Source organism: Streptomyces sp. DSM 116793 (assembly GCF_057320905.1).
This window is the reverse complement of the sequence record NZ_CM170494.1, coordinates 5,583,397-5,641,067: the sequence shown is the minus strand read 5'-3', so window position 1 is coordinate 5,641,067 and position 57,671 is coordinate 5,583,397. Positions and strand designations below refer to the sequence as shown.

General features: G+C 74.6%; 40 protein-coding genes and 2 pseudogenes (1 of these 42 running past the window's edge). 13 read left to right on the top strand and 29 right to left on the bottom strand.

From position 1 onward, the window contains the following. Positions 1-959, bottom strand: the 5' portion of a protein-coding gene (locus tag ACSMXW_RS22150; RefSeq protein ID WP_485798686.1) for a PspC domain-containing protein. 334 nt of this gene lie to the left of the window's left edge; 959 of the gene's 1,293 nt are visible here — the first part of the coding sequence; it begins with the start codon at positions 957-959; its stop codon lies beyond the left edge, outside the window. 528 nt (positions 960-1,487) lie between these two features. Here ACSMXW_RS22150 and ACSMXW_RS22145 point away from each other — a divergent pair. Further along, a complete protein-coding gene (locus ACSMXW_RS22145; RefSeq protein WP_485798684.1) occupies positions 1,488-2,903 on the top strand; it encodes a PspC domain-containing protein in 1,416 nt (471 codons plus the stop codon). After that, the gene (locus ACSMXW_RS22140; protein ID WP_485798682.1) at positions 2,890-3,144 is read left to right on the top strand and encodes a hypothetical protein; all 255 of its coding nucleotides are present in this window, start codon (positions 2,890-2,892) and stop codon (positions 3,142-3,144) included. The genes ACSMXW_RS22145 and ACSMXW_RS22140 overlap by 14 nt, the downstream gene beginning before the upstream one ends. A gap of 85 nt (positions 3,145-3,229) precedes the next feature. On the opposite strand, the gene ACSMXW_RS22135 is transcribed toward ACSMXW_RS22140, so the two are convergent. The 6 genes from ACSMXW_RS22135 to ACSMXW_RS22110 form a co-directional block, all read right to left on the bottom strand. Beyond that, positions 3,230-3,856 (bottom strand): DoxX family protein, encoded by a 627-nt coding sequence (locus ACSMXW_RS22135; RefSeq protein WP_485798680.1) that lies wholly within the window; start codon positions 3,854-3,856, stop codon positions 3,230-3,232. A gap of 291 nt (positions 3,857-4,147) precedes the next feature. After that, positions 4,148-4,342, bottom strand: a complete 195-nt coding sequence (locus tag ACSMXW_RS22130; protein ID WP_485808215.1) for an SDR family oxidoreductase — start codon at positions 4,340-4,342, stop codon at positions 4,148-4,150. Beyond that, a complete protein-coding gene (locus ACSMXW_RS22125) occupies positions 4,339-5,607 on the bottom strand; it encodes a hypothetical protein (protein ID WP_485798679.1) in 1,269 nt (422 codons plus the stop codon). Before ACSMXW_RS22125 ends, ACSMXW_RS22130 begins: the two co-directional genes overlap by 4 nt. A 718-nt stretch (positions 5,608-6,325) precedes the next feature. Beyond that, the gene (locus ACSMXW_RS22120; protein ID WP_485798678.1) at positions 6,326-7,390 is read right to left on the bottom strand and encodes a helix-turn-helix domain-containing protein; all 1,065 of its coding nucleotides are present in this window, start codon (positions 7,388-7,390) and stop codon (positions 6,326-6,328) included. Positions 7,391-7,981: 591 nt separating this feature from the next. After that, positions 7,982-9,565, bottom strand: a complete 1,584-nt coding sequence (guaA, locus tag ACSMXW_RS22115; RefSeq protein ID WP_485798677.1) for a glutamine-hydrolyzing GMP synthase — start codon at positions 9,563-9,565, stop codon at positions 7,982-7,984. Positions 9,566-9,869: 304 nt separating this feature from the next. After that, positions 9,870-10,433 (bottom strand): hypothetical protein, encoded by a 564-nt coding sequence (locus ACSMXW_RS22110; RefSeq protein ID WP_485798675.1) that lies wholly within the window; start codon positions 10,431-10,433, stop codon positions 9,870-9,872. A gap of 133 nt (positions 10,434-10,566) precedes the next feature. Here ACSMXW_RS22110 and ACSMXW_RS22105 point away from each other — a divergent pair, with 133 nt between their 5' ends. The 3 genes from ACSMXW_RS22105 (at position 10,567) to ACSMXW_RS22095 (ending at position 14,109) form a co-directional block, all read left to right on the top strand. Further along, the gene (locus ACSMXW_RS22105; RefSeq protein ID WP_485798673.1) at positions 10,567-11,331 is read left to right on the top strand and encodes a PadR family transcriptional regulator; all 765 of its coding nucleotides are present in this window, start codon (positions 10,567-10,569) and stop codon (positions 11,329-11,331) included. Between the two features lie 265 nt (positions 11,332-11,596). Then, the gene (locus ACSMXW_RS22100) at positions 11,597-11,965 is read left to right on the top strand and encodes a chorismate mutase (RefSeq protein WP_485798671.1); all 369 of its coding nucleotides are present in this window, start codon (positions 11,597-11,599) and stop codon (positions 11,963-11,965) included. A gap of 587 nt (positions 11,966-12,552) precedes the next feature. Beyond that, positions 12,553-14,109, top strand: coding sequence for a hypothetical protein (locus ACSMXW_RS22095; RefSeq protein WP_485798669.1), 1,557 nt, complete (start codon positions 12,553-12,555; stop codon positions 14,107-14,109). 184 nt (positions 14,110-14,293) lie between these two features. Here ACSMXW_RS22095 and ACSMXW_RS22090 read toward each other — a convergent pair whose 3' ends face one another. The 7 genes from ACSMXW_RS22090 to ACSMXW_RS22060 all read right to left on the bottom strand — a co-directional run bounded on the left by ACSMXW_RS22090 (position 14,294) and on the right by ACSMXW_RS22060 (position 31,617). Beyond that, positions 14,294-16,147, bottom strand: a complete 1,854-nt coding sequence (locus ACSMXW_RS22090) for a GMC oxidoreductase (protein ID WP_485808214.1) — start codon at positions 16,145-16,147, stop codon at positions 14,294-14,296. Between the two features lie 186 nt (positions 16,148-16,333). Continuing rightward, entirely contained in the window at positions 16,334-18,106 is a 1,773-nt protein-coding gene (locus ACSMXW_RS22085) for a succinic semialdehyde dehydrogenase (RefSeq protein WP_485798667.1), read from the bottom strand. A 159-nt stretch (positions 18,107-18,265) separates the two neighbouring features. Beyond that, positions 18,266-20,344 (bottom strand): serine/threonine-protein kinase, encoded by a 2,079-nt coding sequence (locus ACSMXW_RS22080; protein WP_485798665.1) that lies wholly within the window; start codon positions 20,342-20,344, stop codon positions 18,266-18,268. 201 nt (positions 20,345-20,545) lie between these two features. Next, the gene (locus tag ACSMXW_RS22075) at positions 20,546-22,957 is read right to left on the bottom strand and encodes a serine/threonine-protein kinase (RefSeq protein WP_485798663.1); all 2,412 of its coding nucleotides are present in this window, start codon (positions 22,955-22,957) and stop codon (positions 20,546-20,548) included. A gap of 318 nt (positions 22,958-23,275) precedes the next feature. Next, the gene (locus tag ACSMXW_RS22070; RefSeq protein ID WP_485808213.1) at positions 23,276-25,381 is read right to left on the bottom strand and encodes a serine/threonine-protein kinase; all 2,106 of its coding nucleotides are present in this window, start codon (positions 25,379-25,381) and stop codon (positions 23,276-23,278) included. Between the two features lie 409 nt (positions 25,382-25,790). Continuing rightward, positions 25,791-28,454, bottom strand: a complete 2,664-nt coding sequence (locus ACSMXW_RS22065; RefSeq protein WP_485798661.1) for a protein kinase — start codon at positions 28,452-28,454, stop codon at positions 25,791-25,793. 466 nt (positions 28,455-28,920) lie between these two features. After that, the gene (locus ACSMXW_RS22060) at positions 28,921-31,617 is read right to left on the bottom strand and encodes a serine/threonine-protein kinase (protein ID WP_485798660.1); all 2,697 of its coding nucleotides are present in this window, start codon (positions 31,615-31,617) and stop codon (positions 28,921-28,923) included. A gap of 139 nt (positions 31,618-31,756) precedes the next feature. On the opposite strand from ACSMXW_RS22060, the gene ACSMXW_RS22055 reads away from it, so the two are divergent. Beyond that, entirely contained in the window at positions 31,757-32,794 is a 1,038-nt protein-coding gene (locus ACSMXW_RS22055; protein ID WP_485798658.1) for a serine hydrolase domain-containing protein, read from the top strand. 250 nt (positions 32,795-33,044) lie between these two features. Here ACSMXW_RS22055 and ACSMXW_RS22050 read toward each other — a convergent pair whose 3' ends face one another. Then, the gene (locus ACSMXW_RS22050) at positions 33,045-34,751 is read right to left on the bottom strand and encodes a glycerol-3-phosphate dehydrogenase/oxidase (protein WP_485798656.1); all 1,707 of its coding nucleotides are present in this window, start codon (positions 34,749-34,751) and stop codon (positions 33,045-33,047) included. 571 nt (positions 34,752-35,322) lie between these two features. On the opposite strand from ACSMXW_RS22050, the gene ACSMXW_RS22045 reads away from it, so the two are divergent. After that, positions 35,323-36,510, top strand: a complete 1,188-nt coding sequence (locus ACSMXW_RS22045) for a nucleotide sugar dehydrogenase (RefSeq protein WP_485808212.1) — start codon at positions 35,323-35,325, stop codon at positions 36,508-36,510. Positions 36,511-37,139: 629 nt separating this feature from the next. Here the strand turns inward: ACSMXW_RS22045 and ACSMXW_RS22040 are convergent. The 4 genes from ACSMXW_RS22040 to ACSMXW_RS22025 all read right to left on the bottom strand — a co-directional run bounded on the left by ACSMXW_RS22040 (position 37,140) and on the right by ACSMXW_RS22025 (position 41,727). Next, positions 37,140-38,264 carry a GuaB3 family IMP dehydrogenase-related protein gene (locus ACSMXW_RS22040; RefSeq protein WP_485798654.1) on the bottom strand — a complete coding sequence of 375 codons (1,125 nt, stop codon included), beginning with the start codon at positions 38,262-38,264 and terminating at the stop codon, positions 37,140-37,142. A 199-nt stretch (positions 38,265-38,463) separates the two neighbouring features. Next, positions 38,464-39,969, bottom strand: coding sequence for an IMP dehydrogenase (gene guaB / locus ACSMXW_RS22035; protein ID WP_485798653.1), 1,506 nt, complete (start codon positions 39,967-39,969; stop codon positions 38,464-38,466). 319 nt (positions 39,970-40,288) lie between these two features. Continuing rightward, positions 40,289-40,864, bottom strand: coding sequence for a sigma-70 family RNA polymerase sigma factor (locus ACSMXW_RS22030; protein ID WP_485798651.1), 576 nt, complete (start codon positions 40,862-40,864; stop codon positions 40,289-40,291). 251 nt (positions 40,865-41,115) lie between these two features. Next, the gene (locus tag ACSMXW_RS22025) at positions 41,116-41,727 is read right to left on the bottom strand and encodes a response regulator transcription factor (RefSeq protein ID WP_003948568.1); all 612 of its coding nucleotides are present in this window, start codon (positions 41,725-41,727) and stop codon (positions 41,116-41,118) included. 453 nt (positions 41,728-42,180) lie between these two features. Here ACSMXW_RS22025 and ACSMXW_RS22020 point away from each other — a divergent pair. The 3 genes and pseudogenes from ACSMXW_RS22020 to ACSMXW_RS22010 form a co-directional block, all read left to right on the top strand. Continuing rightward, positions 42,181-42,507: pseudogene (locus tag ACSMXW_RS22020) on the top strand (WhiB family transcriptional regulator); the annotation flags it as partial. Positions 42,508-43,281: 774 nt separating this feature from the next. Beyond that, on the top strand, positions 43,282-44,013 hold the full coding sequence (locus ACSMXW_RS22015; RefSeq protein ID WP_485798649.1) for an MOSC domain-containing protein: 732 nt from the start codon (positions 43,282-43,284) through the stop codon (positions 44,011-44,013). A gap of 24 nt (positions 44,014-44,037) precedes the next feature. Further along, positions 44,038-44,811: an SDR family NAD(P)-dependent oxidoreductase gene (locus ACSMXW_RS22010; protein WP_485798648.1), complete on the top strand. Its 774-nt coding sequence runs from the start codon at positions 44,038-44,040 to the stop codon at positions 44,809-44,811. A 304-nt stretch (positions 44,812-45,115) separates the two neighbouring features. On the opposite strand, the gene groL is transcribed toward ACSMXW_RS22010, so the two are convergent. Both groL and groES read right to left on the bottom strand, forming a co-directional pair. Continuing rightward, the gene (gene groL / locus ACSMXW_RS22005; RefSeq protein ID WP_485798646.1) at positions 45,116-46,741 is read right to left on the bottom strand and encodes a chaperonin GroEL; all 1,626 of its coding nucleotides are present in this window, start codon (positions 46,739-46,741) and stop codon (positions 45,116-45,118) included. A gap of 193 nt (positions 46,742-46,934) precedes the next feature. Beyond that, the gene (gene groES, locus ACSMXW_RS22000; protein ID WP_189932005.1) at positions 46,935-47,243 is read right to left on the bottom strand and encodes a co-chaperone GroES; all 309 of its coding nucleotides are present in this window, start codon (positions 47,241-47,243) and stop codon (positions 46,935-46,937) included. Between the two features lie 532 nt (positions 47,244-47,775). On the opposite strand from groES, the gene ACSMXW_RS21995 reads away from it, so the two are divergent. Then, entirely contained in the window at positions 47,776-49,050 is a 1,275-nt protein-coding gene (locus ACSMXW_RS21995; protein ID WP_485798643.1) for a THUMP-like domain-containing protein, read from the top strand. A 206-nt stretch (positions 49,051-49,256) separates the two neighbouring features. Here the strand turns inward: ACSMXW_RS21995 and ACSMXW_RS21990 are convergent, their stop codons facing one another. Beyond that, positions 49,257-49,991 carry a TetR/AcrR family transcriptional regulator gene (locus ACSMXW_RS21990; RefSeq protein WP_485798641.1) on the bottom strand — a complete coding sequence of 245 codons (735 nt, stop codon included), beginning with the start codon at positions 49,989-49,991 and terminating at the stop codon, positions 49,257-49,259. Between the two features lie 121 nt (positions 49,992-50,112). Here ACSMXW_RS21990 and ACSMXW_RS21985 point away from each other — a divergent pair, with 121 nt between their 5' ends. Continuing rightward, positions 50,113-51,054 carry an SDR family oxidoreductase gene (locus tag ACSMXW_RS21985; protein WP_485798639.1) on the top strand — a complete coding sequence of 314 codons (942 nt, stop codon included), beginning with the start codon at positions 50,113-50,115 and terminating at the stop codon, positions 51,052-51,054. A gap of 143 nt (positions 51,055-51,197) precedes the next feature. Here ACSMXW_RS21985 and ACSMXW_RS21980 read toward each other — a convergent pair whose 3' ends face one another. From ACSMXW_RS21980 to tsaB, 4 genes and pseudogenes are all read right to left on the bottom strand, one after another. After that, positions 51,198-51,449 (bottom strand): hypothetical protein, encoded by a 252-nt coding sequence (locus ACSMXW_RS21980; RefSeq protein ID WP_485798637.1) that lies wholly within the window; start codon positions 51,447-51,449, stop codon positions 51,198-51,200. Further along, positions 51,446-52,579, bottom strand: coding sequence for a tRNA (adenosine(37)-N6)-threonylcarbamoyltransferase complex transferase subunit TsaD (gene tsaD / locus ACSMXW_RS21975; protein ID WP_485798635.1), 1,134 nt, complete (start codon positions 52,577-52,579; stop codon positions 51,446-51,448). The genes ACSMXW_RS21980 and tsaD overlap by 4 nt, the downstream gene beginning before the upstream one ends. Before the next feature lie 322 nt (positions 52,580-52,901). Beyond that, positions 52,902-53,339 (bottom strand): annotated as a pseudogene (rimI, locus tag ACSMXW_RS21970) (ribosomal protein S18-alanine N-acetyltransferase); the annotation flags it as partial. An 80-nt stretch (positions 53,340-53,419) separates the two neighbouring features. Then, a complete protein-coding gene (gene tsaB / locus ACSMXW_RS21965) occupies positions 53,420-54,151 on the bottom strand; it encodes a tRNA (adenosine(37)-N6)-threonylcarbamoyltransferase complex dimerization subunit type 1 TsaB (protein WP_485798633.1) in 732 nt (243 codons plus the stop codon). 220 nt (positions 54,152-54,371) lie between these two features. Between tsaB and ACSMXW_RS21960 the strand changes: the two genes are divergently transcribed. Then, positions 54,372-54,923 (top strand): hypothetical protein, encoded by a 552-nt coding sequence (locus ACSMXW_RS21960; protein ID WP_485798632.1) that lies wholly within the window; start codon positions 54,372-54,374, stop codon positions 54,921-54,923. Positions 54,924-55,217: 294 nt separating this feature from the next. On the opposite strand, the gene ACSMXW_RS21955 is transcribed toward ACSMXW_RS21960, so the two are convergent. The 3 genes from ACSMXW_RS21955 to ACSMXW_RS21945 form a co-directional block, all read right to left on the bottom strand. After that, positions 55,218-55,445, bottom strand: a complete 228-nt coding sequence (locus tag ACSMXW_RS21955; protein ID WP_485798630.1) for a hypothetical protein — start codon at positions 55,443-55,445, stop codon at positions 55,218-55,220. A gap of 142 nt (positions 55,446-55,587) precedes the next feature. After that, on the bottom strand, positions 55,588-56,118 hold the full coding sequence (gene tsaE, locus ACSMXW_RS21950) for a tRNA (adenosine(37)-N6)-threonylcarbamoyltransferase complex ATPase subunit type 1 TsaE (RefSeq protein WP_485798628.1): 531 nt from the start codon (positions 56,116-56,118) through the stop codon (positions 55,588-55,590). A gap of 115 nt (positions 56,119-56,233) precedes the next feature. Further along, a complete protein-coding gene (locus tag ACSMXW_RS21945) occupies positions 56,234-57,526 on the bottom strand; it encodes an alpha/beta fold hydrolase (protein WP_485798626.1) in 1,293 nt (430 codons plus the stop codon). Between the last annotated feature and the right edge of the window lie 145 nt (positions 57,527-57,671).

Sequence of the window (57,671 nt, the reverse complement as noted above, 5' to 3'; positions counted from 1 at the left end):
GGCACACCGTGCTTGTCCTCCACCTCGGCCGCGCTGCGCCGCACGGCCTCCGCCAGGGTGTCCGGGGCGGCCTGGTCGCCCTCGGACGGTGCGCCGGCGCCCGCGGGCTTGTAGAGCCAGGCACGCAGGTCGCGCTCCTGCGCGCGGGCGAGGCGGCGCACCTCGCTCGCGTTCTCCGCGTTCCGCTGTATCAGCGTGAGGGTGTGCAGCACGGAGTCGTGCACATGGGCGGCCACCTCGGCGCGCTCCTGGGCGCGGATGCGCATCAGGCGCTCCTCCGAGAGATCCTGCATCATGCGGACGAGGTAGGGGCCGGCGAGCAGCGCTATGCCGACGATCACGGCGAGCGCGGCCTGGAGCACGGAGCCCAGGTGCTCGGCGGAGCCCTGTAGGACGAAGATGCCGGTGACCCCGGCGACGACCAGCACGACGCCCGCGGCGGAGCGGACCAGCGTGAGGGTCCTGCGGCGGCGGCCGACCTCCATCCAGCGGGCCCTGCGGGCGTTGTCCGCCTGTCGCCAGACCAGGGCGACACCCGCGCCGACCAGCAGGATCGGCAGCAGGTAGACGGTGGCGGGGCCGCCCAGGTCGACGTTGACGACGAAGACCCCGGCGACGACGACCATCGCGAGCAGCGCGAGTATCTGACCGCCGTCCGGCCTGCGGGCGACGAGGCCGCGGCGGCCGTCGCGGCCTCGCTCGGCGGAGACCGGGGGCCGTGTGTCGTCCACTCCGCCGACGCCGAGCGGGACGAAGAACCAGAACGCGGCGTACAGCAGGGCGCCGAAACCGTGCGCCGTGGCCAGGCCGACGAAGACGATCCGCACCCAGATCACCGGCAGCCCGAGGTGGCCCGCGAGCCCTCGCGCCACTCCGCCGAGCAGGCGTCCGTCGCTGCTGCGGTAGAGCTTGCGCGGGGGCCGTGGCTCCTCGGCGGTGACGGCTGCGGCTTCCGGCATGGCATCGATGGTCACATGCCCCCCTGACAGCGGTCATCAGGGTGGAACCCCTAGAGACCCCTGATCATGGGCGCGCAGCGCCCCGTCAGGGGCGCGGGGAACTCCACGACAAGCCCCCACCGGCCGGTGGCCGGGCACGAGACCGCAAGCGGCTCGTGCCGGCGGCCCACCGCGGGCACGTCGCGGTTGCCCGCGCAGTCCCCCGCTCCCCGGCGGGCCCAGGCCCACCCGCCACCGGCCACCCGCCACCCGCCACCGGCCACCGGCGGGACACGAGGCCGCAAGAGGCCCGGCCCGGCGACGCACCGCAGGCACGCCGTCGTTGCTCGCGCCCGCGCCGCGGAGCCGCACGTCTACGCCGCGAAGCCGCACCTCTACGCCGCGAAGCCGCACGTATACCCAGCCCCCACCCCTGACGCGGCGCCCTCCGCCGGGTATGACCCCGGAGCCGGTCTCGGGGCAGATATCAGGGATCGGCCAGGGTCGCCCCGACTGCCGTACCGCGCCCGCGGCCGTCACCATGGACGCATGAAGGATCAGCAGCATGCCGCGCCGGGCACGGGCCCTGATCCGGGCCCGGACGAGCCGCGCCCGGGAGCGCCGGGGCCGGACCAGCCGCGGCGGGGCGGGCAGGAGCGGGGCGAACGAGGCCCGGGCGGCCCGGGTCAGGGCGGCGCCAGCTCGTCCGGTGTCCTTCCGGGCGCCCTGCGCCGCGACCCGGCGCAGAAGCTGATCGGCGGCGTCTGCGCCGGCCTCGGCCGGCACAGCGACCTGGACCCGGTGATCTTCCGGATCGGCTTCGCGGTGCTGTCGGTGGCCGGCGGCATCGGTCTGATCTTCTACGGCTTCGCCTGGCTCTTCGTCCCCTTCGAGGGGGAGGACGAGAACGAGGCCCGCAGGCTGCTCTCCGGCCGCGTGGACGGCCCGGCGCTGACGGCGGTGCTGTTCGCGCTGGTCGGCTGCGGCCTGTTCCTGTCGCTGCTGGGCAGGAGCGACGTGCTCATCTTCGGCATCACGCTCACCCTGCTGCTGGCCGGGGCGGTGTACTGGTCGCGCCAGCGCGGCACCCCCGACCCCGACCCGCTGGCCGCGCAGGCCGCCGCGGACGCCCCTCCGGAGGCCACGGCGCCGCCCGCGCCCGCCTCCTTCCCCTCCTGGTGGCGCGACCCGATCGTCAAGGACGGCACGCACGTCGGCGGCACCGGCTACCTCTGGGGCCCGGTGGACCTGGGCGACAGCAGCGCGCGCAGCGTCGCCCGCACCTCCCGCTGGGAGGTCGGCCTCCGTCCGCCGCGGAGGCCCGCGGGGGGCGGCCGGCGCTGGATCGGCGGGTGGGTGTTCCTGCTCGCGCTGGCCGCCGGAGGCCTGGGCACGGGCCTGACCTGGCACTCCGACGCGCTGGGCACCAGTCTGCAGACCGGTCTCGCAAGTGCGCTCGGGGTGTTCGGCCTGGGCATAGGCCTCAGCGCGCTGGTGGGCAGGACCGGCGCCGGCTCGGTGGTGCTCGCGGTGCTCACCGCGGCGCTGCTCGCCGGCTCGTCCGCCCTGCCGAAGGACATCACGACCGACTGGATGCACCACACCTGGGCCCCCTCCACCGCCGCGCGGGTCGGCCCCCACTACGAGCTGGGCTCCGGCGAGGGCACGCTCGACCTGAGCCGCATAGCCGTCGCCAGGGGCCACACCCTGCGGACGCACGCGGCGGTGGGCGCCGGCCGCCTCGACGTCGTCGTCCCCCGGGACACGACCGTCCGGCTGCACATCGAAGTGGGCCTCGGGGACATCCAGTTGCCCGGCGAGGACCCCAAGGACGTGGACGTGGCTCCCGACAAGGAGAGGCGGGTGACGCTGCCCCCGCAGAGCGGCCGGGCCTCCGGGGGCACCTTGGACCTGCATCTCGAAGTCGGTATAGGCCAGGCGGAGGTGAGCCGTGCCGCGGCATGAGTTCCAGCCGGGGAAGCTGGTCGTCGGCGCGTTCCTGACGGGCGCCGCGGTCGCCTTCGGGGGCGACGCGCGGGGTCTGTGGCAGGTCCCGTGGTTCGCGATGGTGCCGATCATCGTCGGCGGCCTCTGCCTCGCGGGGGCCACCGGCACCCTCGCGTACGCGGTCCGCCGCGGGCGGCGCCGCGCGGCCTCCCGGCGCCCGGTCCCCCCGCCGGACGGGCCGGACACCACGACGGCGTAGCCGCCCCGGCCGGGGAGAGGAGCACTCCGCGGGCACGGGTCAACCCCCTACAGCAGAGGCGTGACGGCGCGCGGGGGCGGGCCGGCTACGGCACGGCAGGCGCGCCGGCGCCGGCGCGGCGTTCGCGGGCGCGGTGTATCAGGGCGTCGAGGGAGAGGACGGGGGTACCGGCGATCACCAGGGGCAGCCACGCCATCAGGTACACCAGGTCGTTGCCGTAGTAGTACGGCGTGGTCGACCAGCTCACCGTCAGCCACAGGCTCAGCGAGATCAGCGCGCCGCCGACCGCCGCGACCCGGGACAACAGGCCGAACAGCACGCCCAGACCCACGGCCAGCTCACCGAAGGCGATGGCGTAGCCGAAGCCGACGGGGCTCTTCAGGGCCAGGTCGACCAGGCCCGGGATGGCCGCGGAGCCCCGCACCGCGCGCATCGTGTCGCCGAGTGAACCGGCGCCCGAGGCGGCCAGGAAGGAGCTGTCCGTGAGCTTGTCGAGGCCGGCGTAGACGAAGGTGATGCCGAGGAAGAGGCGCAGCGGCAGCAGGGCGACGACGGACAGCGGGCGCACCGCGCCGGCGTCCAGGACGGCACGGACGGCGCCGGCGGAACCGGCCGCTCCGGTGCCGCGGCCTCTGCCGGTGCGGCTCTTTTGGGCATCGTCCCCCTCCCCCAGGTATCCCCGCTGTGCGTCCGCGCGCCATTCGTGAGCCATCGGTCTCTGCCACCTCTCACACCGGCATACGCCGTCAGGTTGGTTCAGCCTTCCACAAGGGATACGGACGGGTCGGGCGTATCGCTCATCGGGTACGGGAGGAGTTCGGTGCGCGCGCCGGGGCGCGGGCATCCCCGCATGCGGCCCGCGCCCCGGCGGACGGCCCGCGCCGCGGCGGGCGGCCGGGTGCTCGGACGGCCGGGTGCCCGGACGGCCGGGTGCTCGGGCGGACGGGTGCTCGGGCGGACGGCGGGTGCCCGGGCGGACGGCCGGCCGGAAGCGGGGGCCGGGTCAGGCGAGGGTTTCGCCGCCGTCGACGGTGACGACCTGGCCGGTGACGTAGTTGTCGGCCATCAGGAAGAGGGCCGAGGCGGCGGCTTCCTCGGCGGTGCCGAAGCGGCCGAGGGGAGTGGTCGCTCCGGCGGCGGCGCGGACGGCCCGAGTGTTCCACCCCGGTCCGCCGCGGTCGGCTGTGGGGGCTCTCAGTCGGAGGTGACGTCGATCGTGCAGGTATTGGTCTCGGTGCCCGCCGCGGTGACGACCTGGACCTCGACCCGGCCCGGTTCGACGTCGACCGGCACGGGCACCGTGAGCACGGTGTCGGAGGGGTTGCTGAAGCCGCCGGGCACGGGGACCAGCGGCACGTGCACGTGCACGCTGCCGATGCGGACGACCGTGCGGGCCAGCCGGTCCGCGCCCTGTGCGCCGGGCGGTACGAAGCCGGCGCCGCGGATCTCGATGTCGTCGCCGGTGCGGATCGGCCCGTCCAGGTCGCCGGCCTCCCGGGCGCGCACCACGGAGAGGATCACCGCCCGGCCGCCCTCGGCGTACTTCCCCGCGAGGTAGGTGGCCGCGGAGACCAGCACGAGCAGCGCCAGGCCCCACGGCACGTCCGGCAGTTGCTCGGGCCGGCGCGCCAGCCGCACCGCGGTGAAGACCAGGGCCACGGCGGTGATCACGACATACTGGGTGTCGGCGAAGTCGGCGCGGCCCGCGTCGTCGGTGAGCAGGTCGGCGGCGCGCGGCCGGTCGGCGCGCACCTTCTGGAGCCGCTGTGCGCGGATACGCAGGGACACCACACGCCGCACCAGCACCGCCACCCCGCACACCACGGCCACCACCGTGACCACCCCGGCGCCGCGGGCCAGGTCGAGGCCGTCGATCAGGGCGTCGCGCTCCCGGTGCCCGGAGGCCCCGGCCAGTTCCCCGGCGAGAACCAGCACCGCGTACACGGCGAGGAGCACCCAGCAGGCGGCGACGGCGCGCGAGGTGGAGAGGCGGTTGTCCTCACCGATCATGGGCGCGAGGACGCCGCCGCGCGCCCGGTGCAGCCAACCCGCCGCGGTCAGGCCCGCGCCCACGACCACCGCCGCGAGCAGTCCGGCGGTACGGGCGGTGGTCCAGCCGGCGCCGATCGCGGTCAGCGCCTGCACCAGGAGCAGCACGAGCGCGCCGGCCCACACCGCCCACAGGGTGCGCGGCCAGAGCGACGCGGTCCATGCCTCGCCCTCGGCCCGGCTGCGCTCGGCGACCATGCCCGCGGACTGCGTCAGTTCGTCGGAGACCCACTGGCGGGAGGCACCGGCCGAGTGCGCGACGGCCGGGGGCAGGCCCTTGCCCTGCGCGAACTCATCGCGTTTGGCGAGGAACGCGGCCACCGCGCGCCGGTGCCCCTCCCGCGCCCCGTGCGGGCAGTCGCCGCATGTGCAGCCACCCTCGTGCGTGCCCTGCTCCGCCTCCTGCACCGCCACGCGACACTTCCGCCTTCCGCGCCTCAGACGCCGTCGATACCGCTCAGGGTTGACCCGGGGGCGCACGCGGGCCCGCCGTGCGGGACTCGGCCGTCGATGGGGCTGGGCCGTGCGGGCGCCCGTGAACTCCCGGACCCCAGGGATTGTGCCGTACCGGCGGGGTGGATCGGCGGACAGGTCCGTCCGGGACGGATGCCCGGTGGGTGACGCGTCCGCGCCCCGTGTTGACCGACGGCCACCCGACCGCGCCCGGCGCGGCGCCCCGGGGGCATCTCCCGCGTCCTCAAGACAGTGGGGGACGTGTCGCCGCGGTGTCTCCCGGGCCGGTCGGACCGGTGCGGCGCGCCGTCGCGATTGTCGCGCGGTTCTCCGCGTCCCTCTTCCCGGGCCTGGCGCGGCTGTTCGGAACAGCGGAGAACCCGCAGGTCACCCCGGTCACCCTGTTCGGAACACCCGAACGGCCTTGCGTGCCACGGCCCCGCACCGAACAGTTGGGACGTGCCGCCCGGCCGGGCCGTCACGGGGGGGACGACGGTCGACGGGGACGACGGTCACGTCGGACCCGGCCGGGGCGGCACACGGGGGAGAACGGGGGAAGGACGGGTGCCGGAGCCCGGGGCCACGGGGGAACCGGCCCCGGGCTGCGGCGGCCCGCGGCGGTTCGTACGGCTGCGGAAGTCGCACGGGTACGAAACGGGGACGGGGAGGTGCGGTGCGGTCAGTCGTCGGGGGCCGAGGGTATGCCCGTGGGCGACGGCACGGGGTCGAAGCGGAAGACCTGCCCCCGTTCACCCCCGCCGCACGGCATCTGGATCACCTGCACCCCCTTGCGTCCCGACGCACCGGGCACCGTCACACACGCGTCGGTGTGCATCGGCCGGATGCGGTACCCGCCGTCCTGGCCCGGGGCCTGCTGGAAGCGGAACTTCTCGCCCAGGCCGCGGTGCCCGCAGTAGTCGTCCTCCATCGGCGCACCGGTCGCCCTGCTGCCGTTCCGCACGCCGAGGCAGCCGGGTCCCATCACCGGGTGCAGGGGGTGGATCCAGTACCCGCCGCCCTCCGCGGGCTGCACCTCGTATGTGGGGATGCTGCCGGCGCAGTCGAGCTGGCGTACGGCGCCCGAGTCCTGGCCGTCCTCCTCGGCCAGGCAGTAGGGCGAGCCGACCGCGCGTATCCGGTACGTCCCGGCCCGCGGCCCCTCGCCGCCGGACCCGGCGCCGTCACCGCCGGAGAACGCGACCACCCCGTACGTCACGGCGGCGGCGAGCGCCACGAGTCCGGCGGCGGCGCCCAGCCGGCCCCTGGCACCGAGCCGTGCGGCGCACCCGCGCCACGCCCGGCGCAGTGCCCCGGGCCACGCCCCGAGCAGGGCGCCCGATCCGCCGGAACGCTCCGATCCGCCGACGAGGAGGTCGGTCGGGGCGTCGGCCGGGGCACCGTCGTCCCCCGCCCCCGGCGGCTCACCGGCGCCGGAACGGTCTCCGGCGGGCTCGGGTGCGCCCACGGCTCCGGATGCGATCTCCTCGTGGACGCGCAGCCAGACCGCCACACTCGCCGCGTCGCCCCCGCAGGCCCGCACGAACGCGGCCACGACCTCCCTGCGGGGTAGTGAGCGGCGGGCGAGCGTGCTGGCAAGGGTGCTGGACGGCAGGATGTCGCCGTGCTCCTCGGCGCGCGCGGCGAGTTGCCGGTATGTCAGTCCGGACCAGTCCTTCAGCGCGCGCATGCGCAGCACGAACGCGGTCGGTGTCCCCGCTCCCCTTGGATCCGGCGCAGCGGCCACGCGGCCACCCCTCTCCCCAGCCACGGTGTGTCTTCGGCACGGACACGCTGGCAGACTGCCAATCGCGGGACAAGGCGGGTCCCGGCCGGTCGGTGGGCTGGGGTGCCGCCCCGGGGGTCCACCGGTGGGTGGGAGTGCTCGCGCGGTTCCCCGCGGCCCCTTCCGGGTTTCGCCCAGCCCCTTGAGGTCTCGTGCCCGGCCAGCCGCCGGTGGGGCCTGATCGCGCGGTTCCCCGCGCCCCTCATCCGGGCTCCGCCCAGCCCCTTGAGGTCTCGTACCCGGCCAACCGCCGGTGGGGCCTGATCGCGCAGTTCCCCGCGCCCCTCATCCGGGCTCCGCCCAGCCCCCTACGGTCTCGTACCCGGCCAACCGCCGGTGGGGCCTGATCGCGCAGTTCCCCGCGCCCCTCATCCGGGCTCCGCCCAGCCCCTTGAGGTCTCGTACCCGGCCAACCGCCGGTGGGGCCTGATCGCGCAGTTCCCCGCGCCCCTCATCCGGGCTCCGCCCAGCCCCCTACGGTCTCGTACCCGGCCAACCGCCGGTGGGGCCTGATCGCGCAGTTCCCCGCGCCCCTGTGGGGGCTCGGGGCCCTCACTCCCACTCGATGGTGCCCGGTGGCTTGCTGGTGATGTCGAGGGTGACGCGGTTGACCTCCGCGACCTCGTTGGTGATTCGGGTGGAGATCCTGGCCAGGGTGTCGTACGGCAGGCGGGACCAGTCGGCCGTCATGGCGTCCTCGGAGGAGACGGGGCGCAGCACGATGGGGTGGCCGTAGGTCCGCCCGTCGCCCTGGACGCCGACGCTGCGGACGTCGGCGAGGAGCACGACCGGGCACTGCCAGATGTCGCGGTCGAGCCCGGCGGCGGTCAGCTCCTCGCGGGCGATCGCGTCGGCCTCGCGGAGCAGGTCGAGTCGCTCCCGGGTGACCTCGCCGACGATCCGGATGCCGAGCCCGGGGCCGGGGAACGGCTGGCGGTGCACGATCTCGTCGGGCAGCCCCAGTTCGGCGCCGACCATCCGCACCTCGTCCTTGAACAGCTTCCGCAGCGGCTCGACGAGCTTGAACTCCAGGTCGTCGGGGAGGCCGCCGACGTTGTGGTGGGACTTGATGTTGGCCGTGCCGGTGCCGCCGCCGGACTCGACGACGTCCGGGTACAGGGTGCCCTGGACCAGGAACTCGACCGGGTGGTCACCGGGTGCCTCGGCGACGATCTCGGCCTGGGCCTGCTCGAAGACCCGGATGAACTCCCGCCCGATGATCTTCCGCTTCTGCTCGGGGTCGGAGACCCCGGCGAGCGCGGTCAGGAAGCGCTCCTGGGCGTCGACGACCTTGAGCTGGACGCCGGTGGCCGCCACGAAGTCCTTCTCGACCTGCTCGGTCTCGCCCTTGCGCATCAGGCCGTGGTCCACGTAGACGCAGGTCAGCTGGGAGCCGATGGCCTTCTGCACGAGGGCGGCGGCGACCGCGGAGTCCACCCCGCCGGACAGGCCGCAGATGGCGCGGCTGCTGCCGACCTGGGCGCGGATCTCCGCGACCTGCTCCTCGATCACGCTGCCGGTCGTCCAGGACGGCTCGATGCCGGCGCCGCGGTACAGGAAGTGCTCCAGGACCTGCTGCCCGTAGGTGGAGTGCATCACCTCGGGGTGGTGCTGGACGCCGTACAGCCTGCGCTCGTCGTTCTCGAAGGCGGCGACGGGGACGAGGTCCGTGGACGCGGTGACCGCGAAGCCGGCGGGGGCGGCGCTGCACGCGTCGCCGTGCGACATCCAGACCGTCTGCTCGGCGGGGGTGCCCTCGAAGAGGGTGGAGCCGGGCTTGGAGACGGTGAGGGGGGTGCGGCCGTACTCCCGCGCGCCGGTGTTGTCGACCGTGCCGCCCAGGGTGGTGGCCATCAGCTGGAAGCCGTAGCACATGCCGAAGACGGGGACGCCGGCCTCGAACAGCGCGGGGTCGATACTGGGGGCGCCCTCCGCGTAGACCGACGAGGGGCCGCCGGAGAGGATGATCGCCGCCGGCTTCCTGGCGAGGATCTCGGCGACCGGCATGGTGCTGGGCACGATCTCGCTGTACACCCGCGCCTCGCGTACGCGGCGGGCGATGAGCTGGGCGTACTGCGCGCCGAAGTCGACGACCAGGACGGTGTCGGGGGTGGCGGCGGGGGACGCTGAGGGCACGGGTGCGGCCTTCCGGCATGGGGCAACGGACGCGGGACGGTTCCGGCTGGGCCGGGACCGGACGCTGCGAAATGTGTCTGTGCCTCGATTCTAACGGTGCCCGTCAGCCGCTCCCCGGGCCTGTGGACAACCCCGCCGGAACCGTTCCGGCGCGCCCTTTTCCCGGCTTCGCCCAGCCCCTTGCGGTCTCAGGCCCCTTGCGGTCTCCGGCCCCGTGCGGTCTCGTGCCCGGCCACTCCCCGGTGGGGCCGAAAGACGCGCGGGTCCGCTGCGTGGGCGCGCTCTGGGCGCGCTCAGCGTGGGATCACGGTGTGGTGGTCGCCGCCGCGTACCGGGCACGGACGATCTTCGGGTAGCGGGCGGTGAAGGCGGCGGGGAGCGCGAAACCGATGACCTGGCAGGTGATCCCGAGGCCCGCTCCCGCGTCGAACGCGTCGCACGCGCCCACCGCCGCGGCGGTCAGCACGAAGGCGGTGGCCCACACGGTGGTGATCACGTTGTTGACCCGGCGGAACCCCGGTGTGTCCCACAGTTCGCGCGGCGTGGACCGGCGGGCGATGCCGAGTGTGAAGGGGCGCCGGACGGCGAGCGTGCCCCAGGCGGTCACGGCCAGCCAGCAGAACGAGAGCGCCCCGCTGTAGCCGGCCACCGGGGAGCCCGGGACGGCGAAGGCGAACGCCGCCAGGGCGGCGAAGTAGCAGACGGTGCTGATCTCCAGGATCAGCGCGGCCAGGGGAACCCCCTTCCCGCGGTCGGCCAGGAGCAGCACGATCCCGAGGACCAGTCCGGCAAGCGCGCCCCACTGCCAGCCGGCGGCCGACACCGCGGCGAAGGCGATCCACGGGACGAAGCCGCGCAGGTAGGTCATGAGGGTCCCCCCGGAAATGACGGGCCGGTGTTCAACCGGTGTTCGAACGGATGGTCACGGCTATATTCCAACAGTGACATGTGCAAGCTATGAGGTCACTAGCGACATGTCAACCTTGGGATAAGGTGGAGTCATGAGCCTTCGCCACGCCCTGCTCGGGCTCCTGGCCAGCCGGTCCGCGAGCGGGTACGACCTGATGAAACTGTTCGACAGCTCGCTCGCGAACGTCTGGCCCGCCACCCAGAGTCAGATGTACGGCGAGCTGGGCCGGATGGCCGAGGCCGGGCTGGTCGACGTGTCCGCGGAGGGGCCGCGCCGGCGCAAGGAGTACACGCTCACCGAGAAGGGCCTCACGGAGCTGCGGGACTGGCTCGCCGAGCCCCACCGCCCCCAGCCCCGCCGCAGCGAGCTGCTGCTGAAGGTGTTCTTCCTGGACGTCACCACCACCCGGCAGGCCAGGGGGCTCTTCGACGAGCGCGCGGCACTCGCGGCGACCGAGCACGAACGCCTCTCCCGGCTGAAGGACGTCCTGGAGCAGGAAGAGGGCTCGCTCTCCGTCAACGGCCGCATCGCCCTGGAGTACGGGCTGCGGTTGGCCGCGATGGAGAGGGCGTGGGCAGAGTGGGCGGCCGCGCAGCTCGGGCCGGACGAGGACGGCGGGGACGGCGAGGACGGCGGGGACGGCGGGGACGGCGGGGACGCCAGGGAAGCCGGGGACGGCGAGAGCACTGAGGGCAGGGAGGGCACCGAGGGCGCGGTGGGCGGGTCCATGACGGGGGGCGGCGCTCGCGACGGCGGCGCACCGCCGGCCGGCCACGCCGGCGACCACCTCGGCGACCGCGACCGCGACCCCGCCGCCCCGTCCACCAGCCGCGACCGCGCGGGCCGTGGCGCGTGACGGGACGCGTGACCCCGCACGCGACAGGGCCCCGCCTTGACCGGGCTCGTCGCCGTACCGGCATACTGTTCCCGTGACCCAGCAGCACAGCTTCCGCTTTACCTATGGCAACCGGCCCACCGGCTGCCATGGTCGTGCTGCTTGATCCATCGACAAGCGACTTCCCAGGCGCCCCGGGCCGAAAGGTCCGGGGCGCCTGTGCGTGGTCCCGGGCCTTGGCCCAGGGCACCTCCGTACCCGACTCGCACCACAGAGGAGCCCGCACATGACCACCACCACAGGAACCAGCACCACAGGAACCACCACCACACGAACCGGCGGCACCGGAACCGGCGGCACCGGAGCCGACACTCCCGGCAGTCCCGACGCCACCGGCGCCCGTACGCCCGAGGCCGCCGAGGTGATCACCGAGGCGCGGGCCCGGATCGACGCGCTCGACGACGCGATCATCGGCCTGGTCCAGCAGCGCATGGCGGTCTCGACCGTTATCCAGGAGTCCCGGATGGCCTCCGGCGGCCGGCGGGTGAACCTCTCCCGGGAGATGGCCGTCCTCACCCACTACAGGGACGCCCTCGGCAAGCCCGGCACCTCGCTCGCCATGACCCTGCTCGAACTCTGCCGCGGCCGCGTCTGACCCCTCCCCGCCCCACGCGAAGCCGTAGGCAGCCGCACGGAGCGGCGCCACACGGAACCGCACAGCGCCGCACGGAACCGTCTCACCCGTACGGCCCGTGACCGCCCCCGCCGGAGCCTCGTTGGTACCGGTGTCCGCGCCGGCCGGGGCCGGCCCGCGAGAGATGTGTACGGCCCTTCCGGAGCGGGAGGACGCACGGGTCGTGCCGTGCGCCGTGGGACCCCGCTCCGGATGTGTGACCGGGCGGCAGGGGACAGCAGCCCGGTCACTTCAGAGAGGCCGGCTCCGGGGACGCCCGGAGCCGGCCGGCGAACCCCGCGCACGCAGCCGCCCCGCGGCCACCACCCCGCACCCTCCGGGCCGGCGCACCAGACCGCCGAGCGGCGATTTTCGGCCATGACGGCCATCCCCCATGACTACCTTAAGTGACGTATGTCACATGAGAAATACGTGAGTTCATGGGCAACCATTCACAGGAACTGCAGGTCATGAATGCATAATCGACGGCCGCACCCGCCCCCTCCGCGGAGGCACCCCCCACCCGTGTGCTGAGTCACCGCAGCACACCGGACATTTCCGAGGTCCTGATGAAGCTTCGCCGAGCCATCGCCGCCACGGCCACCGTGGCCGCGCTGGCCGGGCTGGGCCCGATCGCGCTGCTGTCGGCGGCCGCACCCACGGCATCGGCCGACGCCGCGGCAGGCGGCACCCCCTCCGCGCCGAGCACGGACGCACCCCCGGCCGGCCCCGCGGCCACCCCCTCCGGCCCGCCGGCCGAGCCGCCCGCCGGCACCGGCACCGGCACCCCTCCGCCCCCCGGCCCGCCCACGGGCATACCCACGGACCCCTCCACCGGTCCCGCCGGCCCCCCGCCGGGGAGCCCCGAGGCACCCGCCGGCACCGGAGCGCCCACCCCGAGCCCCACCGGCTCCCCGGGCGGACCGCACGACCCCGTCCCGGACGGCGGCACCGGCGCCCCAGGTACGCCCAGCCCCTCCGGTGAGACCGGCGCCCCCGGCAAGGCCGGCACGCAGACCCAGCCGGGCGTCGGCTGGTCTCCCGGCCAGTGCACGGACTTCGTCCCCGACGACGCCCTCTCGGTGCACGTCAGCGGCCTGCCCGGCAGGATCGTCGCCGGCTCCGGCTGGCACCCCTTCGTCTTCTCCGTGACGAACCACACCGGCGCGGAGCTCAGGAACATCTACGTCCAGAGCTTCACCGAGTACGCGACGGGCGTGAACGAGGGCGACTCCCTCCAGCTCGACCTGGCCCGGCTCCAGTTCAAGGACCCCGCGACGGGCCGGTGGACCGACGCCTACCAGGACTTCTACCAGGACGGCGCCGAACGCCACCCGTACACCGGCACCTTCGTCGCCCTCGTCCCCCGTCTCGACGAGAACGCCCACGTCGACCTCCAGCTCCGCGTCGACGTCGCCGCCCAGGCCCCGCCCGGGGCCGCCTTCGCGCTGAGCACCGCCGTCTACGCCGGGCACGGCACCACCTGCAACCTCAACGGCGACACCTACGACTTCACCGTCCTCAAGGCCGGCAGCCGGCCCGGCCCGGTCGACGACGCCAAGCCCACCGGTGAGAAGCCCATGCCGCGGCACGACGACGGCAGCCACCCCCAGGGCGGTGTCTACGCGCGCCCGGTCACCGGCAGCCTGGCCGCCACCGGCACGTCCGAGGCCGTCCCCATCATGGGGCTCATCGGCGCCCTCGCCATACTCATCGGCGCCGTCACGCTCTACCTCGCCCGCCGCCGCGCCGCCGCCCAGGCGGCCCTCGGCCCGGTGGGCGACGAGGACGGGGACGCGTACGAGGACGTCACCGCCGCCGGGACAGCAACGGCCGCAGCAACCGCCACCCCCGTCGCTGACACCACCGCAGATTCCGAGAGCACCGCAAGCACCCAGGGCCCCCCGGACACCCACGCCGCAAGCACCGAAAGCCCCACAAGGCCCGAGGACGCCCCCGACACCGGCTCCGACGCCGACACCGGCACAGGCACCGACACAGACACCGACACCGTTCCAGTCGCCCACACCGACGCCGGCACCGACACCGACTCCGCCGAGGACACCGGCGAACCGGCCGAGGACACCGGCGAGCCCCGCACCCCGGACGGCCCCGACCGCACCTGAGGACCACCGCGTCCCGGCGCGGTGCACGAAGGGACCTGCGCCAGGAGGGGGGCGCAGGTCCCTTCGGCCGCACCGACCGCGGACACGCGCCGACCGGACCGGCCAACGGTCAACGGCCAACGGCCAACGGCCAACGGCCAACGATCAACAAGCGAACGGCCGACCGGGAACGGCGGACGGGACCTCACACCCCCTTGCCCGGCACCTGCGACTCCTTGCGCGGCACCTCCGGCATCCCCAGGAACGGCAGCTTCAGCGCGCCGAACGCGTCCGCGGGCACCGCCGGGGACCTGGGGGCCACCGGTGGGAGCCGCCGGTAGGGCTCGCCCTGGGCGGGGCGGGGGTCGTCCTCGCCCTTGTTCGGCCAGTACGACATCGCCCGTTCGGCCTGCGCCGTGATGGTCAGCGACGGGTTGACGCCCAGGTTCGCCGAGATCGCGGCGCCGTCCACGACCGAGATCGCCGGATGCCCGTAGAGCCGGTGGTACGGGTCGATGACGCCGGTCTCGGACGAGTCGCCGATCGGGCAGCCGCCGAGGAAGTGCGCCGTGAGCGGGGTGCCCATCAGTTCGCCGACGTTGGAGCCGGCGAAACCGCCTATCTCCTCCGCCAGCAGCGAGGCCGCGAGCGTCGCCTCGGGGATCTGGTCCGGGTTCGGCGCGCCATGGCCCTGACGTGCCGTCAGCAGTCCCTTGCCCAGGCCCGCCCGCTTGCGGTAGGTGGTCAGGGAGTTGTCGAGCGACTGCATCACCAGGCCGATGATGGTCCGCTCCGACCAGCGCCGGTTCGACAGCGAACGCACCGCGAGCCACGGGTGCCGGGCCAGGTTGCCCAGCCAGCCCCGGACCCGCTTCCCGGGCCGGTAGGGCACCTGGACGATCGTCAGGCTGCCCATCGCGTTGGAGCCCTTGCCGTACCGGACGGGCTCGATGTGGGTGTTCTCGTCCGGGTGGATCGACGAGGTGATCGCCACGCCCCGGGTGAAGTCCACCTTCTCCTGCCCGTGCCGCATGCGGTAGCGGCGGTTGTCGGTCTGCGCGCCCACCAGGGCCTCGGAGTTGGTCCGGGTGAGCATGCCGAGGCGCTCGGAGACCCGCGGCAGCAGGCCCTCGTCGCGCATCCGGTGCAGCAGCGTCTGCGTGCCGTACGTACCCGCGGCGACCACCACCCGCGGGGCCCGGAACGTGCGTCCGACGCCCCTGCGCCGCCGGTCGGTCGGCACGGTGCGCACCGCGAGGCCGCCGCGCGGGTCCTCGGTGACCGCGACGACCGACGTCATCGGGTGGATGACCGCTCCGGCGCGCTCCGCGAGGTACAGGTAGTTCTCGGTGAGGGTGTTCTTGGCGCCGTGCCGGCAGCCCGTCATGCACTCGCCGCACTCGGTGCACGCACGCCGTGCGGGGCCCGCGCCGCCGAAGTACGGGTCGGGCGCCTCGGCGCCCGGCGCCGTCCGCACGGTGCCGGCTGTGTCCTCGCCGTCCCTGCCGTCCTCGCCGTCCTTACCGTCCTCGCCGTCCTCGCCGTCCTTGCCGTCGCCGAAGAACACCCCGACCGGCGCCATGTGGAAGGACTCCCCGACGCCCATGGCCTCGGCCGTCGCCTTCAGGTGCACGTCCGAGGGTGTCATCGTCGGGTTCAGCCGGGCGCCGAGCATCCGCTGCGCCTGGTCGTAGTACGGGCGCAGTTCGTCCTGCCAGTCCGTGATGTCCTTCCACTGCGGGTCGTCGAAGAACGCCTTCGGGGGGACGTAGAGGGTGTTGGCGTAGTTCAGCGAGCCACCGCCGACGCCCGCGCCGGCCAGCACCATCACCTTGCCCAGCAGGTGGATGCGCTGGATGCCGTAGAGGCCGAGGGCCGGGGCCCACAGGTAGTTCCTGAGGTCCCAGGAGGTGCGGGGCAGGGTCTCGGGGGTGAAGCGGCGGCCGGCTTCCAGGACGCCCACGTGGTAGCCCTTCTCCGTGAGGCGGAGGGCGGTCACGGAGCCGCCGAAGCCGGAGCCCACGACTATGACGTCGTAGTCGTGGGCCTCGCTCTCCACGGTGGCGGGGTCGCTGCCCGCGTCCTGTGCGCCGCCCGCGGGGGCGCCTTCGGCGGGGGCCTGGGGCACTGGGTACCTCCGGTGGTTCTGGGCCGGGGTGGGTGGGAGCGGCTCGCCGCCGCGGTCGCCCACAGCTCGGGCCGGGACGAGAGCGCCCGTCTCCCCGGCGCTGCGGAACGGCGCGGGTCAGCGCAGCCTGAGGGTCTTCATGAGGCGCAGGCTCCGGGTCATGAACGACGCGTACCGGGCGTCGTCCATGCCGAAGGCCGGGGCCATGGGGATGAGGCGCTGGTGGGCGACGGTCTGCACCTCCGTGTACTTGTGGATGCCCTCCGCGCCGTGCCGGCGGCCGAGGCCGGACTCCTTCATGCCGCCCATCGGCGACTGGACGCTGCCGTACGCGGAGGCGTAGCCCTCGTTGACGTTGACGCTGCCGCACCGCAGCCGGGCGGCGATGCGGCGGGCGCGGGCGGCGTCCTTCGACCACACCGAGGCGTTGAGCCCGTACGGGGTGGCGTTGGCGAGGGCGACCGCCTCGTCCTCGTCGGCGAAGCGGTAGACGGAGACGACCGGCCCGAACGTCTCCTCTCCGCACACCGCCATCGGGGCCTCGACCCCGTCGAGGATGGTCGGCTCGTGGAAGTAGGGGCCGATGTCCGGCCTGGCCACCCCGCCGGTGACGACCCTCGCGCCCTTCTCGACGGCCTCCGTCACATGCCGCCGGACGGTCTGGAGCTGGCGCTCGCCGGCCAGTGAGCCCATCTCGGCGCCGTAGGCGAGGGCGGCGCCGAGCCGCATCGCCCTGGTCCGGGCCGCGAAGCGGGCCAGGAAGGCGTCCGCGACCGACTCGTGCACATAGAGCCGCTCGATGGAGATGCAGAGCTGCCCGGCCGAGGAGAAGCACGCGCGCACGGCGCCCGCGGCCGCCTTCTCCACGTCGGCGTCGCGCAGGACCAGCATGGGGTTCTTGCCGCCGAGTTCGAGCGAGGCGCCGACCAGCCGGGCCGCGGCCCGCTGGGCGACGTCGCGCCCGGTGCGGGTGGAGCCGGTGAACGACACGTAGTCCGCGTGCTCGACCACCGCGGGGCCCACCACCGGACCCTCGCCGATCACCACCTGGCACACCTCGGCGGGCAGCCCGGCCTCGATGAGCAGATCGCGGGCCCACAGGACCGTGAGGGCGGTCTCCGTGTCGGGCTTCATGACGATGGCGTTGCCGGCGACGAGGGCGGGCAGGGCGTCGTCGACGGCCAGCTCGAAGGGGTAGTTCCACGGCACGATCTGGCCGACCACCCCGCGCGGGTGGCGCAGCTCCGTCACCCGGGTGAGGGTCGGCACGGCGCCCGTGCGCCGCCTCGGCCGCAGGTAGGCGGCGGCCTTGCGGCCGTAGTGCCGGGCGGTGACGACGACGCCCTGCACCTCCTCGTGGGCGTGCAGCCGCGCCTTGCCGGTCTCCAGCTGGATCAGGTCGAGCACCTCGGCCTGGCGTTCGAGGACGAGATCGTGGAAGCGCAGCAGGACGGCGGCCCGGCGGCGGACGGGCACGGCGGCCCAGGCGGGCTGGGCGGCCCGGGCCCGTTCGAACGCGGTCGCGACGTCCTCGGGGGTCGACTCGGGCAGGTCGGCCAGCTTGTCACCGGTGAACGGCGCGTGGCAGGCGGTGCGCCCGGAACCGACGACGTCGCGCACCAGGCGGGCCACCAGCTCGGGCGTGACGACGTCGGCGGCGGTACGGACGCCCGCGGGCACGGGGGCGACGGGATTGGTACCGGACGTGCCGGACGTGCCCGGTGTGCCGGACGTACCCGGTGTGCCGGACGTGCCGGGCGCGTCCGGCGACGGAGCACCGGGTGCCGTCCCGGTGTCCTGGGCGTCCCGGACATCCGGCGCCCCGGTGCGTTCGGCATCGGGTGGGGCGGCGGTGGCCTTGGAGTCCGTCGAGTCCGTCGAGTCCGTCATGGCGGTGAGGGTAGGCCTAGGACAGACGTTTGGGTACCCGTCGGTAACGACGTTTCACGATCCGCTCACACTCCGCCAGTGATCACTGGCACCAAATGGGCTGAACAGCGATGTTGCCGCCTCACCGGCCTGTGCCGCGGCCCTGCGGCGCCTCTGCCGTCACAGTCCGTCGATGTCCAGGTGCGCGACGACGTCGCGGTAGAGCCGCTCGCCCACCGGATGCGCCCAGCCCTCCGCGGGCATCACCACCTGGAGCCGCCAGTAGACGTCGCCGTTGTCCGGATCCGGCACGACGAGCTGGTGGTAGAAGTACCGGGGGTCGCCCTCGGAGGCGTTGTAGTAGCGGAAGTCGACCGTCGTCTCGTACGCGTCATGGCCGTCGTAGGTGGTCTTCCTGCTGACGACCTTCGCACCCTTCTGGATCTCCGACTGGTCCTTGCCGCCGTTCTCGTAATACCGGCTCCACGCGGTGCCGGTGGGCTTGACGACCGTGTCGACGTCCGGGTCGAGCCGCGCGTTGTCGACCCGCTCGATGTACACCGTGAAGACGGCGCTCGGGTCGTTGAAGGTGACCCCGTCGCCGTCGGAGTCGTCGGACGGCTGGCGCTTGTACTCCTGCGGCACCGCGAGCGAGGCCCTCACCGCTTCCCGCTCCGGCCTGACCTCCCACCCCTTCGGCAGTCCGCCGCCGCCGAACGGGTTCAGCAGCAGCAGGACGAGGGCCAGCGCCACCACGACGACGCCCGCCACGAGCCCGTACCGCGCCCGCCGGTCGCCCTGAAGCACCGGCGGCACCCAGCGGTTGCCGGGCGGGTGGCCCGGCGGGACCGGGCGGGTGGCCTCCCGCACGGGACCCGCCAGGTCCTGAAGAGCCTGGCGGACCTCCGCCGCGGACGGGCGCGCCATCGGGTCCTTGCGGAGCAACTGCATGATCACCATGGCCAGCGGCCCGCCCGCACGGGCGGGCGCCTGCGGCTCCGAGGAGAGCACGGCCTGGAGCGTGGCGGGCGTGTGCGAACGGCGGAACGGCGACACGCCCTCCACGGCCGCGTAGAGCACGACGCCGAGCGACCAGAGGTCGGCGGCGGGCCCGGGGCGCTGGCCCAGCACCCGTTCCGGCGAGATGAACTCCGGTGAGCCGACGAACGCACCGGTCTCGGTGAGCCGCTGCTCCCCCTCCACCTGGGCGATGCCGAAGTCGGTCAGCACGACCCGCTCGCCGCGGCCGAGCAGGACGTTGTCGGGCTTGACGTCACGGTGCAGCACGCCCGCGTCGTGCGCGGCCCCCAGCGCGCCGACGACCGCGAGGCCGATCCGGGCGGCCTCCCGCGGGTCGAGGGTGCCCTCCTGGAGCCGGTCCGCGAGCGACTGCCCCCGCACCAGTTCCATGACCACCCAGGGCCTGCCGTCCTCCACCACGACGTCGTGCACGGTGACCACGGACGGGTGGTCGATCCGGGCGGCGGCGCGCGCCTCGCGCTGCATGCGCTGGTGGGCCGTCTGCCGCTCGGCCTCGCTCAGGTCATCCGGCAGCCGGGGCTCCTTGATCGCCACCTCGCGCTCCACGACGGTGTCGCGGGCGTGCCAGACGGTGCCCATGCCGCCGTGGCCGAGGCGGGACAGCAACTGGTAGCGGCCGCCGATGAGCCGCCCACCGCCCTCGGACGGCGGTCCGGAGTGCGCCGGGGCCGGTACGAACGGGGCGGGATGCGCGCCCTGCGGGGCGGAGGGGGGTGCGCCGGGGGCGGTCGCGGGGGCCAGCGGGTCCGCGGGGGCCGGCGGGTCCGCGGGGCCCGCCGGGCCCTGGTGCCCGGCCGGCCTGCCTTCAGGGCCCGGCTGTCCCTGGGGGACCGGCTGTCCCTGGGGGACCGGCTGTCCCTGGGAGACCGGCTGTCCCTGGGAGACCGGCTGTCCCTGGGAGACCGGCTGGTCTTGGGAACCCGGCTGGTCTTGGGAACCCGGCTGGTTCCGGGAGCCCGGCTGGTTCCGGGAACCCGGCTGGTTCCGGGAACCCGGCCGGCCCTCGGCACCCGGCTGGTCTTGGGAGCCCGGCCGGCCCGCGACGCCCGGGGCGGGCGAGCCGTGTCCACCGCCGTGCTGCCCGCGCACGGCCAGCGTGGGCCGGTACGCCGCGTATCCGCCCTGCTCCTGCCCCGGCACCGGCTGGGCGGTCGGAACCTGCGGCGGCCTCAGCTCGTAGCTGGTGGGCTCGTCCGGCTGTCCCCCATCGTTCGTCATGTTCACATCCTGGCGATGCGGACCTGCGGAATTCCACCGCGGTCGGGGAGCAGATGCAACACCGTGACAAAGCGGAGGGTCCCCATGTCAAGAGGCGCGCGGCGGGGGCCGGAGGGCGCCTGACGGCACGTCACGGGAGAGCGCGGTGGGGGCACGTGCGTGTCGTCGGGGTGTCAGGACGGTATGGACGTCGACGGGGCATCAGGGGCGGGTGTCGGGGGTGGTGGTCCGGGAGCGGGCGTCCGTGGGACCGTCCGTGGGGGTACGGCTGGGCGTGGGCGAGGCGGTGGGACTCGGTGGGGTCGCGGACGTGCGGGAGGGCGTGACGGTCGGGGTCGGGGCGGACGTGGGCGTGGCGGGCACCGAACTCGCCGGCTCGCGATGGCCGGTGCCGCCGCCCTTCGCCAGCAGCGCGACCGCGGACACCCCGGCACCGGCCACGCCCGCGACCAGCGCCACGACGATCAGCATGGTGCGCACCCGCCGGGTGGAGCCGGCACCGTGGACGAGTCCCGTGCCGGCCCGGGCCGCGGAGCCCGTTCCGGCGCCGCCGGGCCGACGGCCTCCCGTGGAGCCACCCGCCCCCGCGCCGGTGGGGGCCCGCCGCCGGGATGGCCGTGGCGCGGGCTCCGGGAAGGGCTGCGCGGAGTTCTCCGGGAGTTGATCCGAAGGCCGATCCGAGATCGGGTCCGAGATCGGGTCCGAGATCGGGTCCGAGAGCCGATCCGAGGACTGATCCGAGGACTGATCCGAGAACCGCTCCGGCCCGGCACCGGAGGCCACGTCCGGACCCGGCACGCCGCCGTCGGCGGGGCGCCGGGGGCCCGGCGCCGCGGGCGGGCGTGCCCCCGGCACGGACCGTTCCTGGGGGCCCCGGGCGCCCCGGGGGTCCGCCGGTGACCATGGTTCCGCCTCGGCCGGCGGCCAGGGGCCGGTGTCGGTGGGCGGCCGGGAGCCGGTGTCGGCGGGTGGCGAGCGGTCGGCGGCGGGGTGGTGCGGGGAGGGACGGCCCGGGAAGGGGCGGTCCGCTGACGGGTGCTCGGTCGGTCCGGACGAGGCCGCACCATCGCCCGTGGGCGTGCCGCCCGCCGGAGTGGGCGGTCTGCGGGACGGCGCCGAGGTGTGGTCGGGCAGGGGCGCGGGGTGGTCGGCCGACGCGGTCGGGCGCTCGCGCGGTGCGAAGGTGTGGTCGGCCCGCTCATCCGTCCGTTCGCCGACGCGCTCACCGGTACGCTCGCCGGCCACCTGACCGGACCGCTCCCCGGCCGGGGCACCGGCCAGGTCACCGGCCCGCTCGCCGCCGGCCCGGCCCGGAGCACCGGGGCCGTCCTCGGGCCGCCGCACCGGCACCGCCGCCGCGGCACCCGCGGGCCGCTGCGCCGGAGCGCCGGCGGCCCCGCCCTCGTCCGGGCCCTGCGGGCGTTCCTGGACGGCGGCCTCGGCGGCGCCGGCCGCGGGGAGCTCGTCCGGGCTCACCGCCGCCCGTCCCTCCGCCGGGAGGTGCCCGGGAGCCCCGGCCTCTCCGCCCGGCGCCGGGGGCGGCTGGTCCTGCACGGTGGGCGGCGCGGCTGTCGGCGGGTGCGGCGTCGCGCGGCGGGACGCCCGGTGCGGCAGGCGGGGCACGCGCGGCAGGCGGGAGGTGCCCCGGGAGGCCCGGTGCGGGAGACGGGCGACTCGCGGCGCCCAGCGCATCCGCGCCGCGCCCGGCTCGCCCGCGACCGCGCCGGCGCGTGGCGGCGGGACGCGCCCCGTGTCGGCGTACCCGCGCAGCATCCGCTCCGCCTCGGCCGCGTCGAGCCGCCGGTCCGGGTCGCGCTCCAGCAGGCCCCGGACCACCGGCAGCAGCGGACCGGCCTGCGCCGGCGGGCGGATCTCGTCGGAGACGACCGCGTGCAGCACGCCGCCCAGGCTGTCGCGGTGGAAGGGGGACGTGCCGCTGACCGCCGTGCACAGCAGCGCGCCCAGAGACCACAGGTCCGACTCGGGGCCCGACCGCAGCCCGGACATCCGCTCCGGCGCCGTGTACTCGGGCGAGCCCATGAACGAGCCGGCCTCGGTCAGCGTGGTCGCGCCGGAGAGGTGCGCGGTGCCGAAGTCGGTGAGGACGACCCGGCCGGTGTCCGCCTCCAGCAGGACATTGGCCGGTTTCAGATCCCGGTGGAGCACTCCGGAGGCGTGCGCCCTCCGCAGCGCGCCCAGCAGCGCGATACCGATCCGGGCGGCCTCGTGGGCGTCGACTGGCCCGCTCCGGGCGATCCGCTCGGCGAGCGAGAGGCCGTCGACCAACTCCATGACGATGTACGGGCGGTCGTCGGCCTCCACGACGTCGTACACGCCGATGATGTGCGGATGGGCGAGCTGGGCGAGCGCGCGGGCCTCCCGCAGGGCACGCTCACGCTGCACTCGCACGTCGTCCTCGGAGAGCGCGTCGCCGAGGTCGAGCGCCACCTCCTTGACGGCGACCTGACGCCCCAGAAGCTGGTCGGTGGCGCGCCACACCACCCCCATACCGCCCCGGCCGAGCCGTGTCTCCAGGCGGTACCGGTCCGCCAGGACACGGGTGTTGCCGCCGCCCGGGCGCCCCCCGTCCCCCGCGGCTCCGTCGGTCACCATAGGGTCATGATGCCCCAGGGTCATCGACCCGGAGGGGGTGCGTCCGGCCAGGTGACATGGGTTGTCCGAAGATCGCCTGTCGGGCCCCGGGCCGTGCGCCGGCACTGCGCCGTCAACGCCGAGTGCACCACCCCGTCACCGCGGTGCCACCGGCCGACCCGAGCGTCCCGCCGGGGCCCGTCACCGCCCGGGGCGCCCCTCCGTACCCACGGCCCGGCCGGTACGGAGGCGGTGCGGCACCGGTACGGGCAGGTGCGCGACCGGGAGACGGCCGGTGCACGGCGGGTGTGCGTCAGGTGCGCGGCCGGCTGGGGCGACTCACTCGTCGCCGCCGTCGTCCCCGTCTCCGCTGCCGTCCCCGCCGTCGTCCTGCGCGCCGCCCGAACCATCAGATCCGGCCACGGAAGCGCCCGGGAGGGGCCGCCACCCCCGCAGCACGATGTCGAACTGCTCGCGGGTGGTCTCCCAGTCCTTGTCCGGCGACGACATGTAGATCGCGTATTCGGTGCCGTCGCGGTCCAGGTACGTCTGTTCTATGGCGTGCCGGGGGCCGGGGAAGGAGTCGGCGGGGACCGCGGTCCAGCCGAACTCCCAGAGCGAGCCCGGCCGGTCGCGGAAGGTGTTCTCGGTCAGCTCGTCGCGCCGGTAGTCGGGCAGTTTGTCGTGGAGCTGCTTCTCCAGGTCGACCTGGTGGAGGTACGGGCTCTGCCAGTCGGGCGACCGGTCGACGCTGATCCGGACGAAGTGGTTGCCGTGGTCGGGCGTGTAGTCGATCTGCGAGCCGTTGGCCTCCCGTTGCCACTGCGGGGGAAGCATCAGGCTGAAGCCCTCGATGTCGTCGACCCGCTTCCAGTCGGCCGGCGTCCCACCGGCGCGCTGCGGGGCCGAGGCGGAGGGCGAGGCGGACGGGGCGGAACCAGGGGACCGGGCCTCGGACTCGGGCGCGGGACCGCCCTGGCTCCTGTCGGCGTAGTGCAGCCCGAGGGCGGTGCCGCCGCCGAGCAGGGCCGCGGCGGCGACGACGATCGCCAGCACGGTCCAGCCGCGCCGCCCCCGCCGCCGTGGTCCGGCCGGCGCCGTGGACGTGTGCGGCCCGGGCGAGTGCTGGGACGCGGAGGATATGTGCGGGCCGGGGGGTATGGAGGACCCGGGCGGCGTGTGCGGGCCCGCGGACTGGTAGGAGCCCGGGGGCGTGTGCGAGCCGTGGGGCGCGTACGAGCCAGGGGGTGTGTGCGGGCCGGGCGGCGAGTACGAGCCAGGGGGTGTGTGCGGGCCGGGCGGCGAGTACGAGCCAGGGGGCGTGGGGGAACCGTGCGGTGTGTGCGGGCCGCGGGGCGCCGAGCCCGGCTGATGCGTCGTCATCGGCTCGGGCTGCGGGCCGGCACCGCGGTACCCGGGCGCCGCACCGGCAGCCGCCGCACCGGGGTAGCCGTGGCCGGCGGCGGGCGCGGCGGACGGTCCGTAGCCGTCGTAGGACTCGTACGGGCCGCCCGGCCGGCCGCCGGACGCGTCGTGGAGCTGCTGCCCGTCCTGCGCGACGCGCTGGTTCCGCGTCGGGTCCTCGTAGGGGTGCACCGTGGTCGCCAGGTACTCCTGGGCGGCCGCGGGCCTGCGCCCCTCCGCGGCCTCCACGAGCATCGCCTCGGTGTGCTCCGCGCTGGGGCGCAGGGCGGGGTCCTTGTGCAGCAGCGCCGTGATGACGGGACCGAGGGGGCCGGCGCCGGCCGGTTCGGGCAGTTCCTCGTCGACCACGGCCTGCATGGTGCCCAGCGGTGTGGTGCGCCGGAACGGCGACTTGCCGTCCACCGCCGTGTAGAGCGTCGCCCCGAGCGCCCACAGGTCGGCGGCGGGGCCCGGGTCGGCGCCGCGCACCCGCTCCGGGGCGAGGTAGTCCACGGAGCCGACGACCTCGCCGGTCTTGGTGAGTGTGGAGTCGCCCTCCACCTGGGCGATGCCGAAGTCCGTGAGCAGCACCCGGCCGTCGTCGGCGATCAGCACGTTGCCGGGCTTGACGTCGCGGTGCAGCACACCGGCGGCGTGCGCGGCGCGCAGCGCGCGGAGCACCCAGACGCCTACGTGGGCGGCGTACCGCGGGTCCAGCGCCCCGGACTCCTTGATGGCGTCGGCGAGGGAGCCGCCCTCGACCAGCTCCATCACGATCCAGGGGCGGTCGTCGTGTTCCAGTACGTCGTGGACGGTGACGACGGCGGGATGGTTGACCCGGGCGGCGGCGCGCGCCTCCGTCTGGGTGCGGGCGAGCATCACCGTGCGTTCGCTCTCAGACGCGTACTGAGCGGCGGTCAGTTCCTTGACCGCCACGGTGCGGTGCAGCACCTCATCATGGGCGCGCCAAACGCGTCCCATGCCGCCCCGTCCGATGGACTCACCGAGCCGGTAGCGCCCCGCGAGGAGCAGGCCTTGCATCTGATTCACGTTCCCCCGCAGTGGATTGACCGCACCAGAGTAAGGAGGGCATGCCGGGCATGGAACACGTGGGGGCGGCGAAACCGCACTGTGACGCGTGTGACCAGCGTTCCGCTTTCTTTCGGTCCCGGGCGTGTCGCGGCCCTTTCGCGGGCCCGGGAGGGCCCGTCCACCCGGCGCGGAACGTTCCGTTCCGGTCGCGGCGCCGTCAACGACCGCCTGCGGGGGGCCACCTGGTCCAGCCCCTTGCGGTCCTCTGGCCGGCCACCTGCCGGTGGGGGCCCGGCGCGCCCACGCGGCGGAGCCTCCCCCACTGCCTCATCGGCTCCCCCGCCGCCTCAACAGGTGTGGGAGGTACCCCCAGCAGCACCCCACGACACGGCCTCGCGCCCTTTCGGGGCGCAAGCGCTCAGCCCGTGTACTGGTACGTCGCCGACGCCTGGGTGTAGTAGGAGTCCACCTTGTCGCGTTGGGACTCGGGGCCCCGGACCTGGACGATGTGGTAGTGGCCGTCGACCAGGAGCGCGAGGTTGCGGACGTAGACCTCGCCGCTGCCGGCCTGCCAGGTGAACTGGCCCTCCGCCATGACCCGGTCGCCGACCTCGGTGGTGCGCAGGCCGCTGCTGGTGGCCCAGCTGGAGTCGCGGAACGGCTGGAGCTCGGGCTCCTTCTCGCGCTCGTACACCATCGGGTCGCTGCCGTACTTCTTGGCGGTGTCCCGGCCGGGCACCACGATCAGCTCGAAGCCGTCCTTGCTGTAGACGACCTGCCCGCGGTCGTTCTTCCCCTGCCGGTGCCAGCCGTCGGCCACGGCTATCCGGAAGCCGGCGGTGTCCTTCTTCAGCGTGAAGCCGGGCGGTACGTCGAGCGGGCTGGTCTGCGGCTGGTGGGTGCCCGGGCTCTGGTCGGGCGAGGCGCCGCCCTGAGCGTCCCGGTCCGCGGTGTTGTCCTGCGCGCCCGTGTCGGAGGATGAGCCCGGTGCCGGGCCGCCGGTGGGGCCGCTGCCCGCCTCCTGTCCCGCGGTGTCGGACTTGGGCATGAAGACCATCGCGTACGCCACGGCCGCCGCGAGGCCCAGCATGATCACCACGAGGAGCGTCCGGCCGAGCCGCCTCGGGCCGCCGCCGCGGCCGGCCTTGTGCCGCCCGCGGCCCGTGGTCGCGAGGGTGCCCTTGCGGCGTCGGACCAGCTCGCCGCGGCGCCGCACGATGGGCAGCTTCTCCGCGTCGACGGGAGGGGTGGCCACGACGTGGGCACCGGCGTCGGGCTCCGGGGCCGACCTGATGAGGGAGCGCAGCCAGCCGCGCAGCTCTTCGAAGTCCGGCCGCTCGGCCGGGTCCTGGCGGAGCAGCGACTCGACGACGGGGCGCAGCGGGCCGCACTCCTCCGCGAACGCGGGCGGCTCGGAGCACACCATCTCGACCAGCTCGGGGGTGCTCTCCTCCGGGTACGGGGCGTGCCCCTGGACGGCCCGGAACAGCAGCGCGCCCAGCGCCCACAGATCGGTGGCGGGGCCGATGGGCGGGGCGAGCTGCCAGTTCTCGTGCACGGGGCCGGCCTGTTCGGGGGCCCAGCGCTCGGTGACCGGGCCGACCACGGCCATCCGGGCCTGGCGGGCCCGCTCGGCGGCCAGCGGGGTGTCGGGGCCGCGCCGCGCCGCGGCACCCGCGCCCCAGCCGACGACGTCGCCCCAGGTGGCCCCGGACGCCTGGTCGTCGGGCCGGGACCCGGCGGCCGACTCGGGCCCGGTGTACAGCTCGGGCCGGTCGTCCTGGGCGGACCGCTGCGCGGGGGGCCCGGGACGGCGCACCCCGTACGGGTCGACGATCCGACCCGGCGGGTGGGAGGCGCCTTCCTGTGTGTCGGACTGCGTGTCGGACTGCGTGTCGGAGTGGGGCCCGGTGCCTTCGCCCTGGCGGGCGGCGGGCAGGCTCGGCGCGCCGGGGCGCTGCTCGTCCCCGATGCGGGCGGCGGCCCTGGCGCCCGCCCGGTACGCCGCGATGGCGCCGGCACGGGCCGCTCGCGCGTCCATGCCTCCGCCGCCCGGGCCTCCGTACGGGCCCTGCTGCGGGACAGGGGCCGTGGAGGCCGCGGGGCCCGCGATAGCCCCGGCGGGACCGCCGGACGCGCCGGGTCCGGGGCCCTGGCGGCCGGGTCCGGCACCGGGGCGGCCGAGGGCGGCGCCGGGCTGCCCCTGGGCGGGGCCGAGGGCGCCCGCCGGGTGGGCGGGGCGCATGGCGGGAGAGCCGAAGGGGCCGCCGGAGGAGCCGAAGGGGCCGCCTTGGCCGGGTGCGGCATCGAGGGCGGGGCGCTCCTCGGGGCCGGGGAGGGAGCCGGCGGCGGGTCCGGGTGGCGTGCCGTCCTGGGGGTGCGGGAGGTCGCCAGCGGGCGGGCCGGCGGGGCCCGCGGAGGGGTCGGGCCGCGGGTCGTACCCGCACAGCGCCTCTTCGGCGGCGCCGGCGGCCAGGCCGGTGAGGAGGACCCGGCCGTCCTCGCAGACCAGGACCGTGCGCGTGGTGATGTTGCGGTGGGTCCAGCCGTGCGCGTGGAGGGCGCGCAGGGCGGTGAGGACGTCGGCCGCGACCTCCGCCGCGCGGTACGGCGACAGGGGGGCCTCGGCGAGCAGGGCGGCCAGCGGGCTGGCGGCGACCGCCTCGCTGACGATCCACAGCGAGCCGCCCTCCGCGAACACGTCGAAGACCTGGTCGAGACGGGGGTGGTCGGGGATCTGGGCGGCGGCCTGGGCGGCCTCGACGGCGCGGCGCACCGCGGGGTCGGAGGGCGTCCGGGTGGCGCCGCCGGTGACGCCGCTGCCGGTGATCCGCCGGGCGCCGGCGGGCCCGCGGCCGGTGAAGCCCTCCGGGAGGCCGTCCGCGTCGAGCACCTCCGCCTCGACGACCTCCGGCAGCGGCACCTGACGGACCAGGACCTCCTGGCCGCTGTAGGTGTCGAACGCGCGTGTCTGGGCCAGCTCGTACTCGTCGGACGGGGGGAGGGGCAGGCGGTAGCGGTCGGCGAGTACCCGACCCGCGTAGTCGTCCACGGCGCCGCCCCCTTCCGATCGGTGTGACATCCGCTCGCCGTGTGTGCCCGGCGCAGCGTGATGCGACTGCGCACGGTCCACACGCACTCACGATACGTGCCGAAGTCCGGCCATATCGAGGGGATGTGGATAACTCTTCGGTCCAGACCGGCCGCTCACCCACACGAGTCCCCCTGCCCCGCGGCCACTTGGCACGGTGATCCCCGTCCGTCCCCTATGTCCCCCGCGATGTTCCCCCGGTGGCCCGCCGATCGGGCGGCCACCGGGTCCTGCGCCCACCGGGGCGCACGGCCCGCGGCCGGAAGCGCTGACCCGGGGCGCGCCCCGGCTGAGGTGCGCCCGGCCCCACAGCGTGCGCCCCGCGGGGCGCACGCTGGTCGTCTCATGGGCCGCCCGCTCACCCGGCGGCCCGTACGGTCGCCCGGCCGGACCGCCCGGTCACCCGGCGGCCCGCCCCGGCACCGGGCGGTCGTCCCGGCACCGGGCGGTCGTCCCGTCACGTCGCGGGCTTGAAGGAGTCGGTGAAGGTGGTCCAGGTGCCGCGGGACAGGTCGCTGGTCCACTTGCCGTCCTTCGCCGTGTACATCATCCCGTAGCCCAGCTTGGGGCCGACGACGAAGCCGCGGTCGATCCGGTGCCTCTTGATGCCGTGCGAGACGAAGGTGAACTCCCAGTCAGCCGCGGGCCAGCCCCGGTAGTCGACGCCGTCGATGCGGATGCGGTGGTACTGGGACAGGACCATGTAGTGCTCCTGCTGGTGCCAGTCGAGCACCGGGTTCGCCTTGGGCGAGGTCGTGTACGCGAGGAGCAGTTGCTGGTCGTCGGGGCCGGTGAACTGCACACCGGTGGCGTCCGTGCCGGTGCGCTTCCAGCCCTCGGGCAGGCCGATCGAGAAGCCCTGCGGGTCCTTGTACGTGGTGACGGGGGCGCCCGGGCCGGGGTCCGCGGAGCCGGCGGGGTCGCCGCTCGGCTTGTCGGCGTCGCCCGTGCCGGCGGCGGAGCCCTGGTGGGCGCCCTGGTCGCCCTTGTCCGGCTTCTTTTCGCCGCCTGGGGCGCCGCCGCCGTTCTGGTCGGGCTTGCCGCCGTGCCCGCCGCCGGACGCGCCGCCTCCGCCGGTGGCCGCCGTGCCGCCGCCGGTGTCCTTGCCGGCGTCGGTGGTGTCGTCGCCGGGCAGGGTGAGGGCCAGGATGGTGCCGAGCACGGCCAGCGCGACGACGACCGCGACGATCAGCAGGGTCCGGTGGGGCAGCTTCGCCACCGCGGCCCAGGCGTCCTTCGCTCCGCCCGTCCGGGGCGGGGACGGCTGCGCGGCGGACTGCTCGGCCGGTCCGAAGGCGCCGAGAGGTGCGCTGGTCGTCCTGGCCGGGTCCGGCCCGGGCCGGGCGGTGTCCGCGGCGGGCGTCGTGGAGCCGTGCGTTCCGCCGGAGCCGCCGGAGGTCTTCGGTATGGAGCCGTGCTCGGCCTCGCCGAACGCCGCGGTCGCGCTGTCGGTTCCGCTGCCGCCGCCGGTGCCGTTGCCGCCGGTGCCGCTCCCGCCGCCGGACGTGCCGGTGCCCGCGCCGGGGCCGGACGAGCCGGGGCCCGAGGCGGCCGGCCGGCCGCTCCCGCCGCGAGAGGTGGCCCGCTCGGCGCCGTACGTCCTGGGGTCCTCGCCGCCGCCCGCGGGCCGCTTGCGGAGCCGGTCGCCGGGGGCGGAGCCGGACGGCGCGCCTGGTGCGGCGCCGGAGGCGGCGCCGGATACGGGACCGGCCGCAGCGCCGCTCTCCGCCGGTGCCGTGCCGGCCGCCGCCGTGTGCTCGGACGCGGCTTCGGAAGGCGTGGCACGTGCCGCCTTGGTCCGCGCGGGCCTGGCGTCCGAGCGCGCGGACGCGGACGTGGCGGACGGCGCGCCGTCGCCGGAGGCCGTGCGCGCGGCGTCCCGGGGAGCGGCGTCGCCCGCCGCGCCCGCGGGGCCCCCGGCGGCCCGGGATGCGGTGCCCGCCGCACCGGAGGACCCCGCCCTGCCCGTGCCCGCCGCACCGGACCCCGCCGCGGCGGCCGCCGACCTGCCCTGGACGGCGGTGGCCGCCGCCCCCGTCGCCACCGCGGCCGCCTTGCGCACCGAGCGCAGCGCGCCGCGCAGGCCCCGCTCCTGCGCCTCCCCGGCCGCCTTGCCGGACTCCGCCGGGGCTGCCGCCCCCGCGCCGCCGGTGGCCGCGGCGGCGGCACCGGTGGCCGGGGCCTGGGCGGACGGGCCACCGGTCCCCTCGTCCCCGGCGCCCTTCCCGGACCCGCGGCGCGCCGTGTCGGGCACCGGCAGCAAGGTGGTCGCCTCGTCGGCCCGGGGCGCGGGCGCCGTGGGCCGCGGGGCGTCGGCGACCTCCTGGAGCATCGCCCGCGCGCCGGCGTCGTCGAGCCGCTGCTCGACGTCCTTGGCGAGCAGGCCGTAGATGACCGGCTCCAGGGGGCCCGCGTTCTTCGGCCGCTCCAGGGGCTCGGTCATCACCGCGGTCAGGGTCGCGATGGCGGAGCCCTTGTCGTACGGCGGAACGCCCTCCACGCACGCGTAGAGCAGCCCCCCGAGGGACCACAGGTCGGCCGCCGGTCCCGGGCGGTGGCCGCGGGCGCGCTCCGGGGAGATGTAGGAGGGGGCGCCGACGAGCATGCCGGTCGAGGTGATGGACGGGTCGCCCTCGACCTGGGCGATGCCGAAGTCGGTGAGCACGACGCGGCCGTCCTCGGCGATGAGGACGTTGGACGGCTTCACGTCCCGGTGCAGGATGCCCTCACGGTGGGCGGCGCGCAGCACGTCGAGGACGGCGAGGCCCACCTCGGCGGCACGCTGCGGGGTCAGGACCCCGTCCTCGCGGATCACTTCGGCGAGGGACTTGCCCTCGACCAGCTCCATCACGATCCAGGGGCGGTCGTCCTCGTCCACGACGTCGTAGACCGTCACCGCGCTGTTGTTGCGGATCCGGGCGATGGCCTTGGCCTCGCGGAGGGTGCGGGTGATCAGGCGGCGCTTCTCGTCCTCGTCGCTGGAGGGGAAGCGCAGCTCCTTGACCGCGACCGTGCGGCCCAGGATCTCGTCCTTCGCCCGCCAGACCGTGCCCATGCCGCCGCGGCCGAGTACCTTCCCCAGCCGGTACCGTCCGGCGAGGAGACGTTCCCCCGTGCTCTGACGGGTTTCTCCCGCCTGCTCCGCCTCCGACATGTGACCCCTCTGCAACCCGCCCTGACAGAGCCTCCATTGTCCCCCACGCCGTGGCCCGAACCTTCGCAGGGTCTCCACCTGCGCCCGGGGCCCGTCGCGCATGATGGGCCTGGGCCGGCGGGACGACGACGGAGGACCCATGCCCGTATCCCGGACACGTGCGGCCGTTTCGCTGGCGGTGGTCCTGCTCGGCCTGGTCCCCGGCAGCGTGCCCCCGCCCGGTTCCCCGGCCGCGGACGCCACTCTTCACCGGCTCGCCACAGAGGGCAAGGGCCGGACCGCCGCGCTGCTCGCCCGGGACGCGGCGGGCACGCGGTTCGCCGGCAGCGGACCCGGCATCCGGCGCGCCGACCACTTCCGGGCCGGCAGCATCACCAAGACGTTCCTCGCCACGGTGGTGCTGCAACTCGCCGCCGAGGGCCGGCTCTCGCTCTCCGACACGGTGGAGCAGCACCTGCCGGGGCTGGTGCGCGGCCGGGGCGACGACGGGCGCCTGCTCACCCTGCGGGAACTGCTCGACCACACCAGCGGGCTGCCCGACTTCACCGTGGAGACCGGCGGCACCGTGCCGCTCACGCCGCGCGGCGCGGTCCGCCTCGCGCTGTCCCGCCCGGCGTCCGCACGGGGTGCCTTCGCCTACTCCAACACCGACTACGTGCTGCTCGGCATGGTGATCGAGGAGGTCACCGGGGACTCCTACGCGGCCGAGGCGAGGCGCCGGATCATCGCGCCGCTGCACCTGGCGGGCACCTCCTTCCCGGGCGCCCGGCGGGACCTGCCCGAGCCGCACGGGCGCGCGTACACGGCCGGCGGGCGGGACGTCACCGAGCTGGACCCGCGGGTGGCGGGCGCGGCGGGCGAGCTGGTCTCCACCCTTGACGACCTGAACCGCTTCTTCGCCGCGCTGCTCGGCGGGCGCCTCCTGCCGGCCGCGCAGCTCGCCCTGATGCTGGACACGCGGGACACGGGCGGGGTGTACGGGCTGGGCGTGTATCCGCAGCGGCTGCCGTGCGGGGTGACCGTGTGGGGGCACAACGGCCACATCCTGGGGAGCTATGTGCGCAGCGCCGCCACGGCCGGTGGGGGACGGGTGGTGACGTACCGGGTGGACAGCGATGCGGTGCCCTCGCCGGGGGCGGAGCGGGCGTTGCTCGCGGCGGAGTTCTGCGGGCAGTGATGTCTAACGGTTCGGCGACCGGCCCGCCCCGGCCCGCGGCGGGCCGGCGGGAACGGCCCCTTGCGGTCTCACATCCGGCCGGGGGCCGGGGGCCCGGGACGGGGGGCCGGGGTCGGGGGCCTGGGCCGGGGGCCTGGGCCGGGGGCCGGAACCTGGCGCGCAGGTCCCCGGGGCCCCTCCGGAGTGAGGGGCGAGCCCCGGAGTACCGGGCGCCCAGGGGTGCGGGGTGAGCCCCCGCGTCCCGGGTGCCTCACCCCGCGACGATGTCCGGGGCGCCCAGGCGGGCCGCGTCGGCCGTGAGGTCGTCCGGCTGGAGCTGGGACTCGCGCTCCGCCTGGACCCGCTTCTCGTAGTGCTCCACCTCGCGGTCCACGCGGTCGGCGTCCCAGCCGAGGACCGGGGCCATCAGCTGGGCGGCCTCGCGGGCGCTGCGGGTGCCGCGGTCGAAGGTCTCGAAGGCGATGCGGGTGCGGCGGTTGAGGACGTCGTCGAGGTGGCGGGCGCCCTCGTGGGAGGCGGCGTAGACGACCTCGGCGCGGAGGTAGTCGTCGGCGCCCTGGAGGGGGGCGGCCAGGGTGGGGTCGTCGGCGATCAGGTCGAGCAGCTCCTGCGCGAGCGACCCGTACCTGTTCAGCAGGTGCTCCACGCGGACGACGTGCAGCCCGGTGTCGGCGGCGATGCGGGCGCGGGCGTTCCACAGCGCCCGGTAGCCCTCGGCGCCGACCAGGGGGATGTCCTCCGTGACGCAGTCGGCGACGCGCTGGTCGAGGCCGTGCACCGCCTCGTCCACGGCGTCCTTGGCCATCACCCGGTAGGTCGTGTACTTGCCGCCGGCCACCACCACGAGGCCGGGCACCGGGTGCGCGACGGTGTGCTCGCGCGACAGCTTGCTGGTCGCCTCCGACTCGCCGGCCAGCAGGGGCCGCAGGCCCGCGTACACGCCCTGGACGTCGTCCCTGGTGAGGGGGATGGCCAGGACGGAGTTCACATGCTCCAGGACGTAGTCGATGTCGGCGCTGGAGGCGGCCGGGTGGGCCTTGTCCAGGTCCCAGTCGGTGTCGGTGGTGCCGACGATCCAGTGCCGGCCCCAGGGGATGACGAACAGGACGCTCTTCTCCGTGCGCAGGATCAGGCCCGTGCTGGAATTGATCCGGTCCTTCGGCACGACCAGGTGGATGCCCTTCGAGGCCCGGACGTGGAACTGGCCGCGCTCGCCGACCATGGCCTGGGTGTCGTCGGTCCACACGCCGGTGGCGTTGACCACCTGCTTGGCGCGGATCTCGTACTCGCCGTCGGCCTCCAGGTCGCGCACGCGGGCGCCGACGACCCGTTCCCCCTCGCGAAGGAAGCCCGTCACCCGGGCGCGGTTGGCGACCTGCGCGCCGTAGGCCGCCGCGGTGCGGACCAGCGTGGCGACGTAGCGGGCGTCGTCCATCTGGGCGTCGTAGTACTGCAGCGCGCCGACCAGGGCGTCCTTCCGGAGGCAGGGGGCCACCCGCAGGGCGTGGCGCCGGGTCAGGTGCCGGTGCGTGGGCAGGCCCCGGCCGTGGCCGCGGGCCATGGACATCAGGTCGTACAGCGCGACGCCCGAGCCCGCGTAGAGCCGCTCCCAGCCGGGGTGCTGGAGCGGGTACAGGAACGGCACCGGCTTGACCAGGTGCGGCGCGATCCGCTCCAGGAGCAGGCCGCGCTCCTTGAGCGCCTCCCTGACGAGGGCGAAGTCCAGCATCTCCAGATACCGCAGGCCGCCGTGGATCAGTTTGCTGGACCGGCTCGAAGTGCCCGAGGCGAAGTCGCGCGCCTCCACCAGGCCGGTGGACAGGCCGCGGGTCACCGCGTCGAGTGCTGTGCCGGCGCCGACCACGCCGGCGCCGACGACCAGTATGTCCAGCTCGTGGTCGGCCATTGCCGCCAGGGACTCCGCGCGTCGCGCCGGCCCCAGTGTCGCTGTCCTCACCGCTGCCTCCCGTCAACCTCTCGCAGCCGGCACGGCGGCCGGCCGCGCCCGCACTCACATCCCCCATGCCCAGTCTCACCGCGTTCTCCGACTTCAGCCACCACCGGCCCGTGGCCTGTGGACAACGCCGGAGCCAACACGCCCCAATTTCCAGGCAGTCAATACGGCATCACGGTCATATTTACTCCTAGTGTGACATTGCGCTGGTCCACTCTGTCCACAGGACTTGCGTGATCCTCCCGCTCCGGCTATTGGGAAGGACGCCGTCCCCATGCCCGCTGATCTCGCCGTCATCGGTCTCGGCCCCTTCGGTCTGCCCCTCGCCCAGGCCGCCGTCGCCGCCGGTATCCCCACACTCGGCTACGACCCGCTGCCCGATCCGGTACCCGAGCCGCTACCCGGCCGCCCGGCACCGGAATCCGGCGCCGGGCGGTACGCCGACAGCGTGGAATGTGGCACGGGAGGAGCGAGCGGGGGCGGTACGGCGGCCGTCGGGGGCGCGGGCGCCACGGGGAGCGCCGGGAGCCTGGGCGGCGCCGGGAACACCGGAGGCACGGGGCTCCCAGGAACCGTGGGAGCCACCGGGGGCACCGGGGGCACCGGGGCCGTGGGCGGCACGGGCGCGTGCGGCACCCTCACCGCCGCCGACCTGCGGCGCCTCGTCTCGGGCGGCCCCCGGCCCAGCGCGGACCCGGCCCAGCTCGGCCGGGTGCGCACCGCGGTGATCTGCGTGCCGACCCCGCCGGGCCCGGACGGCGGCCCGGGGCTGGGCCAGGTCGCGGAGGCCGCCCGCGCCCTCGCCGCCCGGCTCCGCCCGCACACCACGGTGATCCTGGAGTCGCCGGTGCCGCCGGGCACCACGGAGGACTTCCTGCTGCCGCTGCTGGAGGAGGGCTCCGGGCTCCGCGCGGGCCGCGACTTCCACCTGGCCTACTCCCCCGTGCGCACCGACCCCGGACACCGGGGCCCCGCCTACCGGACCGTGCCCAAGGTGATCGGCGGCCTCACGCCGGCCTGCACCGAGTCCGCCGCGGCGTTCTACGGGCGGCTCACGGAGAAGGTGGTACGCGCGCGTGGGCCACGCGAGGCGGAGACGGTGCAGCTCCTGGAGACCAACTACCGGCACGTCAACATCGCCCTCGTCAACGAGATGGCCGTGCTCTGTCACGACCTCGGCGTCGACATCTGGGACGTGATCCGCTGCGCGGAGACGAAACCGTTCGGGTTCCACGCGTTCCGCCCCGGCCCCGGCGTCGGCGGCCACACCATCCCCCAGGACCTGTCCCGCCGCACCGTCCCTCTCCGCCCGTCCGGGCCGCCGCAGACGGTGCGGACGCTGCGCATGGTCGAGCTCGCGCAGCAGGTCAACAACCACATGCCCCAGTACGTCGTGCAGCGCGCCGCGGCGCTTCTGAACGAGCACGGCAAGTCCGCGCGGGGCGCTCGTGTGCTGCTGCTCGGGGTCACGTACAAGCCCGATCTGGCCGATCGGGAAGGGTCGCCCGCGGAGGAGATCGCGCTGCGGCTGATGGAGCTGGGGGCCGTGGTCAGCTACCACGATCCCTATGTGCCGTGCTGGGGCGTGCGGGGGCGGGTGGTGCCGCGTGCGGATGCGCTCTACGAGGCGGCGGCCGCGGCGGATCTGACGGTGCTCCTGCAGCACCACCGTACGTACGATCTTCAGGGGCTGTCCGTGAAGACGCAGCTCCTCCTCGACACCCGGGGGGCGACGCCGGCGGGCACGGCGGAACGCCTCTGAGCCCCCCCTCGTCCTCAGTCGCCGGACGGGCTTCATGGGGCGGGGTCGCGGCTTCGTCTTCGACCGCGGGCCGTCCCCGAGGAATCGACCTTGAGAGCTCGTCCTCAAACGCCGGACCGGCTTGATTGCGTGCGGGTCGCAGCCTCGTCTTCGACCACCGGCCGCCCCCATGCGCGCGGTTCGCGGCCTCGTTTTCGACCGCGGGCCGTCCCCCGAGGAATCGCCTTCGAGGGCTCGTCCTCAAACGCCGGACGGGCTTGGTTGCGCGGGGCTGCGGCCTCGTTTCCGACCGCGGGCCTGCCCCAGGAGATCGCCCTTGACGGCTCGTCCTCAAACGCCGGACCGGCTTGATTGGGCGCGGTACGCCGAACGGGTTCCGGCACCCGGCGCACCTGTCGTGGCCGCCCACAACTCTGGGGCTCGTCCTCAAGAGCAACCTGTCCCCATCAAGCCCGTCCGGCGATTGAGGACGAGCCCGGAGGGCGATGCCTCCAGGGACGGCCCGCGGGCGGGACGAAGCCGCGGCCCCGGTCGAGCCCGTCCGGCGGCTGAGGACGGGGTACGGACGAGGTACAAGGGCGAGCCCCGAGAGGCCGGCGTGCCGGCGGCCGCGGGCCGGCCCGCGGCGGTCAGCGCTTGTGCTGGGAGTCCGCCACCGTCACCTCAACCCGCTGGAATTCCTTCAGCTCGCTGTACCCGGTCGTGGCCATCGCCCGCCGCAGCGCCCCGAAGAAGTTCATGGAGCCGTCCGGGAAGTGCGAGGGGCCGGTCAGGACCTCCTCGATGGAGCCGACGGTGCCGAGGTCGACCTTCATGCCGCGCGGCACCTCCTCGTGCACCGCCTCCATGCCCCAGTGGTGCCCCCGCCCGGGCGCGTCCGTGGCGCGGGCCAGCGGGGAGCCCATCATCACCGCGTCCGCGCCGCAGGCGATCGCCTTGGGGAGGTCGCCGGACCAGCCCACGCCGCCGTCCGCGATGACATGCACATAGCGGCCGCCGGACTCGTCCATGTAGTCGCGGCGGGCCGCCGCCACGTCCGCGACCGCCGTGGCCATCGGCACCTGGATGCCGAGCACGTTGCGGGTGGTGTGCGCGGCGCCGCCGCCGAAGCCGACCAGCACACCCGCCGCACCGGTGCGCATCAGGTGCAGCGCCGCGGTGTACGTGGCGCAGCCGCCGACGATCACGGGCACGTCCAGCTCGTAGATGAACTGCTTCAGGTTCAGCGGCTCGGCCGCGCTCGACACGTGCTCGGCGGAGACGGTGGTGCCGCGGATGACGAAGATGTCGACGCCGGCGTCCACCACGGCCTTGGAGAACTGCGCGGTGCGCTGCGGGGAGAGCGCGGCGGCGGTGACGACGCCGGAGTCCCGCACCTCCTTGATGCGCTGCCCGATCAGGTCCTCCTTGATCGGCGCCGCGTAGATCTCCTGGAGGCGGCGGGTCGCCTTGTGCCCCGGCAGGTCCGCGATCTCGTCGAGCAGCGGCTGCGGATCCTCGTACCGCGTCCAGAGGCCCTCCAGATTGAGCACGCCCAGGCCGCCCAGCTCGCCGATGCGGATGGCCGTCGCCGGGGAGACGACGGAGTCCATGGGGGCGGCCAGGAACGGCAGCTCGAAGCGGTAGGCGTCGATCTGCCAGGCGATCGAGACCTCTTTCGGGTCGCGCGTGCGGCGACTGGGGACGACGGCGATGTCGTCGAAGGCGTACGCCCGGCGGCCGCGCTTGCCGCGCCCGATCTCGATCTCAGTCACGTCTGTGGCCTTTCCCTCTGCGTCTCAGCGCCCTCCAGTATCCCCGACCTGCTGCCGGGAGCACGGGACGGGCGGTCCCGGGGAGCTTGCCCCCGGACCGCCCGTCACGCCCGGGGTGCGCCCTGAGTGCCCTTGGTGCCTTGTACTGCCCCTAAGCCGTCGCGGGCCCCGCGGGAACTGCCCGGACGGGCCCGGTGACCTAGTGCCGGCTCGTGTAGTTCGGCGCCTCGACCGTCATCTGGATGTCGTGCGGGTGGCTCTCCTTGAGGCCCGCGGAGGTGATCCGTACGAAGCGGCCCTTGCGCTCCATCTCCTCCACCGTGGCCGCGCCCACGTAGCCCATGGTCTGCCGCAGGCCGCCGACGAGCTGGTGCAGCACGGCGGCGAGGGGGCCTCGGTAGGGCACCTGGCCCTCGATGCCCTCCGGCACCAGCTTGTCGTCGGAGGAGACGTCGGCCTGGAAGTAGCGGTCCTTCGAGTAGGAGCGGCCCTGGCCGCGGGACTGCATGGCGCCCAGGGAGCCCATGCCGCGGTACGACTTGAACTGCTTGCCGTTGATGAACAGCAGCTCGCCCGGAGACTCCTCGCAGCCCGCGAGCAGGCTGCCCAGCATGACCGTGCTCGCACCGGCGGCGAGCGCCTTGCCGATGTCGCCGGAGTACTGCAGACCGCCGTCGCCGATCACCGGCACGCCGGCGTCCCGGCACGCCTCCGCGGCCTCGTAGATCGCCGTGACCTGCGGGACGCCGATGCCGGCGACCACGCGCGTGGTGCAGATCGAGCCGGGTCCCACGCCCACCTTCACGCCGTCCACGCCGGCGTCGAGCAGGGCCTGGGCGCCGTCCCGGGTGGCGACGTTTCCGCCGATGACGTCCACCGGCACCGAGGACTTGATCTTGGACATCCAGCTCAGCGCATTGCTGCTGTGCCCGTGCGAGGTGTCGACGACCAGGAAGTCGACGCCCGCCTCCACGAGCGCCTGGGCGCGCTCCAGGGCCTCCGGGCTGGCGCCCACCGCGGCCCCGACCAGCAGCCTGCCCTCGGCGTCCTTGGCGGCGTGCGGGTACTGCTCGGCCTTGACGAAGTCCTTGACGGTGATCAGGCCCTTGAGGACGCCGGCGTCGTCGACGAGCGGCAGCTTCTCGATCTTGTGGCGACGCAGCAGCTGCATGGCGTCCACGCCGGAGATGCCGACCTTGCCGGTGACCAGGGGCATCGGCGTCATCACCTCGCGCACCTGGCGCGAGCGGTCCGACTCGAAGGCCATGTCACGGTTGGTGACGATGCCCAGCAGCTTCCCGCCCGGGTCGGTGACCGGCACGCCGCTGATGCGGAACTTGGCGCACAGCTCGTCGGCCTCGGCCAGGGTGGCGTCGGGCCGGACGGTGATCGGGTCGGTGACCATGCCGGACTCGGAGCGCTTGACCAGGTCGACCTGGTTGGCCTGGTCGGCGATGGAGAGGTTGCGGTGCAGCACGCCGACGCCGCCCTGGCGGGCCATGGCGATCGCCATCCGGGCCTCGGTGACCTTGTCCATGGCGGCCGACAGCAGCGGAATGTTGACCTTGATGGAGCGCGAGACACGGGACGAGGTGTCCACCTGGTTCGGCAGCACTTCCGAGGCGCCCGGCAGCAGCAGCACATCGTCGTAGGTCAGCCCGAGTGTCGCGAACTTTTCGGGCACTCCGTCGATGTCGGACGTCATGACACCTTCCCCAATAGCCTTGATCGGTGCGGATGTCCATGCTAACGGGCGCGGCAGCCGTGTCATTCCACGGTTCGGGCCAACCTGCGGGTTCGTAGGTTCGTACGGATACGCACCGTCGCGAAGCGTGTGCGCTGACGTATGCGGAACCGGCTCACCCGACGGACGGGACCCGGTCCCCCGGTACGCGGAACCCGGCCCCCGTACGCGGAACCCGGGTCACCCAGCACTCGGACCCGGGTCACCCGGGACGCGGAACCAGGTCACCCGATCGTGGTACACATGCGCATACCCATACGACAACGGGTATGCCTGTGTTCTACTGCTCGGCGAGGGCACGCAGGCGGCTGAGGGCGCGGTGCTGGGCGACCCGGACGGCACCGGGGGACATACCGAGGACCTGGCCGGTCTCCTCGGCGGTGAGCCCCATGGCGATGCGCAGCAGCAGGAGTTCGCGCTGGTTGTCGGGGAGGCTGGCGAGGAGTTCCTTGGCGCGCTCGGCGTCGCTGCTGAGCAGGGCGCGCTCCTCGGGCCCGAGTGAGTCGTCGGGGCGCTCCGGCATCTCGTCGGAGGGCACGGCCGTGGACCCGGGGTGGCGCATGGCGGCGCGCTGGAGGTCGGCGACCTTGTGCGAGGCGATCGCGAAGACGAACGCCTCGAAGGGGCGGCCGGTGTCCCGGTAGCGGGGCAGCGCGAGGAGCACCGCCACGCACACTTCCTGCGCGAGGTCCTCCACGAAGTGCCGTGCGTCACCCGGCAGCCGGGACAGCCGGGTGCGGCAGTAGCGCAGCGCCAAGGGGTGGACATGGGCCAGCAGATCGTGCGTGGCCTGTTCGTCGCCGTCCACGGCGCGGTGGACGAGTGCCCCGATCACCGTCGTCCCGTCGTCGCGCATCGGTCCATGGTGCCTCGGCGCCGCCTGACCCGCGGCACCCGGTCCGTAGTTGTGCACTGAAGCGTTATGAGCAGGTGCGCCGGAACTCATCTCCTGCGCCCTCCCCTCACGCTCGTTCCGCTCGGCTGGCTCGTCCCTGAGGAACTCCACCCTTCAAGGATGCGGCATCGGCGGCGAAACGAGCAGCGGGCATCCGTCGCCCCGTCCACCGAAAGGCGGACGGGGGGCGCCGCATCCCCGCTGCGGCGCACTCAGCGGACCAGGCCCCAGCGGAAACCGAGCGCGACGGCGTGCGCCCGGTCCGATGCGCCGAGCTTCTTGAAGAGGCGTCTGGCGTGCGTCTTGACCGTGTCCTCGGAGAGGAAGAGCTCGCGCCCGATCTCTGCGTTCGACCGGCCATGGCTCATGCCTTCCAGGACCTGGATCTCACGGGCGGTGAGGGTGGGCGCGGCGCCCATCTCGGCGGAGCGCAGCCGGCGCGGGGCGAGCCGCCAGGTGGGGTCGGCCAGGGCCTGGGTCACGGTGGCCCGCAGCTCCGCGCGCGAGGCGTCCTTGTGAAGATAGCCACGTGCCCCCGCGGCCACCGCGAGCGCCACACCGTCCAGGTCCTCGGCGACGGTGAGCATGATGATGCGGGCGCCGGGGTCGGCCGAGAGCAGCCGGCGGACGGTCTCCACGCCGCCCAGGCCCGGCATGCGCACGTCCATCAGAATCAGATCCGAGCGGTCGGCGCCCCAGCGGCGGAGCACTTCCTCGCCGTTGGCCGCCGTCGTCACGCGCTCGACGCCGGGTACGGTTGCCACCGCACGGCGCAGCGCCTCTCGGGCAAGCGGGGAGTCATCACAGACGAGGACGGAAGTCATGACTGACCTCCGTGGCTCTCGCAGCGGATGCGCGTCACCTTGAGCCTCCAGGCTGGTACGAGTCGTCACCTCTGCGGTTGAGCCCTCGGACGCCTGCCCGAGGACTTCGTTCTTTCAACCGCTTCCGCACTCTCAACGACGGTCACTCGAAAGAGTTACGGGTCGGGCAGCCATGTCCGGCACTCTACGTGAAGGCGCGGATACCGCGCAGGGGCGCGCATCCGCCCTGCTCCGCGATCCGATCCCCACCCGGGCCTTCACCGGGCCCCACCGCTTCCCTGGCAATTCCTTCACGAAGAGTCATGACCCATTTAGCTGGTTTTCTCCGCTGTTGCCAGTGTCTGAGGCTAGATTCATAAAGAGTCATATTTTCATCTCCTTAGACAGTAGAGACGCGCGTGCGCCCACCACCCGCACAACAGCGGCCGCAAAACGGCTACAAGGGGACAGCTAATGGCAGACTTCTCCCGCCTTCCCGGACCCAACGCGGATCTGTGGGACTGGCAGCTGCTCGCGGCCTGCCGCGGTGTCGACAGCTCGCTCTTCTTCCACCCGGAGGGCGAGCGCGGCGCGGCGCGCAGCGCGCGTGAGAACTCGGCCAAGGAGGTCTGCATGCGGTGCCCGGTCCGCGCGGAGTGCGCGGCCCACGCCCTCGCGGTCCGCGAGCCGTACGGGGTGTGGGGCGGGCTGACCGAGGACGAGCGCGAGGAGCTGATGGGACGGGCCAGGAACCGTCTGGTGTCCACGTCCGCCTCGGGTGCGGGCACGGGTGCGGGTGCGGACATGGGGTCGGGTGCAGGTACGGGGTCGGGTGCGGGTGCAGGTACGGGGTCCGGTACGGGTGCGGGTGCGGGTGCGGGTACGGGGTCGGGAACGGCGGCCGGCGGGACGGCGGGCGGCGCGGGGACGGTGGGCGGCGCGGGCGCCTCGGCCGGTTCGGGGACGTCGGCCGGTTCCGGCACCTCGGGCACCGCGGGCGGCCGCTCCCCGGGGTCGGCGCCGGGGTCGGGGTCGGCGCCGGGGTCGGTTCCGGGAGGGTCCGCGGCGGGGACGTCCGCCTCAGCGGCCCCTACGGCGGGCGGCCGGGCATCGTCCTCCGGTTCCGCGGGCCCGGAGGAGAGTTACCGGACCGAGGGCTCCCACCGCCCCGAGGACCCGCACGCCCCCGGGGAGGGGACCGGCTCACCCCGAGCACCCGCGGCGACTTCGACCTCGTCCGGCGCCCGGCCCGCGCCGTCTCCCCCACCGTCCCCCTCCCCCTCACTCCCCTACGACCCCTACGGCCTCTACGAGCCCTATGACCCGCATCACTCGCATGACCCATATAACTCGTATGAGTCGTATGAGTCGCATGACTCGCCCGGCCCGTCCGACCCGTCCGGCCCCTCAGCCGCCTGGCCCTGACGGAACGTTTCTGCACAGCCGGGTCACCGCCGGACACAGCCTGGTCGCAGCCGGGCGCGCGGTAGCAGCGTGGCCTGAACCTGCCGGATCCCTCGGGGGCGGCCCGGGAGCGGTTGGGCCGCGGGTGCCGGGACGGCTTAGCGTTCCGGCATGAGACTTCTGTCCCTGAACGTGGGCCGCCCCAAGTCCGTTCCGTACACGGGTCAGCCGGAGGGGGTGACCGGCATCGACAAGCGGCCGGTGGCCGGGCCGGTGCGGGTGGCGGCGCCCGGCCCCAAGGGGCGCGGGGGAAGCGGGGTGGCCGGTGACGCGGTCTGCGACACCAGGAACCACGGCGGGAACGACCAGGCCGTGTACGCCTTCGCCCGTGAGGACCTGGACGACTGGCAGGACGTGCTGGGCGCGCCGCTGCCGGACGGGATCTTCGGCGAGAACCTCACGACCCAGGGGGTGGACGTGTCCGGCGCCCGGATCGGCGAGCGGTGGCGGATCGGCCCGGATCTGGTCCTGGAGGTGACCAGCGGGCGGATTCCGTGCCGGACGTTCGCGGGAGAGCTGGACGCGCGGGTGCCGGGCGGCCGCACGGAGCACTGGGTGAAGCGCTTCACGGAGCGCGGGGCGCCGGGTGCCTACCTGCGGGTGATCGAGCCGGGCGAGATCCGCGCCGGCGACCCCATCGAGCTCGTGCACCGCCCCGACCACGAGGTGACCGTCGCCCTGCAGTTCCGCGCCGTCACAGGCGAGAGGCGGCTGCTGCCCCGGCTGCTCGCGGCCGGCGAGGCCCTGCACCCGGAGGCGCTGGAGCAGGCCCGCGCGTACCTGGCCCGGGAAGGGCACGGGCCGGTCGCGCTCGACGGGGGGCGTGCGCCGGGGGCGGAGTGACTCCGGGATCACTAACCTTGCTCCATGACAACGGCTCTGATTACGGGATCCACCTCGGGCATCGGCGCCGCCTTCGCGCGGCGTCTGGCGGCGGACGGGCACAATCTGGTCCTGGTGGCGCGCACCACGGAGCGGCTGCAGGAACAGGCCACCGAGCTGCACGACAGGCACGGCATCGAGGCCCAGGTGCTCTCCGCCGACCTCGCCGCGGAGCGGGGCATCGAGGCGGTGGCGGCGCGGTTGTCCGACCTGACCAGCCCGGTCGACCTGCTGGTGAACAACGCCGGGTTCGGCAACAAGGGCCGTTATCTCCAGGTGCCGATCATGGACGAGCTGACCATGCTCAGGGTGCACTGCGAGGCAGTGCTGAGGCTGACGTCGGCCGCGGCCGAGCCGATGCGGGAGCGGCGCCGCGGTGCCATCGTCAACGTCTCGTCGGTCGCCGCGTTCGTGCCCCGCGGGACCTACGGTGCGTCCAAGGCGTGGGTGGTGCAGTTCACCGAGGGCGCGGCGCGGGACCTGGCCGGGTCGGGCGTCAGGATGATGGCGTTGTGCCCCGGGTTCGTCCGTACGGAGTTCCACGAGCGGGCCGGTATGGACACCGGCAGCATCCCCAACTGGATGTGGCTCGACGCGGACAAGGTGGTGGATGCGGCTCTCGCCGACCTCGCGCGTGGGCGGACCGTGTCGATTCCGGATCCCCGCTACAAGGCCCTCATGGGCCTTGCGAGACTGACCCCTCGCCGGTTGCTCGGCGGCATCGCGTCCAGGACGGGCCGCTCGTACGGCCCACGCTGAGCACGGCGCGCCCTTAGGACACGGGGAACCGGGCCCGCACCCCACCGCCCGCCGGTGGCCCGGCTGCGAGTGAAACAGCCCCCTTGGGAGGGTGACGACGCGACGCGCCTCGTCGGGGCTGATCGCGTAGTTCCCCGCGCCCCTTCCCGGACGAGCCCTCACACACGGCTGGGCCCAGCCCACCCAGGCGCGCGGGGAACTACGCACCCACCACCCGTCCCCCCGCGCCGGGAAAGCCGGAGGCCCGGCACCCCCGGGAACGGGGGTGCCGGGCCTCGGTCGGGTGCCGGGGTACCGGGACCGCTCAGTGGGCGTGGCTGTGCCCGTGGCCGCCGGCCTCGGACTCCTCCTCCGCCGGCTTCTCGACGACCAGCGTCTCGGTCGTCAGCAGCAGCGAGGCGATCGACGCGGCGTTCTCCAGCGCGGAGCGGGTGACCTTGACCGGGTCGATGACGCCCTGCTTGACCAGGTCGCCGTACTCACCGCTCGCGGCGTTGTAGCCCTCGCCCTTGCCGAGCTCGGCGACCTTGGAGGCGATGACGTAGCCCTCCAGGCCGGCGTTCTCGGCGATCCAGCGCAGCGGCTCGACCACGGCGCGGCGGACGACGGCGACACCGGTGGCCTCGTCGCCCTCCTTGCCGAGGCTGCCCTCGAGCACCTTGGCGGCGTGCACCAGCGCGGAGCCACCACCGGAGACGATGCCCTCCTCGACCGCGGCGCGGGTCGCGGAGATGGCGTCCTCCAGGCGGTGCTTCTTCTCCTTCAGCTCCACCTCGGTGGCGGCGCCGACCTTGATCACGCACACGCCGCCGGCCAGCTTCGCGAGGCGCTCCTGGAGCTTCTCGCGGTCCCAGTCGGAGTCGGTGGTCTCGATCTCGGCCTTGATCTGGGCGATCCGGGCCTGGACGTCCTCGCCCTTGCCGCCGCCGTCGACGATGGTGGTGTCGTCCTTGGTGACGGTGACGCGGCGAGCGGTGCCGAGCACGTCGAGGCCGACCTGGTCGAGCTTGAGGCCGACCTCCTCGGCGATGACGGTGGCACCGGTGAGGGTGGCCATGTCGCCGAGCATCGCCTTGCGGCGGTCGCCGAAGCCGGGGGCCTTCACCGCGACGGCGTTGAAGGTGCCGCGGATCTTGTTGACGACCAGGGTGGACAGGGCCTCACCCTCGACGTCCTCCGCGATGATCAGCAGCGGCTTGGAGGAGTTGGCCTGGATGACCTTCTCCAGCAGCGGCAGCAGGTCCGCGATGGCGGAGATCTTGCCCTGGTGGATCAGGATGTACGGGTCGTCGAGGACGGCCTCCATGCGCTCCTGGTCCGTGACGAAGTACGGCGACAGGTAGCCCTTGTCGAAGGCCATGCCCTCGGTGAAGTCCAGTTCGAGACCGAAGGTGTTGGACTCCTCGACGGTGATGACGCCGTCCTTGCCGACCTTGTCCATCGCCTCGGCGATCAGCTCGCCGACCTGCTGGTCCTGCGCGGAGAGCGCGGCGACGGCGGCGATGTCGGACTTCTCGTCGATCGGGCGGGCCGAGGCGAGCAGGTCGTCGGAGACGGCCTTGACGGCCGCGTCGATGCCCTTCTTCAGCGCGGCCGGGGAGGCACCCGCGGCGACGTTGCGCAGGCCCTCCTTGACCAGCGCCTGCGCGAGCACGGTGGCGGTGGTGGTGCCGTCACCCGCGATGTCGTTGGTCTTGGTCGCCACCTCCTTCACCAGCTGGGCGCCGAGGTTCTCGTACGGGTCGTCGATCTCCACCTCACGGGCGATGGTCACGCCGTCGTTGGTGATGGTCGGCGCGCCGAACTTCTTGTCGATGACGACATTGCGGCCCTTGGGGCCGATGGTCACCTTGACCGTGTCGGCCAGCTTGTTGACGCCGCGTTCGAGGGCGCGACGGGCGTCCTCGTCGAACTTAAGAATCTTCGCCATGGGAGCGTTTCAGTCCTCTCGGTTGCGATCCTGGGCCGCTGCCGTGAACGGCCGCCATCGCGGGGAAAGCCGACTGCGCCCCGGGCGCCCGGCTTCTTGTCGTCGCGGGGGCCAGGGGCGCAGTCACATGCGAAACGTGGGGGTCGGGACGGGACTCGGGGGTCCCGGACCCCTCACCCGGTGTGTCGTCTTCTTACTTCTCGACGATCGCGAGGACGTCGCGCGCCGAGAGGACGAGGTAGTCCTCGCCGTTGTACTTGACCTCGGTGCCGCCGTACTTGCTGTAGAGCACGACGTCGCCGTCCTTCACGTCGAGCGGCAGGCGCTCGCCGTTCTCGAAACGGCCCGGGCCGACGGCCAGGACGACGCCCTCCTGGGGCTTCTCCTTCGCGGTGTCCGGAATGACCAGGCCCGAGGCCGTGGTCTGCTCTGCGTCCAGCGGCTGGACCACGATGCGGTCCTCGAGCGGCTTGATGGCAACCTTGGTGCTGGCGGTCGTCACGATCCGACCTCCCCCTTCGGAGATCTCACGGGGTTGACTGTCTGAGGTGGCGACCAGGTGGATCCGTCGTCGCGGGTGCCGGACCTGCCCGTCGCTTCGTTGGCACTCTCCATTGTGGAGTGCCAGAGCCGAGACTATGACCGGGATTAGCACTCGGTCAAGCGGAGTGCCAACGCCACGCGGGACGCGCCCTTCCGGGCCCCTCCCCGCGCGCCCCCGGCCCGCTCCTTCGGACGTCCCGTTCAGGCGCGGTCCCCCGGCCCGGCCACCGCGTACCCCCGGGAGGCCGCCGTCCCCGGCGGTGGGCACAGCGCTGTCCGGCATGGTGCCGCGCCGAGCGCTGTCCGGCATGGTGCCGCGCCGCCCGCGGCCGCGGACACGGCTGGGCGCGATATCCCCCGGACGCAGCACATGCTCCGCTCCCCGGTACTCCATCCGGGGCGCCTCCGCGGGGGGCGCGGGGAACCGCGCGGACGGCCCCGGGGGCGCCCGCGGACCACCGGGGCGAGCCCGGTGGTCCGGCTGGCCCACAATGGGCCGGGTGAACGACGAGGTGAACCACGCGGTGGACCGGCTCGCCGCCCTGCGCACCGCCGAGGGCCGCGCCCTGCTCGACGAGGTACGGGACGTCCGGCCGGGCGAGGAGCTGGCCGCGGCGACCCGGCTGCGCCGGTCGCACCCCCCGGACCTGGTCTCCGCGGCCCTCACCCAGGCCCGGCTGCGACGGCGCGCCGAGGCGAAGTTCGGGGCGGCGGACGCCCACCGGATGTTCTTCACGGCGGACGGCGTGGAGCAGGCGACCCGCGGCAGTGTCGCGGCGCACCGCGCGGAGCGGTTCCGTGCGCTGGGGGTGCGGTCCGTGGCCGATCTGTGCTGCGGGATCGGCGGCGACGCCATCGCCCTGGCGCGCGCGGGCATCACCGTGCGCGCCGTCGACCGCTCGCCGCTGGCGTGCGCCGTGGCGCGGGCCAACGCGGAGGCGCTGGGCCTCGCCGACCGCATCGAGGTCGTCGAGGCGGACGTCACGGAGGCCGACACGGCGCCGTACGACGCCGTGTTCGCCGATCCCGCGCGCCGCTTCCAGGGGGCGGCCCGAAGGGCCTTCGCCGAGGGGGGCGGTGGGGCGGGGCGGGGCGGCCGGGGCCGGATCTTCCGGCCGGAGGACTACTCACCGCCGCTGTCCTGGGCCGTCGAGACGGCGCGGCGTGCGCCGTGCGCGGCGCTGAAGACGGCGCCAGGCATCCCGTACGAGGCGATTCCCGAGGGCGTCGAGACGGAGTGGATCTCGGACGCGGGTGAGGTGAAGGAGGCGGTGCTGTGGTTCGGCACCGGGGCGCCGCCCGGCCGCCGCGCCACGCTTCTCGGGGCGCCGCGGGGCGCGCGGCCCGTCTCGCTGAGCGCCCCGCTGTCCGCCCTGCCGCCGGACCCCGGTGTCCGCCCGCCGGGGCGCTATGTGTACGAGCCCGACGGCGCCGTCATCCGCGCCCACCTGGTGGCCGAGGTGGCGCGGGAGGTGGGCGGCGGGCTGCTGGACGCGACCATCGCGTATGTGACGGCGGACGAGCTGCGCCCCACCCCGTTCGCCACCGCCTACGAGATCACCGACGCGCTGCCGTTCAACCTGAAGCGGCTCAGGGCGCTGCTGCGCGACCGGGGCGTGGGCACGCTCACCGTGAAGAAGCGCGGCTCCGCGATCGAGCCGGAGGAGCTGCGCCGCAAGGTCAGGCCCCAGGGCCCGCACGCGGCAACGGTCTTCCTGACCCGGCTCGCGGGTGCCCCGGCCATGCTCATCGGGCAGCCCGCCTGAGCCCGGTGCCCTCGCCCGAGCGCCGTGTCGGCTCCCGCCCGCCGGCCCGGACGCGACGGAAACACCCCCTTCAGGGCGGTGGCGAACCGCCGGTGCCGTCCGGGCCCGCCGCTCCCCACCGCCTCAACGGCTCCGCCACTGCCGTGAAGGCGTGGGCGGTACCCGCGGAGGCACCCCCGTTCCCCGCGCACCTCGGCGCCGCACCCTTACGTGCGGCCGCGCCCCGGGCCAGCGGCGCCGGGGGCGTCCTTCCGGGCCAGCAGTCCGGCCATGACGACCTCGAGCACCTGCCGGAGCGTGTCCGTGAAGTCCATGCGCAGGGCGGCGAGGCCGGGGTCGGCGTCGTAGGCGGCCTGCATGGCGGGGGACGGGTGGGCGTGGGTCCACACGGAGCCGACGGTGAGCCTGACCACACCGGCGAAACGGAGCGCGTCGTGCTCGCTCAGCTCGGGGACGCAGCGGCGCACCAGGCCGGCCAGCAGGCGGGCGTTCGCGACGGCGGCGCGCTTGTAGGCCAGGGCGACGCGCGGGGAGACGTTGCGCTCCAGGACGGCCGCCTGGGCGCTGGCCAGGTCGCAGAGCACCGGGCGGCCCGCCAGGGAGGTGGCCAGCGCGGCGGCCAGTCGGTCGCCGCGCGCCGTGGGTGAGCCGTCACCGCCGGCCCCGGAGGCCTCCGGCCCGGCCGGCGCGGGCAGCGTCCCCGCCAGGTCGTCCAGCCATGCCCGGGACTCCACGTCCAGCAGCTCCAGCAGGATCTCCTCGCGCGACTCGAAGTAGCGCAGCACGTTCGACTTCGCCAGGCAGACCCGCCGGCTCAGGGCGTTCAGGCTCACCTCCGCCACGGGCATGTCCGCGAGCATCGCGGCCGCGGTGTCGAGGATCGCCTGTCGGCGTACGGCGCGCTGCTCCTCGCTGCGTGCGCGCTGGAACGGTGCGGGCATACGACCCATCCTACAGACCCTAGAGACCACCGGTCTGTTGTTAGCAGACCGGTGGTCTGCTAGCGTCCGCGGACAGAAGACAACAGACCATCGGTCTGCTGACGCCCGCCGAGGAGCCACGATGTACCGAGTCCCCGACCAGACCGGAAAGCTCGCCGTCGTCACCGGCGCCAACAGCGGCACGGGGAAGGAGGCGGCCAAGCGCCTGGCGGGCGCGGGCGCGCGGGTCGTGCTCGCGGTGCGCACGGTCGCCAAGGGGGAGCAGGCGCGCGACGAGATACTGGCGGCGCACCCGGACGCCACGCTGGAGATACGCCGGCTGGACCTGGCCGACCTGGCGTCGGTACGGGAGTTCGCCGAGGGCCTGCTCTCCGCCGGCACCCCGCTCGACCTGCTACTCAACAACGCAGGGGTGATGATGCCGCCGCACCGGATGGCCACCGCGGACGGCTTCGAGCTGCAGCTGGGCACCAACTACCTCGGCCCCTTCGCGCTGACGGTCCGCCTGCTGCCGCTGCTGCTCGCCGCGCAGGCGCCCCGGGTCACCACGATGAGCAGCAGCACGGCCAACTTCGGCCGGATCGGCTTCGACGACCTCCAGTGGGAGCGCCGCCGCTACAGCCCGGCCCGGGCGTACGCACAGTCCAAGCTCGCCGACCTCCTGATGAGCCGGCAGCTCGCGCGGACGGCCGCCGAGCGCGGCTGGAAGCTGATGAGCAACGCCGCGCACCCCGGGTTCACGCGGACGAACCTCCAGACCGCGGGTCCCAGCCTGGGCGACCGCCAGCCGTCACCGCTGTACCGCCTGGCGGTGCCTCTGATGACGGGCAACGTCGTGCCGTCCCAGGAGGTCGAGCAGGGCACCGAGCCGCTGCTGCACGCGGCGACCAGCCCCGACGCCGTCGCGGGCGGCTACTACGGGCCCGGCCGGCGCTTCGAACTGGTCGGCCCCACCACGGAGGCGAGGCTGGTCCGCCGGGCGCGCGACACGGCCGTCGCCGCGCGGCTGTGGGCGGAGTCCGAACGCCTCACGGGGGTGTCGCTGCCGACCTCGACACCCTGACCCCCTGCGCCCCGAAAGGGGCACCCTGAGCACGCCACCGCGGCCCCGAAGAGGCGCCGCGTGCCGAAGAGGCGCCGTGTCCGAAGGCGCCGTGTCCGAAGAGGCACCGCCCCGAAGAGGCAATGCCCCGAAGAGGCGACGCGTCAGTCCACCGTCTCGAACCGCCACCGGTGTACCGCCCTGCGGACCAGGTCCGGGCCCGGTTCGGGGAGTTCCGGGGGGTCGGTGAGGTCGCCGGTGGGCCACCAGGTCATGACGAGGACGCGGTCCTCGGGAGCCGTGAGGGTCTCGCGGCGGAGCGGCTCGGGGCTGAGGGGCTGGGCGCGCGCCCAGGCGACGAGGTCGGGGCCGCGGCCCGGCAACGCCCGGGCCTCCCACATCAGGGCGATGGTCATGAGTACAGGTTGTCCTTGCCGATCTCGTGCACGTGGTCGTGGGCGTGCCCGGCGGCCGGGGCCGGGAGGTGGGGCGAACGGCCCGGGACGTGGGGGTCGGTGACCGGCAGGGACGAGTCGGCGGGCAGGTCCCAGTCGGAGGCGGCGCGGTCCCGGGCGACCATCTCCGCGCCGAGCGCGGCGACCATCGCGCCGTTGTCGGTGCAGAGCTTCGGGCGGGGCACCCGCAGCCGGATGCCCGCGGCCTCGCAGCGCGCCTGGGCGAGCGCGCGCAGCCGGGAGTTGGCGGCGACACCGCCGCCGATCATCAGATGGTCCACGCCCTCGTCCCGGCAGGCCCGCACCGCCTTGCGGGTCAGCACGTCGGCGACCGCCTCCTGGAAGGACGCCGCCACGTCCCGTACCGGCACCTCCTCGCCCGCCGCGCGCTTCGCCTCGATCCAGCGGGCCACGGACGTCTTGAGGCCCGAGAAGGAGAAGTCGTACGGCGCGTCGTGCGGGCCGGTGAGGCCGCGCGGGAAGGCGATGGCCTCCGGGTCGCCCTCACGGGCGTACCGGTCGATGACGGGGCCGCCGGGGAAGCCCAGGTCGAGCACCCGCGCGATCTTGTCGAAGGCCTCACCCGCGGCGTCGTCGATGGTCGCGCCCAGCGGCCGCACGTCGGCGGTGATGTCGGTGGCGAGCAGCAGCGACGAGTGGCCGCCGGAGACCAGCAGCGCCATCGTCGGCTCGGGCAGCGGGCCGTGTTCGAGCTGGTCCACGCAGATGTGCGACGCGAGGTGGTTGACGCCGTACAGCGGCTTGCCGAGCGCGTACGCGTACGCCTTCGCGGCCGAGACGCCCACCAGCAGCGCACCGGCGAGGCCGGGGCCCGCGGTGACCGCGACGCCGTCCAGGTCGGAGGCGGCGACTCCGGCCTCCTTCAGGGCCCGCTCGATCGTGGGGACCATCGCCTCCAGATGCGCCCGGGAGGCCACCTCCGGGACCACGCCGCCGAAGCGCGCGTGCTCGTCGACGCTGGAGGCGACCGCGTCCGCGAGCAGCGTCGTGCCGCGGACGACACCGACGCCGGTCTCGTCGCAGGAGGTCTCGATGCCGAGGACGAGCGGCTCGTCGCGGGAGTCAGGCATGGGTGTCGGGTCCTTGCTGTCCTTGTACGCCGGAAACGTGAGTGGGGGGAGCTTCGGGCCGGGCCGGGGATGGGGCGGCGGGCGGCAGGTGGCGGGCGGCGCTGTCGGTGGCGCCCCGCGGCCCGGCGGTGCCCTGCGCGCCGCGGGCGGCCCGCACGCGGTCCGTGCCGCCCGCGCCGCCGGTGCTGTCGGTGCCCTCCACCGCCGCACCCGTGCCACCCGTGCCGTCGGCCGGCGTGCCCGCGCCGTCCACGGCCTGCGCGCCGTCCACGGCCTGCGCGCCGTCCGCGGCACCGGCGCCGTCCGCGGCCCCCTCGGCAGCCCGTACCGGCAGCCGCATGACGAGCGCGTCCACATTGCCCGGCTGGTAGTAGCCGCGCCGCAAGCCGACCGGCTCGAAGCCGAAGCGCCGGTAGAGCCGCTGGGCGCGGGTGTTGTCGACGCGCACCTCCAGCATCACCTCGGCGCACTCGGCGGCCGTCGCGTGCCGCAGCAGGTCGGTGAGGAGCAGGGCGCCGAGGCCGGCGCCCCACTGCTCGCGGGCCACGGCGATGGTCTGGACGTCGGCGAGGTCGCCGGAGACCGCGAGGCCCGCGTAGCCGAGCAGCCGTCCGCCGGCCTCGGCGACCACATAGCGGCGGGTGGCGCCGGGGCCGCGGGCGTGCGCCAGCTCCGACCAGAACATGCCGCGCGACCACGCGTCCGCCGGGAACACCGCGCGCTCCAGCTCCATAACGGCGTCGATGTCCCACCAGCGCATCTCGCGCAGACGTGCGCCCGCGGCGGCCCGGGCGCCCTGAGGGGGCGTGGCGGCCGGCGGGGTGGACGGGGCGGAGGGGGTCACCGCGGAGTGACCACCTTGTAGTTCTTGGGCACCTGGGCGTCCGGCCGGCGCAGGTAGAGCGGCCGGGGCGGCAGCAGGCCGGAGCCGACCACGCCGTCCTCCGCCGCCCGGGGCGCCGCGCGCCCGCCCCCGGCCGGCAGCCCCTCGCCCGCCGCGAGCCGCTCGGCGGCGAACGCCGCGAGGGCCGAGGCCGCCACGTGCCGCGGCTCCCTGGCGTCCGGGAACGTCTCCGGGTACAGGAACGCGCCCGCGCCCACCGCGGGCAGCCCGGCCACCCGCTCCGCGATGTCGGCGGGCCGGTCGACGGCGGGCGCGGTGGCGCGGGTGCGGGCGTCCTCGTAACGGGCCCAGTAGACCTCCTTGCGCCGGGCGTCGGTGGCCACCACGAAGGGGCCGTCCGGGGCGGCGGCGGAGGTGCCGAAGGCATGGCCGAGGGCGTCGAGCGTGCAGACGCCGTGCACCGGGACGCCCAGGGCGAAGCCGAAGGTGTCCGCGGTCGCGAGGCCGACGCGGAGTCCGGTGTACGGGCCGGGGCCCACGCCGACGGCGATGTCGGTGACCTCGGCGAGCTTCACCCCCGCCTCGGCGAGCACCCGGTCGACGGCGGGCAGCAGCAGCTCCCCGTGCCGCCGGGCGTCCACCTGACTCGATTCGGCGACGACCGAGGCGCCGTCGTGCAGGGCGACGGTCACGGCTGGGGTGGCGGTATCCAGGGCGAGCAACAACACACCAACAGCCTACGGCTCCGGCGCCCCCCGGGCGCCCGCCCCGATCGGGTGCACCCCTGCTGCTACCGTCACCATCAAGGCGTACGTACAGGTCGTATGTACGGGGCATACACGGCGTGCCGGGCATATAACCCTATGCCCGGCACGGTCATGGCAGGGTCACGGCAGGGCCCCGCTCCGGGCGGGGCCGGCGGGACAGTGGGTCGAGAGGTGGACAGAGGTGTCTAGGAGCAGCTCGGGATTCGTGGCCGGGCTGACGGCGGCGGCCGTCGCGGGGGTCGGCTTCCTCGCCTACCAGGCGTCGGCCAGCGCCCCGGACAACCTGGGCGCGCCGGGCCCCGGCGCGGCCTCGTCCCCAAGCGCCCCGGCGTCCCACCCGCCCCGGAAGGACCCGCCACCGCCTGCCCGGTCGGGCAGCGGCGAACGGGTGGTGTACGCGCTCGGCGCCGACCGGGTCTGGCTGATCACCGCCGGCGGCCGTGTGCAGCGCACCTTCACGGTCATGCCCAGCACGGTCGACCCGGCGCCCGGCACCTTCACGGTGAGCTCGCGGTCCGCCGTGACGGCGGGCTCCGACGGCGTGCCCATCGAGCACGTCGTCCGCTTCACGTCCGTCGACGGGGTGACGATCGGGTTCAGCGCGGCGGTCGACGGGTCGACGCCCAAGCCCGACCCGGCGAAGAAGACCGGGGGCATCCGGGAGACGCGTGCGGACGGCGCCGCCATGTGGCGGTTCGCCGGGATCGGCAGGACGGTCGTGGTGGTTCCGTAGGGCGGGCGGGGGCTGTCCCCCTCGCGCAGCGGGCTTCCGGGCTCCGGCTTCACGGCTTCACGGCTTCACGGCTTCACGGCTTCACGGCTTCACGGCTTCACGGCTTCACGGCTTCACGGCTTCACGGCTTCACGGCTTCACGGCTTCACGGCTTCACGGCTTCACGGCCGGTGGCCCGGCACGACAGAAGCCGCCCCTTCAGGGCGGTGGCGACGTGACCGTCTCGTCGTGCTCGCGCGCACGGCTCCCCGCGCCCCTTGGCAGTCGAGTCTCCGCCCCGTCGTAAGGGGCTCCTCAGTCCCGAGGCTCGGCACCCGGCGGGCGAACCGGTGAGGGGGCCGGGGGTCCCGGGGGCGTGGAGACCGCGCGGGCCGCCGCGCACGACGCCAGCAGCTCCCGCATCGGCACCCGGCCCGCCCCCGCGGCCCCCGGGAAGGGCGCCCCGGACACCGCGGGCGTCCCGGAAGCCCCGGACACCGCCTGCGGCAGCGGCGGACGGACCTCGCGTTCTGCTGCGGACATGGCGCCTCCTGGCTCCGGGGCGGACGTACGCCGGTTGGTTAGGTAGACCTAACCTGAACCCGTCACCATGGGACCACGCACAGCCCACCCCGCGCAACATCTTGCCGACAGGGTGTCGGCACACGATCCCGCGGGGCGCCGCTCACTCCCCCGCGCGGCCGTCGGGTCCGCCGAGTTCTTCCAGGCCCCCGGGGTCCCCGGGCTCCCCGAAGTCGCCGAGGTCCCTGAGCGGGGCGTCGGCCCAGCGTGGGCCGACGCCCAGGAGTGTCACCTCGCGGACCTCGTCAGCCGTGTCCCCGACCGCGCGCTCGATGACGACGTGGAGCCGCTCCTCGGAGAGTTCCTCGACCTTCCCCTCGCCCCACTCGACGACGACCACGGACTCGGGCAGCGAGACGTCCAGGTCCAGGTCCTCCATCTCGTCGAGCCCGCCGCCCAGCCGGTAGGCGTCCGCGTGCACCAGCGGGGGCCCGTCGCCGAGCGGCGGGTGCACGCGGGCGATCACGAAGGTCGGGGAGGTGACCGCGCCGCGCACGCCGAGGCCCTCGCCCAGTCCGCGGGTCAGCGTCGTCTTGCCGGCGCCCAGTTCGCCGGTGAGCAGCACCAGGTCCCCGGCGCGCAGCAACCGGGCGAGCCGGCGGCCGAGTGCCTGCATGCGTTCGGGGGTGGACACGGTGACGCGGACGTTGACGGGCTCGCCCGCCGGGCCGCCGGCGTCGCCCGCGGGGCCGTCCTGGGCAGTGCCTCCGGCGCCGGCCCGGGCATCGCCTGCGGGGCCGGCTCCCGGCTCATCCGGCGGACGGTGCGGATCCGCCGCGGCGCGGGCGGCCGCGGCCGGTGCGTGGGGGGCCGCCCAGGGGGCGGCCGGTTCGGGTGTGCGGTCCATAGTCGCCCACGGTAGCCGGGGACCGGGCGAGGCCGGCGCGGGCCAGCAGGTCGGCAAGCCGGTCCGTGACCGCCTCGGGGTGCTCCAGCATCGCCAGGTGGCCGGCGTCGGGCACCAGGACGAGTTCCGCGCCGGGCAGCGCGTCGGCGATGGCCTCGCTGTGCGAGCCGGGGGTGACCAGGTCCTTGTCGCCCGCCAGCACCAGCACCGGCAGGTGCGCGAAGTGCTGGAGCGCGGCCGTCTTGTCGTGCGCGACGAAGCCCGGGTAGAACTCGGCGACCACGTCGATCGGTGTGCTCTCGATCATCCGTTCGGCGAACCGCGCCACGGCCGGGTCGACGTCCTTCGATCCGAACGAGTACCGCTTGATGATCCCCGCGAACAGGTCCGCGGTGGCCCGCCGGCCGCGCTCCACCAGCTCCGCCCGCTGCCCCAGCGCCTTCAGCACCCCGGGCAGCACACGCCGTACCGCGTTGACGCCCAGCACCGGCAGTCCGAAGCTGACCTCGCCCAGGCGCCCGGCCGAGGTGCCGACGAACGCGACGGCCGCCACCCGCTCCCGGACCAGCTCCGGGTACTGGTCGGCCAGCTCCATCACCGTCATGCCGCCCATGGAGTGGCCGACGAGCACCAGCGGCCCCTCGGGCGCGGCGGCGTCGATGACGGCCTTGAGGTCCCTGCCCAGTTGCTCGAACGCGACGGGGGTGTGCTGCTCGCGCTGGGTGACCCCGCGCCCGGACCGGCCGTGGCTGCGCTGGTCCCAGTGCACGGTGCGCACCACGCCGCGCAGGGCGGCGCGCTGGAAGTGCCAGGAGTCCTGGGTGAGGCAGTAGCCGTGGCTGAAGACGACGGTGACGGGGGCCGGGGCCCTGCGCCCGAAGAGCCGTCTGCGGCGCGCCGCCGGGCCGCCGTCCGGCTCGACCTCGTCGACCTCGTAGTACAGCTCGGTGCCGTCGTCCGCGCAGGCCTTGCCCGGGGTGCCGCGCAGGGTGCCGTACGGGCCCGTGGCGTCCAGGTCAAGCTGTGCCTTCCTGCGGATGCCGCGGCTGACCGTGAGGCGTTCCATGGCCACCGAGGCGGCGGCGCCGGCCGCGATCACGCCGAGGGCGGCACCGGCTATCCCGGCCCTGCGCCAGACGCCGCCCACCGCCCCCGTGACGGTCCCCGTGACGGCCTCCGCGCTGCTCTCGCTCACCTACCGCTCCTCTTCGCCGTCCTCGCCGACGCCTCGCCGACGCCTCGCCGAGGCCTCGCCCAGGAGGGTCCCGGCCCCTCGTGACGTGTCAGGGCCGGTCGCTCCGGTCCTTCCGGACCGGCAGCCGGGCTCTTCCGGTCCGGCA

Coding starts and splice junctions, on each gene's coding strand:
- ACSMXW_RS22110 (WP_485798675.1), bottom strand. CDS start 10,433: ATGACCTACCTGCGCGGCTTCGTCCCGTGGATCGCCTTCGCCGCGGTG.
- ACSMXW_RS22135 (WP_485798680.1), bottom strand. CDS start 3,856: ATGGCTCACGAATGGCGCGCGGACGCACAGCGGGGATACCTGGGGGAG.
- ACSMXW_RS22085 (WP_485798667.1), bottom strand. CDS start 18,106: ATGACGGACTCGACGGACTCGACGGACTCCAAGGCCACCGCCGCCCCA.
- ACSMXW_RS22095 (WP_485798669.1), top strand. CDS start 12,553: ATGAAGCTTCGCCGAGCCATCGCCGCCACGGCCACCGTGGCCGCGCTG.
- ACSMXW_RS22080 (WP_485798665.1), bottom strand. CDS start 20,344: ATGACGAACGATGGGGGACAGCCGGACGAGCCCACCAGCTACGAGCTG.
- ACSMXW_RS21985 (WP_485798639.1), top strand. CDS start 50,113: ATGTACCGAGTCCCCGACCAGACCGGAAAGCTCGCCGTCGTCACCGGC.
- ACSMXW_RS21990 (WP_485798641.1), bottom strand. CDS start 49,991: ATGCCCGCACCGTTCCAGCGCGCACGCAGCGAGGAGCAGCGCGCCGTA.
- ACSMXW_RS22100 (WP_485798671.1), top strand. CDS start 11,597: ATGACCACCACCACAGGAACCAGCACCACAGGAACCACCACCACACGA.
- ACSMXW_RS22030 (WP_485798651.1), bottom strand. CDS start 40,864: ATGCGCGACGACGGGACGACGGTGATCGGGGCACTCGTCCACCGCGCC.
- ACSMXW_RS22055 (WP_485798658.1), top strand. CDS start 31,757: ATGCCCGTATCCCGGACACGTGCGGCCGTTTCGCTGGCGGTGGTCCTG.
- guaB (WP_485798653.1), bottom strand. CDS start 39,969: ATGACGTCCGACATCGACGGAGTGCCCGAAAAGTTCGCGACACTCGGG.
- ACSMXW_RS22105 (WP_485798673.1), top strand. CDS start 10,567: ATGAGCCTTCGCCACGCCCTGCTCGGGCTCCTGGCCAGCCGGTCCGCG.
- ACSMXW_RS21995 (WP_485798643.1), top strand. CDS start 47,776: ATGGGCCGGGTGAACGACGAGGTGAACCACGCGGTGGACCGGCTCGCC.
- ACSMXW_RS22070 (WP_485808213.1), bottom strand. CDS start 25,381: ATGCAAGGCCTGCTCCTCGCGGGGCGCTACCGGCTCGGTGAGTCCATC.
- ACSMXW_RS21980 (WP_485798637.1), bottom strand. CDS start 51,449: ATGACCATCGCCCTGATGTGGGAGGCCCGGGCGTTGCCGGGCCGCGGC.
- ACSMXW_RS22075 (WP_485798663.1), bottom strand. CDS start 22,957: ATGGTGACCGACGGAGCCGCGGGGGACGGGGGGCGCCCGGGCGGCGGC.
- groL (WP_485798646.1), bottom strand. CDS start 46,741: ATGGCGAAGATTCTTAAGTTCGACGAGGACGCCCGTCGCGCCCTCGAA.
- tsaD (WP_485798635.1), bottom strand. CDS start 52,579: ATGCCTGACTCCCGCGACGAGCCGCTCGTCCTCGGCATCGAGACCTCC.
- ACSMXW_RS22145 (WP_485798684.1), top strand. CDS start 1,488: ATGAAGGATCAGCAGCATGCCGCGCCGGGCACGGGCCCTGATCCGGGC.
- ACSMXW_RS22025 (WP_003948568.1), bottom strand. CDS start 41,727: ATGACTTCCGTCCTCGTCTGTGATGACTCCCCGCTTGCCCGAGAGGCG.
- ACSMXW_RS22015 (WP_485798649.1), top strand. CDS start 43,282: ATGAGACTTCTGTCCCTGAACGTGGGCCGCCCCAAGTCCGTTCCGTAC.
- ACSMXW_RS21955 (WP_485798630.1), bottom strand. CDS start 55,445: ATGTCCGCAGCAGAACGCGAGGTCCGTCCGCCGCTGCCGCAGGCGGTG.
- ACSMXW_RS22065 (WP_485798661.1), bottom strand. CDS start 28,454: ATGTCACACCGATCGGAAGGGGGCGGCGCCGTGGACGACTACGCGGGT.
- ACSMXW_RS22060 (WP_485798660.1), bottom strand. CDS start 31,617: ATGTCGGAGGCGGAGCAGGCGGGAGAAACCCGTCAGAGCACGGGGGAA.
- ACSMXW_RS22010 (WP_485798648.1), top strand. CDS start 44,038: ATGACAACGGCTCTGATTACGGGATCCACCTCGGGCATCGGCGCCGCC.